The 57,671-nt window shown below is 45.7% G+C and carries 55 protein-coding genes, 1 pseudogene and 1 riboswitch (1 of these 57 running past the window's edge); of the genes and pseudogenes, 13 read left to right on the top strand and 43 right to left on the bottom strand.

The genetic code is table 11. From position 1 onward, the window contains the following. The 5 genes from AC1TPC_RS17360 to AC1TPC_RS17340 form a co-directional block, all read left to right on the top strand. Positions 1-34: the final stretch of a glycosyltransferase gene (locus tag AC1TPC_RS17360; RefSeq protein WP_482068071.1), read on the top strand. Its footprint begins 986 nt before the window's first position; 34 of the gene's 1,020 nt are visible here — the last part of the coding sequence; its start codon lies beyond the left edge, outside the window; its stop codon occupies positions 32-34. Then, a complete protein-coding gene (locus AC1TPC_RS17355) occupies positions 35-724 on the top strand; it encodes a glycosyltransferase family 2 protein (protein WP_482068070.1) in 690 nt (229 codons plus the stop codon). Between the two features lie 100 nt (positions 725-824). Continuing rightward, on the top strand, positions 825-1,841 hold the full coding sequence (locus AC1TPC_RS17350; RefSeq protein WP_482068069.1) for a glycosyltransferase family 4 protein: 1,017 nt from the start codon (positions 825-827) through the stop codon (positions 1,839-1,841). Next, entirely contained in the window at positions 1,842-2,531 is a 690-nt protein-coding gene (locus tag AC1TPC_RS17345) for a glycosyltransferase family 2 protein (protein ID WP_482068068.1), read from the top strand. A 66-nt stretch (positions 2,532-2,597) separates the two neighbouring features. After that, positions 2,598-3,386, top strand: a complete 789-nt coding sequence (locus AC1TPC_RS17340; RefSeq protein ID WP_482068067.1) for a glycosyltransferase family 2 protein — start codon at positions 2,598-2,600, stop codon at positions 3,384-3,386. Positions 3,387-3,479: 93 nt separating this feature from the next. Here AC1TPC_RS17340 and AC1TPC_RS17335 read toward each other — a convergent pair whose 3' ends face one another. After that, positions 3,480-4,601, bottom strand: a complete 1,122-nt coding sequence (locus AC1TPC_RS17335; protein ID WP_482068066.1) for a hypothetical protein — start codon at positions 4,599-4,601, stop codon at positions 3,480-3,482. 215 nt (positions 4,602-4,816) lie between these two features. Beyond that, positions 4,817-5,542: a YhcN/YlaJ family sporulation lipoprotein gene (locus tag AC1TPC_RS17330; RefSeq protein ID WP_482068065.1), complete on the bottom strand. Its 726-nt coding sequence runs from the start codon at positions 5,540-5,542 to the stop codon at positions 4,817-4,819. Between the two features lie 158 nt (positions 5,543-5,700). On the opposite strand from AC1TPC_RS17330, the gene AC1TPC_RS17325 reads away from it, so the two are divergent. Beyond that, positions 5,701-6,708 (top strand): beta-ketoacyl-ACP synthase 3, encoded by a 1,008-nt coding sequence (locus AC1TPC_RS17325; protein WP_482068064.1) that lies wholly within the window; start codon positions 5,701-5,703, stop codon positions 6,706-6,708. Positions 6,709-6,779: 71 nt separating this feature from the next. Here the strand turns inward: AC1TPC_RS17325 and AC1TPC_RS17320 are convergent, their stop codons facing one another. The 20 genes and pseudogenes from AC1TPC_RS17320 to moaA all read right to left on the bottom strand — a co-directional run bounded on the left by AC1TPC_RS17320 (position 6,780) and on the right by moaA (position 31,883). Next, on the bottom strand, positions 6,780-7,031 hold the full coding sequence (locus AC1TPC_RS17320) for a hypothetical protein (protein ID WP_482068063.1): 252 nt from the start codon (positions 7,029-7,031) through the stop codon (positions 6,780-6,782). Then, positions 7,000-7,332, bottom strand: a complete 333-nt coding sequence (locus AC1TPC_RS17315) for a hypothetical protein (RefSeq protein ID WP_482068062.1) — start codon at positions 7,330-7,332, stop codon at positions 7,000-7,002. Before AC1TPC_RS17315 ends, AC1TPC_RS17320 begins: the two co-directional genes overlap by 32 nt. Continuing rightward, positions 7,332-7,676, bottom strand: coding sequence for an alpha-helical endospore appendage domain-containing protein (locus AC1TPC_RS17310; protein ID WP_482068061.1), 345 nt, complete (start codon positions 7,674-7,676; stop codon positions 7,332-7,334). Before AC1TPC_RS17310 ends, AC1TPC_RS17315 begins: the two co-directional genes overlap by 1 nt. 27 nt (positions 7,677-7,703) lie before the next feature. After that, positions 7,704-7,991 (bottom strand): nucleoside-diphosphate sugar epimerase, encoded by a 288-nt coding sequence (locus tag AC1TPC_RS17305; RefSeq protein ID WP_482068060.1) that lies wholly within the window; start codon positions 7,989-7,991, stop codon positions 7,704-7,706. 64 nt (positions 7,992-8,055) lie between these two features. Further along, a complete protein-coding gene (locus AC1TPC_RS17300) occupies positions 8,056-9,444 on the bottom strand; it encodes a glycosyltransferase family 2 protein (protein WP_482068059.1) in 1,389 nt (462 codons plus the stop codon). Positions 9,445-9,636: 192 nt separating this feature from the next. Continuing rightward, positions 9,637-15,345, bottom strand: coding sequence for a WIAG-tail domain (locus AC1TPC_RS17295; protein ID WP_482068058.1), 5,709 nt, complete (start codon positions 15,343-15,345; stop codon positions 9,637-9,639). 162 nt (positions 15,346-15,507) lie between these two features. Continuing rightward, positions 15,508-16,479: pseudogene (locus tag AC1TPC_RS17290) on the bottom strand (FecCD family ABC transporter permease). A 62-nt stretch (positions 16,480-16,541) separates the two neighbouring features. Then, complete coding sequence (locus tag AC1TPC_RS17285; protein ID WP_482068057.1) at positions 16,542-17,582, bottom strand: FecCD family ABC transporter permease; 1,041 nt, start codon at positions 17,580-17,582, stop codon at positions 16,542-16,544. Between the two features lie 210 nt (positions 17,583-17,792). Beyond that, positions 17,793-18,941: a glycine oxidase ThiO gene (thiO, locus tag AC1TPC_RS17280; protein WP_482068056.1), complete on the bottom strand. Its 1,149-nt coding sequence runs from the start codon at positions 18,939-18,941 to the stop codon at positions 17,793-17,795. After that, positions 18,941-19,765 carry a thiazole synthase gene (locus tag AC1TPC_RS17275; protein WP_482068055.1) on the bottom strand — a complete coding sequence of 275 codons (825 nt, stop codon included), beginning with the start codon at positions 19,763-19,765 and terminating at the stop codon, positions 18,941-18,943. The genes thiO and AC1TPC_RS17275 overlap by 1 nt, the downstream gene beginning before the upstream one ends. Before the next feature lie 7 nt (positions 19,766-19,772). Beyond that, the gene (gene thiE / locus AC1TPC_RS17270) at positions 19,773-20,639 is read right to left on the bottom strand and encodes a thiamine phosphate synthase (RefSeq protein ID WP_482068054.1); all 867 of its coding nucleotides are present in this window, start codon (positions 20,637-20,639) and stop codon (positions 19,773-19,775) included. Between the two features lie 39 nt (positions 20,640-20,678). Then, complete coding sequence (locus AC1TPC_RS17265; protein WP_482068053.1) at positions 20,679-21,749, bottom strand: ThiF family adenylyltransferase; 1,071 nt, start codon at positions 21,747-21,749, stop codon at positions 20,679-20,681. Then, complete coding sequence (gene thiC, locus AC1TPC_RS17260) at positions 21,742-23,505, bottom strand: phosphomethylpyrimidine synthase ThiC (RefSeq protein WP_482068052.1); 1,764 nt, start codon at positions 23,503-23,505, stop codon at positions 21,742-21,744. The genes AC1TPC_RS17265 and thiC overlap by 8 nt, the downstream gene beginning before the upstream one ends. 335 nt (positions 23,506-23,840) lie before the next feature. Then, positions 23,841-23,945, bottom strand: a riboswitch (TPP riboswitch). A gap of 74 nt (positions 23,946-24,019) precedes the next feature. Next, positions 24,020-25,177 carry a glycosyltransferase family 4 protein gene (locus AC1TPC_RS17255; RefSeq protein WP_482068051.1) on the bottom strand — a complete coding sequence of 386 codons (1,158 nt, stop codon included), beginning with the start codon at positions 25,175-25,177 and terminating at the stop codon, positions 24,020-24,022. A gap of 84 nt (positions 25,178-25,261) precedes the next feature. Beyond that, positions 25,262-26,293 carry a sporulation integral membrane protein YtvI gene (gene ytvI, locus AC1TPC_RS17250; RefSeq protein WP_482068050.1) on the bottom strand — a complete coding sequence of 344 codons (1,032 nt, stop codon included), beginning with the start codon at positions 26,291-26,293 and terminating at the stop codon, positions 25,262-25,264. Positions 26,294-26,374: 81 nt separating this feature from the next. Next, a complete protein-coding gene (gene yfkAB / locus AC1TPC_RS17245) occupies positions 26,375-27,514 on the bottom strand; it encodes a radical SAM/CxCxxxxC motif protein YfkAB (protein ID WP_482068049.1) in 1,140 nt (379 codons plus the stop codon). A 133-nt stretch (positions 27,515-27,647) separates the two neighbouring features. Then, positions 27,648-28,766, bottom strand: a complete 1,119-nt coding sequence (locus tag AC1TPC_RS17240) for an HD-GYP domain-containing protein (protein ID WP_482068048.1) — start codon at positions 28,764-28,766, stop codon at positions 27,648-27,650. Between the two features lie 147 nt (positions 28,767-28,913). Then, the gene (locus tag AC1TPC_RS17235; RefSeq protein ID WP_482068047.1) at positions 28,914-30,362 is read right to left on the bottom strand and encodes a bifunctional metallophosphatase/5'-nucleotidase; all 1,449 of its coding nucleotides are present in this window, start codon (positions 30,360-30,362) and stop codon (positions 28,914-28,916) included. Between the two features lie 42 nt (positions 30,363-30,404). Next, positions 30,405-30,872, bottom strand: a complete 468-nt coding sequence (locus AC1TPC_RS17230; protein ID WP_482068046.1) for a hypothetical protein — start codon at positions 30,870-30,872, stop codon at positions 30,405-30,407. Between the two features lie 9 nt (positions 30,873-30,881). Continuing rightward, positions 30,882-31,883: a GTP 3',8-cyclase MoaA gene (gene moaA / locus AC1TPC_RS17225; RefSeq protein ID WP_482068045.1), complete on the bottom strand. Its 1,002-nt coding sequence runs from the start codon at positions 31,881-31,883 to the stop codon at positions 30,882-30,884. A gap of 102 nt (positions 31,884-31,985) precedes the next feature. Between moaA and AC1TPC_RS17220 the strand changes: the two genes are divergently transcribed. From AC1TPC_RS17220 to AC1TPC_RS17210, 3 genes are all read left to right on the top strand, one after another. Beyond that, positions 31,986-32,720 (top strand): molybdenum cofactor biosynthesis protein, encoded by a 735-nt coding sequence (locus AC1TPC_RS17220; protein ID WP_482068044.1) that lies wholly within the window; start codon positions 31,986-31,988, stop codon positions 32,718-32,720. Positions 32,721-32,762: 42 nt separating this feature from the next. Continuing rightward, complete coding sequence (locus tag AC1TPC_RS17215; protein ID WP_482068043.1) at positions 32,763-33,857, top strand: ThiF family adenylyltransferase; 1,095 nt, start codon at positions 32,763-32,765, stop codon at positions 33,855-33,857. Positions 33,858-33,948: 91 nt separating this feature from the next. Continuing rightward, positions 33,949-35,004, top strand: a complete 1,056-nt coding sequence (locus AC1TPC_RS17210) for an HD-GYP domain-containing protein (protein WP_482068042.1) — start codon at positions 33,949-33,951, stop codon at positions 35,002-35,004. Between the two features lie 268 nt (positions 35,005-35,272). Here AC1TPC_RS17210 and AC1TPC_RS17205 read toward each other — a convergent pair whose 3' ends face one another. The 7 genes from AC1TPC_RS17205 to AC1TPC_RS17175 form a co-directional block, all read right to left on the bottom strand. Then, positions 35,273-35,998 carry a collagen-like protein gene (locus AC1TPC_RS17205; protein WP_482068041.1) on the bottom strand — a complete coding sequence of 242 codons (726 nt, stop codon included), beginning with the start codon at positions 35,996-35,998 and terminating at the stop codon, positions 35,273-35,275. Between the two features lie 447 nt (positions 35,999-36,445). Further along, complete coding sequence (gene sufB / locus AC1TPC_RS17200; protein WP_482068040.1) at positions 36,446-37,843, bottom strand: Fe-S cluster assembly protein SufB; 1,398 nt, start codon at positions 37,841-37,843, stop codon at positions 36,446-36,448. A gap of 28 nt (positions 37,844-37,871) precedes the next feature. After that, a complete protein-coding gene (gene sufU, locus AC1TPC_RS17195) occupies positions 37,872-38,303 on the bottom strand; it encodes a Fe-S cluster assembly sulfur transfer protein SufU (RefSeq protein ID WP_482068039.1) in 432 nt (143 codons plus the stop codon). Beyond that, entirely contained in the window at positions 38,290-39,516 is a 1,227-nt protein-coding gene (locus AC1TPC_RS17190) for a cysteine desulfurase (RefSeq protein ID WP_482068038.1), read from the bottom strand. The genes sufU and AC1TPC_RS17190 overlap by 14 nt, the downstream gene beginning before the upstream one ends. Then, positions 39,513-40,820: a Fe-S cluster assembly protein SufD gene (sufD, locus tag AC1TPC_RS17185; protein ID WP_482068037.1), complete on the bottom strand. Its 1,308-nt coding sequence runs from the start codon at positions 40,818-40,820 to the stop codon at positions 39,513-39,515. The genes AC1TPC_RS17190 and sufD overlap by 4 nt, the downstream gene beginning before the upstream one ends. 22 nt (positions 40,821-40,842) lie before the next feature. Further along, complete coding sequence (gene sufC / locus AC1TPC_RS17180) at positions 40,843-41,622, bottom strand: Fe-S cluster assembly ATPase SufC (RefSeq protein WP_482068036.1); 780 nt, start codon at positions 41,620-41,622, stop codon at positions 40,843-40,845. 270 nt (positions 41,623-41,892) lie between these two features. Then, a complete protein-coding gene (locus tag AC1TPC_RS17175; RefSeq protein WP_482068035.1) occupies positions 41,893-42,477 on the bottom strand; it encodes a DUF1802 family protein in 585 nt (194 codons plus the stop codon). A 141-nt stretch (positions 42,478-42,618) separates the two neighbouring features. Here AC1TPC_RS17175 and mtnK point away from each other — a divergent pair, with 141 nt between their 5' ends. Then, positions 42,619-43,830 carry an S-methyl-5-thioribose kinase gene (gene mtnK, locus AC1TPC_RS17170; protein WP_482068034.1) on the top strand — a complete coding sequence of 404 codons (1,212 nt, stop codon included), beginning with the start codon at positions 42,619-42,621 and terminating at the stop codon, positions 43,828-43,830. Positions 43,831-43,855: 25 nt separating this feature from the next. Beyond that, a complete protein-coding gene (mtnA, locus tag AC1TPC_RS17165; RefSeq protein ID WP_482068033.1) occupies positions 43,856-44,908 on the top strand; it encodes an S-methyl-5-thioribose-1-phosphate isomerase in 1,053 nt (350 codons plus the stop codon). 82 nt (positions 44,909-44,990) lie between these two features. On the opposite strand, the gene AC1TPC_RS17160 is transcribed toward mtnA, so the two are convergent. From AC1TPC_RS17160 to AC1TPC_RS17135, 6 genes are all read right to left on the bottom strand, one after another. Continuing rightward, on the bottom strand, positions 44,991-45,296 hold the full coding sequence (locus AC1TPC_RS17160) for a YunC family protein (protein ID WP_482068032.1): 306 nt from the start codon (positions 45,294-45,296) through the stop codon (positions 44,991-44,993). A gap of 126 nt (positions 45,297-45,422) precedes the next feature. Then, positions 45,423-46,535, bottom strand: coding sequence for a site-specific integrase (locus tag AC1TPC_RS17155; protein ID WP_482068031.1), 1,113 nt, complete (start codon positions 46,533-46,535; stop codon positions 45,423-45,425). Positions 46,536-46,789: 254 nt separating this feature from the next. After that, complete coding sequence (locus AC1TPC_RS17150) at positions 46,790-47,158, bottom strand: hypothetical protein (protein ID WP_482068030.1); 369 nt, start codon at positions 47,156-47,158, stop codon at positions 46,790-46,792. Positions 47,159-47,668: 510 nt separating this feature from the next. Further along, the gene (locus AC1TPC_RS17145; RefSeq protein WP_482068029.1) at positions 47,669-48,067 is read right to left on the bottom strand and encodes a hypothetical protein; all 399 of its coding nucleotides are present in this window, start codon (positions 48,065-48,067) and stop codon (positions 47,669-47,671) included. A 217-nt stretch (positions 48,068-48,284) separates the two neighbouring features. After that, positions 48,285-48,527, bottom strand: a complete 243-nt coding sequence (locus tag AC1TPC_RS17140; protein ID WP_482068028.1) for an AbrB/MazE/SpoVT family DNA-binding domain-containing protein — start codon at positions 48,525-48,527, stop codon at positions 48,285-48,287. A 139-nt stretch (positions 48,528-48,666) separates the two neighbouring features. After that, the gene (locus tag AC1TPC_RS17135; RefSeq protein WP_482068027.1) at positions 48,667-49,014 is read right to left on the bottom strand and encodes a helix-turn-helix domain-containing protein; all 348 of its coding nucleotides are present in this window, start codon (positions 49,012-49,014) and stop codon (positions 48,667-48,669) included. Between the two features lie 150 nt (positions 49,015-49,164). On the opposite strand from AC1TPC_RS17135, the gene AC1TPC_RS17130 reads away from it, so the two are divergent. Then, positions 49,165-49,515 carry a hypothetical protein gene (locus tag AC1TPC_RS17130; protein ID WP_482068026.1) on the top strand — a complete coding sequence of 117 codons (351 nt, stop codon included), beginning with the start codon at positions 49,165-49,167 and terminating at the stop codon, positions 49,513-49,515. Between the two features lie 708 nt (positions 49,516-50,223). Here AC1TPC_RS17130 and AC1TPC_RS17125 read toward each other — a convergent pair. The 4 genes from AC1TPC_RS17125 to AC1TPC_RS17110 form a co-directional block, all read right to left on the bottom strand. After that, complete coding sequence (locus tag AC1TPC_RS17125) at positions 50,224-50,463, bottom strand: hypothetical protein (protein WP_482068025.1); 240 nt, start codon at positions 50,461-50,463, stop codon at positions 50,224-50,226. 226 nt (positions 50,464-50,689) lie between these two features. Then, a complete protein-coding gene (locus tag AC1TPC_RS17120; RefSeq protein WP_482068024.1) occupies positions 50,690-51,148 on the bottom strand; it encodes a YolD-like family protein in 459 nt (152 codons plus the stop codon). Between the two features lie 151 nt (positions 51,149-51,299). Next, entirely contained in the window at positions 51,300-51,764 is a 465-nt protein-coding gene (locus AC1TPC_RS17115) for a hypothetical protein (RefSeq protein WP_482068023.1), read from the bottom strand. A 271-nt stretch (positions 51,765-52,035) separates the two neighbouring features. Beyond that, on the bottom strand, positions 52,036-52,323 hold the full coding sequence (locus tag AC1TPC_RS17110; RefSeq protein WP_482068022.1) for a restriction endonuclease: 288 nt from the start codon (positions 52,321-52,323) through the stop codon (positions 52,036-52,038). A 598-nt stretch (positions 52,324-52,921) separates the two neighbouring features. On the opposite strand from AC1TPC_RS17110, the gene AC1TPC_RS17105 reads away from it, so the two are divergent. Further along, positions 52,922-54,033, top strand: a protein-coding gene (locus AC1TPC_RS17105) for an IS3 family transposase (RefSeq protein WP_482068021.1) whose coding sequence is annotated in 2 segments (ribosomal slippage) — positions 52,922-53,168 and positions 53,168-54,033 — 1,113 coding nt in all. Because the reading frame shifts where the segments join, the coding sequence is not laid out codon by codon here. Positions 54,034-54,096: 63 nt separating this feature from the next. Here the strand turns inward: AC1TPC_RS17105 and AC1TPC_RS17100 are convergent. The 4 genes from AC1TPC_RS17100 to AC1TPC_RS17085 all read right to left on the bottom strand — a co-directional run bounded on the left by AC1TPC_RS17100 (position 54,097) and on the right by AC1TPC_RS17085 (position 57,547). Beyond that, entirely contained in the window at positions 54,097-54,774 is a 678-nt protein-coding gene (locus tag AC1TPC_RS17100) for a hypothetical protein (RefSeq protein WP_482068020.1), read from the bottom strand. A gap of 106 nt (positions 54,775-54,880) precedes the next feature. Next, the gene (locus AC1TPC_RS17095) at positions 54,881-55,378 is read right to left on the bottom strand and encodes a hypothetical protein (protein WP_482068019.1); all 498 of its coding nucleotides are present in this window, start codon (positions 55,376-55,378) and stop codon (positions 54,881-54,883) included. Between the two features lie 42 nt (positions 55,379-55,420). Beyond that, complete coding sequence (locus AC1TPC_RS17090; RefSeq protein ID WP_482068018.1) at positions 55,421-55,756, bottom strand: hypothetical protein; 336 nt, start codon at positions 55,754-55,756, stop codon at positions 55,421-55,423. Between the two features lie 459 nt (positions 55,757-56,215). Further along, on the bottom strand, positions 56,216-57,547 hold the full coding sequence (locus AC1TPC_RS17085; RefSeq protein ID WP_482068017.1) for a restriction endonuclease: 1,332 nt from the start codon (positions 57,545-57,547) through the stop codon (positions 56,216-56,218). Positions 57,548-57,671: the final 124 nt, after the last annotated feature.

The following is a 57,671-nucleotide window of genomic DNA, read 5'->3' as shown; positions in this document are numbered from 1 at the left end:
GAAGGCCAATAACGAAATCGAGGAGTTGAATTAAATGGTAACCATTATTGCATGCACCATGAGAAACTCTTATATGGATAACGTGTTCGCCAACTATGATCGGCAAACCTGGAAGGACAAACAAATGATTATTATTTTGAACAAAAACAATATGGACCTTTCAGCTTGGAGGGAGCGAGCAAAGCAGTATCCTAAAAACGAAGTGAGGGTCTATAAGCTGCCGCAGAAATATAAGCTGGGCAAATGCTTGAACTACGCCATTTCCTTGGCAAAGGAAGGCATGATCGCCAAGTTTGATGACGATGACTATTATGCTCCAAAATATTTACGAGAGTCTGTAAGGGCGCTGAAGAAAGGAAAAGCAAACATTATCGGCAAGCATACCTCCTATCTTTACTTTGAAGAGAAAAAGGCGCTTATGGTCTTCCGTAGAGGAGGAGAGCGAAAGTATCAAAGATCCATTAAGGGAGGAACGCTTCTCTTTAAAAAGTCGGTATGGAGAAAAGTGAAATTTCCTGAGAACAAGCTGGTCGGCACTGACTCTGGATGGACTGGCAGATGCAGAAGAAGAGGATTTAAAATCTATTCTGTCTCCAAAAAGCACTACGTCTGCATAAGACGAAAAAATATTGGCTCGCATACGCAAAAAAAGAGCACAAGAAGGTATATGTCCCATTGCAGGCTAGTCCGTCATACCCGCCACTTTGCAAAGTATATTTCTTAGAATGCCCAACAATTGAAATGTCCGTATCACGAGTGGAACAGCATTCATATTCTAAAAAGGGAATGCTTGTAAATTTTGAACTTAAGGGAGCTGTGCGATTTTGAAGATAGCACAAATTTCGACCAATACGATACCAGTTCCACCAAAAGATTACGGAGGCACGCAGCGGGAGGTTCATTATCTAACCGAAGAGCTCGTTCGGCGCGGACATAAAGTCATTTTATTTGCGAAAAAAGGCTCTACGGCCCGCTCTACCCAAACCTTCGAATATCCGTCCAATGACCGAACAGAGCAGCTCGCATTTATAAAAAAAAATCTCCCCAGCGATGTTGATTTCATTCATGATCATTACGGAATCGTAGCCAAATCCAACCCTCCTATTCCCACCATACGAAGCTCGCATTCAAAGGGCGTATCCGGCGTGCAAATCCCCGTTTATGTGAGCAAGACGATTTTGCGAAAATACGGTAAAAACAAAGGCTACTATGTGCATAACGGCATTCGGGTTGAAGATTATCGCTATCGAAAAAAGAAAAAGGGATACCTTCTATTTCTTGGTCGGATCATCAAGCAGAAGGGCGTTCATCACGCCGTCGAAGTCGCCAAAAAAACCGGGAAGGACCTTATTCTGGCTGGCCCCATAAATGATAAAAAATATTTTAACGCTAAAATTAAGCCTCACTTGAATAAACACATTCGCTATATAGGGCCAGTTGGCGGCAGCAAAAAGATGGATCTGCTGTCTCGATCAAGCTGCGTGCTCTTTACGTCCACTTGGGATGAGCCATTCGGTCTCGTTCTGATTGAAGCGCTCGCCAGCGGAACGCCTGTGCTTGGCTTCAAGAAAGGCGGCGCCGTACCGGAAGTGCTGAAAGGTTTGCCGCAGCTGCTTTGCAGCAATACGAAGGATATGATCGATAAAGTCCAGAAGCGTTCAAAGTTTCCTTCAGCCCGCGCTTGCAGGAGCTATGTCCAAAAAAACTTCTCCGACCGCTCCATGACCGACAAGTTTTTAAAACTATATAAAAAAATTATTAAAGAGAAAAAATATAAAATCATGAGAAATACCGTTTGGAATAAGCGCAAAGCCAAACATAAAGGCAAGGGGCTGAAATAAGTGGTAACCATTATCGCATGCACGATGAGATCCTCTTATATAGATAATGTATTCGCCAACTATAATCGCCAGGATGTGCTGGACAAAGAAATGATTATTGTTTTGAATAAGGATGACATGGATATTAAGCTGTGGAAGGAACGAGCGAGCCAGTACCCCAATAACGAAGTTAGAGTCTATAAGCTTCCGCAGAAATATATGCTGGGCAAATGTTTAAACTTTGCGATCGCCAGAGCGAAGAATGGATTGATTACCAAGTTTGATGACGATGATTATTACGGCCCAAAATATTTAAGAGAATCCATGCAGGCGCTCAGGGCAGGCAAAGCCAGCATTGTCGGCAAAACCACCTCCTATCTTTATTTTGAGGAAACAAAAGCATTAATGGTGTTCCGTGCCGGCAGCGAGCGGTCGTATCAAAGGTCCATTAAAGGCGGTACGCTGCTTTTTACAAAGTCGGTATGGAGAAGAGTGAAATTTCCTGAGAATAGAGCGGTGGGTACCGATTCGGAGTGGACCTTCAGGTGCAGAAAAAGAGGATACAAAATTTACTCTGTGTCCAAAAAGAATTATGTTTGCGTCAGAAGAAAAAATGTTGAATCTCACACACAAAAGAACAGCACAAAAAGATATATGGATTATTGCAGGCTGATCCGTTATACGACTGACTTTACAAAATTCGTTTCGTAATCCATCTGCATAGGAACTGGCAACCGATTCGTTGCTTATTAAGTTGCGGGAGAGGGGGCTCGATAGATGATGAGCATCGCGAATGAAGGCGTATCTATAATAACCTCAACCATTCGGCCGGAGCATATCCATCATATTTTTCAAAATTTTGCCCGCCAGACGTGGAATAAGAAAGAGCTCATCATTATCGTTAACAAAAACAGTATTTCATTGATCCCTTATAAGCAGAAGGCGCAGCAATATCCGAATGTCCGCGTCTATCGAGCCGATCAGCATAAAAACTTGGGGTCATGTCTCAATTACGGCGTTGCCAAAGCCAAATATAATTACATCGCCAAATTTGACGATGACGATTATTACTCGCCATATTATCTCCCTGAGGCTATGTATCAGTTCGCGAGCTCAAAGGCGGATGTCGTAGGCAAGCGCTCCTGCTATTTCTTTTTTCCCCATAGATCCAAGCTCTTGCTTCGCAAAACGTCGGTACCTCCCTTCAAGCCATGTAAAAAAATCGCCGGTGCGACGATTATGTTCAACAAAAGAGTATTCGAGAAGGTTCAATTTGCAACAAATGTGTACCAAGGCACGGACGTAAGATTTGTTCGCGCTTGTTTAAAGAACGGATATCGGCTGTACACAACCAGTCCTTATAATTTTGCAGCCTATCGCAGGCCCAATAACCTTTCACATACGTGGAAAGTAACCGACAAGCAGCTGCTGACAGACAAAAACGCCAGCATTATCAATACAAATGACTTTAAGCCATACATTAATAAATCGCTAAACAAGCTGAACAAGCAGCACTTGCTCCCTGCTCGCTTTAAATACAAAGGCTTGTCCGCTTCGCAGTCTTGAATGATGACAAATAAATGAATGGAATACAAATCGAGCCTTAGAAGCGATTCTAAAGGCTCGTTTCCTGTTTGTATTATTCGATACATAAGTCTTTCAAAAGGTTGATCGGCGTTTTTTACGAGGAGAATACCGTTTTTTGCGTCCTAGCCTTCTTTTTCTTGCTTGTGCATCCAGCTTGCTTCTTTGCGTTCGAACCGGTACGGAAGGTACGCTTTCGCTAATTTGCTCTCCTGTAAAATAAGCATTCGATAGCAAGAATGGGTTTTCAATTTCGGGATTTTCGTAGCCATTGCGGCGGAACATCTCTTTCGTTTGATCGGTAATTAATTCGCCGCTAGAGAAAAGGCTATAGCTCCATGGAGCGCTGTTTATCGCTAGCTGCTTCATTCCTATTAATTCATTGTTATATTCGAGGAATAGACTTCCGTACAACTCTCCTCTAGCTGAATCGATCCATGAGGTTGCCGGCAAGAAATCATGAGATAAAAGAAGGGACCGCAGCGGCTGATTATCGATAGTATAAGCACTAGGCGAAACCTGGTGCACATTCCATCTTTCCATCATATTTCCGGGAGACACCAGATATCCCGAATGGCGCAGAGCATACACATCTTCGAAGAGCGTATGCGTAAGATCAAGCCATGCTTGGTCGCCGTACCTTTTATTTCCATCGTCATAATAGCAATGGTTCTCGCTTAGCCTGCTCCACCACGCTATAAAGCGCTCGGCGGCCGGATGACGTTTTAACGCCAAAAATCCCGGATGGTAAATGCCTCTTTGGCGAGTGGTGGACAACCAATCCAGATCCAATGATTCAAGGTGAACAGCATTGCCGATTAAGATGATAGGATGATTCAACGCAATGACGGAAAGCTCCTCGAGTGGCGATATAACCTTCGTTTCCGCATCCATATAAACCATTAATTGCTCTTCCGTATATCTGTCATACAGGTACTTCATCAATGGCGCCTTGCTAGCCCGCGCTGCTTCCTGAGCCGTATATTGAAAAAAGAATTTTTGCATATCAGGGTACGCACCCAAATCTCTTATTAGTACAACTTCGTCAAAATAAGGGCAAATGAGCGCTTCGCTCGGCATAGCACTTTCAATTATACCTACTACGACCTTGCAATCTCGCATTTGCTTTTTGACTGATTTAGCCAATATCATCGCGCTCGGCAGGAGGCTTGCGCTCGAAACCGTTCCAATGATCATGCTGCTCCACCCCGTTTAAACAGTTGTAGTCGATTGTCATTCACGGTTGTTCAACCATCTCCTCTCTTGCCATATACTATGTTTGACTAGATTCATAAGCAACATATACGAGTCTAAATTTATATAAAAAAGCTTTGAATATAGAAGTAGATTTCAACAAAAAGGCTCAAGGACACTGTCCTCAAGCCATTGATTCTCATTGTATAATATTTCAGTTAATCGTAAATGAACCGCATGTCCTTGATGCTTCTGGTCTCCATGTTTTTGTCATCTGACCTAGCTGGAAATATCCGCTCAGCCATCGCATTAAATTCTGCAATGAAGCCTTGAATCGGATGTCCAAGCTTCACATCGTTCATATACGCATTCATTCGGCCGACAAAATCCGGATTCGCTGAGACATACACATGCTCAACGCCAGGCTTTAATTTTCTAACCTCTTTAGCGATATCATCCTTCATTTGATTAGTAAGCATATGATGTCCTGTAGATAAGCTGCTCATTCGTCTGCTGACCCTTGCACCCTCTTGGCCCATATAACCGCTATTTGTCCGGCTCATCAATTTGGATTCAACCTTAGGCTCATCCTCATCTAATGAGACAGCGACATATGCATTATGATCGGTCAACAACACGTAAGCTGATTTCACTGCATCCATATCCATAATCTTCTTAGCAATTGCCTCGCTCATTTCCATTCGATAATTTTTATGCGAGCCAATGACGTTATTGCTGTTGAGCCTTCGACCGTTCACACGGTTCATTTCGTTCATTTGATCGTTGGCAAACCGTTTATCCTTTAATAAATTGCCATTTGCATCATATCTTACGCTGTTTTGGCGAATGTTTTTATTCCCAAGATCTCCTTGTTTTTCCATGCAGCCTGCCAGCATTGTGCTTAGCAGCAAACCTGCAGTCAAAGCAGCGAATGGTTTGCGCATTTAGCCACCCTCCATCTTTTTAAATTAGGCCTCGAACCTTTCCTTATCGTTTGTCTTTTCCGCATGAGCTATTCATCTCATTGACAAAGATGCAGGGATAAAGTAAATTAGTATCAACTACTAGTACTTGGTACTAAACTTGAGAGGAAGTGCTCCGTATGAACAAAACACAATATGCTGCCATTCACTCGAATGCCGTCATTACCGCTATCGGCTCGTACGTTCCTGAACGAATATTAACAAATGCTGATTTGGAGAAGCTAGTGGAGACGAGCGACGAATGGATCATGCAGCGAACCGGCATCAAGGAGCGGCATATCGCCGCAGACAACCAATTTACAAGCGATCTTTGCTTTGCTGCTATTCATGACATGATTGAACGCTACGACGTGAGCGTGGCCGATGTCGATTACATTATTATAGCTACCTCTACGCCGGACGCCGTATTTCCGAGCGTAGCGTCACAGGTACAGTCTCATTTTGGCATCGCTAGCGCTGGAGCTGCCGACATACAGGCTGCGTGCGCAGGCTTCGCCGCTGCCATACAGCTGGCCAACGGCTTGCTGCTCTCTGGCGCATATCGCAAAATTTTAGTCATAGGAGCAGAAACGCTGTCCAAAATTACCGATTACACCGATCGCACCACATGTATTTTGTTTGGCGACGGAGCAGGCGCATTTCTTATAGAAGCATCCGAGGACGGGCATGGCGATATTGCAGCCGTATATAATAAGACCGACGGTACCCGCGGCCATCTGCTTTACCGGAGCAGCTTAGCTTCCGCAATCGGGGAGCATGACATTCATACGAACGGTTTTATTGTGCAAAATGGCAGGGAAGTCTATCGCTGGGCGGTCAGCCATGTAGCGGAAGGAGTCCAGCAGCTTTTAGAGAGCAGCGGACATTCCACAGCGGATATCGACTGGTTTATTCCCCATAGCGCAAATATGCGCATCATCGAATCCCTTTGCGAGCGTTCCGGCTTCACGCTTAGCCAGACTTTATCCAGCATCAAGCATTACGGCAACACCTCTGCAGCTTCCATACCGCTTGCGATCGACGAAGCGGTCAAAGCAGGTACTGTTAAGCCAGGCCAGCTCATGCTCCTGTATGGCTTCGGTGGAGGCCTTACGCAAGCCGGCGTCATACTTCGGTGGTCCCTGTAAACGAACAAATAAGCCCTATATTCAATCGTTCTGCTTGACATTGCAGTGATTGAATATAGGGCTTCTATCCATTAAGTCCGCTTCTTGTAGGCATCCTGATGTCCGTCTTCAAATCCTTTGGCGAAACCGGTATTATAGCCGATATTAAAGGTTTGCCCAAACTCTGCTTGCTCGTTTTCCTTCTGCGAAAACCGCTTCCTAAGCAGCGGCTTGCGGCGATGGAGCGTCTTTTTGCCAATCGAACTTCTCCGGCTCGTTCGTTTGCGCGATCCCTTCGGACTGTCCTTCGAGCTAGGAGCGGCTTTCCTTTTGTTTTTGAGCAATGGCTTCTCCCCCTGACCTTTGAACGCCATAAACGGGCAGCTTAGGCTGAATCCACGGCTTTGTCGGCTTTCCTCTCCGCTTTGTCCTTCTGCGCCATGCAAGTCCGGTAACCGCCTCTGCAATCGTTTCCTGCAGATCGGTAAGCGATCGCACATTATCGCGAAGAAGCTTAGCTGTACCCTGTGAGCTGCCTGCCACGTCGGCTACGCACTCCAAAATACGGGCAAGCGCCAGTTGGCTTCTTGCAAGCGAAGCTAGAAAGTCCGCTCTCGCCTCACGTTCCGTCCCTATGCTTCTCATTAGTTTTTATCACCGAATGAGATGCCTTTGCCAAAGGAAGCCATTGATTCCCCATCCATCTCAGATTCTTCTTCCTCCCGCTGCAGCACGGCCTTCATTATGGATACAATACCATGATTCAGCTTGGCGATCCCGTCGATTGCCTCAATAACCTGATCATGCATCTGAATAGACTGATCCAGCTGGGCTTGCTGCGAGTTGAAGTTATCGCTATGCAAGTGGTTACAGATCCAGGATCGCATTTTTTCGGCTTCCACCGCTTTGGCTTCCAGCATTATCGCTATATTTTTTTGTATACTAGCCGTTGAGCCAAGCATTCGCAAATACGCATGTTCGCGATTCATCCCAAGCAAAGCCTCCTTATAACCTCATCATTCTTCATCCGCTTCATTTAGCTCACGTATAACGAAAGTAAGCTGCTCAGCAATCGTTTCCTCAAAATCCGCGATGCTATTTAAATAAGCGATGATATTCTGCCCCATCGCCTGCGCATTTTCCAGCACACCGGTTACTCCGCTGAAATTCGGATATTCGTTCGGAAGCGACTGCACGACTTCGGAAATCCGAACCGTCACATGACGTTCTGACTCGAGGATTAGTGCCAGCTTTTCATTGGAATGAGCCATATGATGTATGATTTCCGTAACTCTTTTGTGCATGGAACTCTCCCTCCTTGCTTCTATAACATATGCGTTCCCTGCATTCTTGGTACTCGATTGCAGGCTACAAAGCTTGAAGCAGCTTTATAGGTGCGATTATTGGCAGACCATCCGGGATGGCACTTAGCTCTTCTTCAGACAGCTTCGTTTGCTGATGGGCATCGAGGCCCCAGCCTTCGGCGGCAAGCCTGCTTATAATCGCGCGTTTTTTGCCGTCTTCAAGGTAATAGCTGCATCCGTTCATTCCCTCACATAACATGCCATCTCGCAGCCCCTCATGCACTTCTGCAAGGATTGCGCTTTTCAAAGCAGTCAATGTTTCTGCATGAATGGGCTCGCCCATTGCCCAGCGCCATATGTCGAGCTGTGACAGCCGAATAGCTGTCTCCTCCCAAATCCCATCGATCGGTCTTCTTACGCTATTCTCAATCCAATAGATCGTATCGCCAAGTCCCTTCACCGCCAATTGCTGCGGGTAAAAGGCGGCCTCGCCAAGCTGCTTCCCGCTTGCCTTTTCCAGCTCCTGAAGCCATTTTCCTTGCTTATATGCAGACGCTTCCATGTCAAATATGAAATGATCTATCCCGCTCCACTTATTTGCAAAATAGAGACTCGAATCCTGATGCGCTTTTTCAGTCGAACGACGAGCTGCACTCTCTTCCTCCTGCTCCGCAAGATGAACATAGGCATCTTTCGCATAAACGAGCGAATAGCCCTGCAATCTCACTCGCAAGCCATAATCATCCGCATAAAAAGGCGTTACTTGACAGCCCTCATCCAAATAGCCAACCCTCTCCAACAGCTCGCGCCGAAACAACAAGCAGCTGCCCGAAAGTCGCTCGGCTTGATGCCATCTGGACGAATTGCTTTTATTGTTGACTCTTGTACATTCATACTTATCTTCCAAATCTTCGAATGGCAGCACCATATGCTGCTTTCCGCTCAGTCCATTTGATACCGGTCCTACTATCCCTATGCTTGCATCGCTGTTCAAGCATAGAAGTAAATTTTCAAGCCAGTTTTCGGTAGGCAGAATATGATTGTTCAGCAGCAAAATTGTCGTACCCTTGGCCATCATATAGCCTATGTTCGCTGCGCCTGTAAAGCCGATTGATTCTGATAGAACCCGATATCTCACTTGACCATCCAATTGACTTAAATATCGCTCGATGCCATCCGTAGAGCTATTATCAATAACGATGATTTCATAAGGAAGGTCGGTATGATCCATTATGCCTTCGATACATGCTTTTACCGATTCAACCTCGTTTTCACTCGGAATGATAATGCTAGTGCCTTCGAAATAGGTCTCATAGCTTTCTCTACCAGCCTGCAGTCCTTGCTGATAACCTTGACTCAGGCCAAGCTTATACCTCTCCAACCGTTTTTCCGCGTTATTGCGCGAGGCAGCATTGCTGTTGAGACGTCGAATCGGCCTTTTTTTGCGTCTCATCGCTAATCTCTCCATTCCATCATTTGATCGTTCAGTTCAACATCATATTGTATGTGGAGAAGCTTTATCTGCAACGGCAAGCGTACAACTTATGCAGAAATGAAATCTATTAGATTCCATTTACTGTAAAATAAAAACAGCTGCCCCTCAGGTCTTTACAGACCTCGCGGGACAGCATGCTTCTTGCTTCTATTATGCTTTGCCAATCGCAATCCAGTTGATACTGCCTCTAGGCTCGTGACTGATACGTGTACGGATAATGATGATAGCTGCTTTATCGATCGCTTTTGAATGAACAACGGCATAGCAAGCCGGATTGTCAGTCGTCACCGTTATGACGTAACGATTGTCTGCGAAAGGCTCATCGAATGGAATAATAAGCTCGACTTGCTCCGCTTGAACTTCAAAGCTATAGGGTGACAGCCCGAATTGCTGCTTGATGGCACCGCTGCCTGATGTCGTAATAACAGGCGTAAACCGTAAGGCTGAGAGTTCAATTGATTGCTCTTGTATATGCCTTCCAGCTATGGAGCCATCAGCAATACGCTCCGATTGTTTCGTAGCCAAGCCCAGCGAATATTCCGGCAATAGCCCGACTGCAAGCTTATCCGCCGTAATGCTCCCCGGTGCGATCTGCTCCGTTCCTACGCTTCCTATTGCCAGCTTCGATGATGTTACGCCGCCTGCTGACAGCTGCTCTGTACCTATACTGCCAGGGGCCAGCTTCGACGCTGTTACGCTTCCCGCAGACAGCTGCTCCGTACCTACACTGCCAAAGGCCAGCTTCGACGCTGTCACACTTCCACTCGACAGCTGCTCCTCTCCTACACTGCCGAAGGCCAGCTTCTCAGCAGTCACACTTTCAGCTGCTAGATGCTCCGGACCTATGCTGGCAGGTGCTATCTTCGATGATGAGACGCTTTCGGCTGATAAATGCTCCGTTTCTACGCTGCCCAGAGCAAGATGCAATGAAGTAACGCTTTCGGCTGACAGATGCTCCGTTCCTACGCTTCCCTGCGCTAGCTTCGATGACGTTACGCTTCCGGTCGACAGCTGCTCTGTTCCTACGCTGCACAGCGCAATCTTCGACGTTGTTACGCTGCCTACTGACAGCTGCTCCGTTCCTACGCTGCCTAGCGCTAGCTTCGTCGTCGTTACGCTGCCCGCAGACAGCTGCTCCGTCCCTACGACTCCGAATGCCAGCTTCGACGCCGTTATGCTTCCCTCACCGAGCTGTTCCGTTCCTACACTGCCAAGCGCCAGCTTCGACGAGGTTACGCTCCCTGTAAATAGCTGCTCTGTCCCTACGCTGCCTAACGCCAGCTTCGACGTCGTTACGCTGCCAATCGACAGCTGCTCCGTTCCCACGCTGCCTGGCGCAAGCCTCGACGTCGTCACGCTTCCAGGTGCAAGTCTCGACGATGTCACGCTGCTTGGCGCCAGCTGTTCTGTACCTACGCTCTCGAAGGCAAGCTTCTCTGCTGCTACGCTAGCATCAGCTAATTGCTCTGTACCCACACTTGCTTGCGCCAGCTTCGAGATCGTTACGCTGCCAGCTGCCAAATGCTCCGCTTCCACACTGCCCGGCGCTAGCTTGGATGACGTTACGCTGTCATCCGTTAATTGCTCCGTTCCTACGCTGGCCTGTGCCAGCTTTGAGCTCGTTACGCTGCCGGCTGCCAAATGCCACTCTTCTACACTTCCCAGCGCCAGCTTGGATGATGTTACGCTGTCATCCGTTAATTGCTCCGTCCCTACGCTTGCTTCCGCCAGCTTTGAGCTCGTTACGCTGCCGGCTGCCAAATGCCACTCTTCTACACTGCCCAGCGCCAGCTTGGATGATGTTACGCTGTCATCCTTTAATTGCTCCGTCCCTACGCTTGCTTCCGCCAGCTTTGAGCTCGTTACGCTGCCTGCTGCCAAATGCCCCTCTTCCACACTGCCCGGCGCCAGCTTTGCTGACGTTACGCTGTCATTCGTTAATTGCTCCGTTCCTATACTTGCTTCCGCCAGCTTCTGACTCGTTATGCTGCCTGCTGCCAAATGCTCGTTTTCCACACTGCCCGGCGCTAGCTTCGATGACGTTACGCTGTCATCTGTTAATTGTTTCGATCCTACGCTTGATTTCGCCAGCTTGGAGATCGTTACGCTGCCTGCTGCCAAATGCTTCTCTTCCACACTGCCCAGCACCAGCTTCTCGGCTGTTACGCTGTCATCCTTTAATTGCTTCGTTCCAACGCTTGCATGCGCCAGCTTTGAGATCGTTACGCTGCTTGCAGCCAAATGCCCCTCTTCCACACTGCTTTGCGCTAGCTTGGATGACGTTACGCTGGTTTCAGCTAATTGCTCCGTTCCCACGCTTGCTTCCGCCAGCTTGGAGATCGTTACGCTGCCTGCTGCCAAATGCTCCTCTTCCACACTGCCCGGCACTAGCTTAGAGGATGTTACGCTGTCATCCGCTAATTGCTCCGTTCCCACGCTTGCTTCCGCCAGCTTGGAGATCGTTACGCTGCCTGCTGCCAAATGCTCGCCTTCTACACTGCCCGGCGCTAGCTTTGAAGATGTTACGCTGTCATCCGTTAATTGCGACGTTCCCACGCTTGCTTCCGCCAGCTTAGAGATCGTTACGCTGCCTGCTGCCAAATGTCCCTCTTCTACACTGCCCGGTGCCAGCTTGGATGCCGTAACGCCGCCCTCTGACAGCTGATTCGCTCCTACGCTGCCTTCAGCAAGCCTCGATGTCGTTACGCTGCCTGCTGACAGCTGATCCGCTCCTACGCTGCCAAATGCCAGCTTCGACGATGTAACACTGCCCTCGGCAAGCTGCTCTTCCCCAACCGCGCCTGGTTCGATCTGCTTCGTGCCGATTACATCAGCCGCAAGCTTCTCACGCGTTACGGCACCGTCATTCAACTGCTCTGTTCTTACGCTATTAATTGATAATTGCTTGCTGCCGACCGTCCCTTGCTTAAGCTTGCTTCCCGATATCGTTTCGTCAGCTATTTTATCGAAAGCCAGCACATCGCTGGCCAAATGGGCTAGCGTAATCGTGCCTTTGCGAATGTGATAGCCTTGAATCGTATCCGACTTCAAATGTTTGCCTGCCAGCGACTCCAGCTGAACATGCTCGCTTGATACCGAATCCTGCGCGATCTTTGCTCTAGTTACCGATTCATCCTGAAGCGCCTGCTCCCCAATGCTGGCTTTGGTCAAATGAACGGCATATACCGAGTCCGGTTGAAGCTGCTTGTCGCCTATCGATAGCGGGGCTATTTTGCCAGATGTGACCGCACCCTCCGCGATATGATCCGTCCCGACAGCTTCGCTGCTGAGCGCTTCTGCGCCAACGGAGCCTTTTTGGAGATGTACTGAACCTACACTTCCCTCAGTAAGCTTATCGGACGTAATGGAATCATCAGCCAAATGAGCGCCATGCACGCTGCCTTCCCCAAGGTGAATGCCGAGCACGGATGCGCCCCCCAAATGACGGCTAAGCACGGCTTCGTCGGCGATCTGCTTCGACTGCACTGCGCCGAAAGCAAGCTTAGCAGCTGTAACGGCGCCATCCTGCAGTGTATCAGTTCCAAAGGATTGATCGGCAAGATGGTTGGCTCCAATTGACTTGGCTTCAATATGGGTCGAGCGAATCGAGTCGGGTTGGATATGCTGCGATGACACCGATTTAATCGCAAGATGGCTGGACAATACGGCATGCGGCACAAGCTTGGCGCTCGTTACGCTGCCGTCGGCAAGCTTCTCAGAGGAGACGCTTAAGTCCGTCAGCTTATCGGTCGTGACCGACTCCGGCGAAAGCTTGAGCGAGTTCACGACATGATCGGCTAAATGATGAGAGAATACGCTACCTGCCGCAATATAACGCTCCGTTACGGCACCTAGCGCCAGCTTGCTGCTAGTTACCGAGCCGTCCTGCAGCTTCTCATTATCGACGGAATCTACCGCGAGGTGGCGTCCTTCAATAATTGCCGGCTTTAGATGCTCGCCGTCGACAGCATTCTTGCTAATCGCTTCGCCCATTACGGAGCCCGCCGAAAAATGGTAAGATCTCAGCGCTTCCGGCGAGAGCTTCTGGAAGGTAACTATCTCATCCTGCAAATGCCGCGATTCAACCGAGCCATTCGCGAGAACGGAACCGTCGACGGCATCTGCCGTCAGCTTGCTCCGAGAAACCGATTCGCTGGCTAGCTGTGACATTCCAACAGCCTCAAAGCCGATATGCTCTTCTCTAACCGCTTGAGATGCGAGCTTATCCTCGTTGATGATGCCGTTTTGCAAATGTTCTCTTAAGACGGCGTTTGGAGTGATATGCTTCGTTTTGATCGACTTTGCCGATAGATGGGATTGCAAAATTTGATTTTCGGCTATTTTGTCAGAGATAATGCTTCCATTTCCCAAATGGCGGCTTTGCACCGAATCATTAGCCAGCTTCTGACCGTTCACGCTTTGATCCGAAAGTTTCGATTGCGTAATCGAATGATCGACGATCTTAATCGTGGAGACCGATTGATCCGCCAGCTTCGTCGTGTTGATAGACTGATCGGCGAGATGCTCGCTTGTAATTTGTCCGTTTCCGACGTGTGTGCTCAGAATAGACGCTGCTTGCAGGTGAGATGAAGACACCGTTTGATCCGCCAGCTTCGTCGTGTTGACTGACAGATCGGCGAGATGCTCATTTGTTATTTGACCGCTTCCGACGTGTATGCTCAGAATAGATGCTGCTTGCAGGTGGGATGAAGACACGGATTCGTCCGCCAATTGTTCGGCTTCGACTGCCTTTGCCTGCAGCTCCCTTGTTCCGACTGCGTTTTCTGCCAGATGGTCTGACATGATTTCGCCCGAGGCCAAATGCTTTCCCTGAATGATACCAGCTGCAAGATGCTCTGATAGGAGTACGCCAGACTTAACATGCTCGGAATCAATGGATTCAGCCGCAATTTTCTCGCTCGTAACAGCTCCGTCACGCAGCTTGGAGTGCGTTACCGCTCCTTCGGCGAGCTTCGAATTATGAATACTTTCATTTGCCAAATTTTCCGGCCGGATCGCTCCGCTTTTAATTTTTTCGGCTGTAACCGACTGCTCCGCCAGCAGCTCTGATGTAATGAGAAACGGCTTCAAGTGCTTGGAATCAATCGAGCCTTCGGCAATTTTATCCGGGCTGATTATGCGGTCTGCCAGCTTCTCCGACGTGATGCTGCCGCTTTGAATCTTGCTGCCGGAAATGGAATAATCCACTATTTTGTCACCGGATATCGAATGGTTCGCCAGATGCTCGCCTGTAATCGATTCGCTAGCGATTTTGGACGAGTTAACTGCTCCATCCTCCAGATGAATGGTCTGAACGGCATAATCAGCTAGCGAGCTTGCTTGCACGCTTCCAGTCGACAGCTTGCTGCTGTCAATCGCCCCAGGTGCGATTTTCTCAGCCGTAACGGCTAGATCGACCAAGTCATCTGTATAAATAAAAGCGGGTGGACCCTCTGGCTCCTTTTTCTCCTCAATCCTATCCTGCTTCTCTTCCCATGTGATCTCTTGAATCTGCTCGACAAGCTCCTCGGTTGCCTCCTGCTCTGCTTGCTCGATCGATGCGAGTTCAGCATCAACATCATCAACATCATTAACAACAACTACAGCATCCACATCAACAACATCAACTTGATCAAGGACTGGAGCAACGGCATTAACCGTGGCTTTTAGTTCATTTTCATCCGCAGCTTTGTGTACCTTCTCCTCTGCAGCCTTTAAGGATAACTTGGCTGCTTCTAACGCAGCGGCTTTCTTTTTATTCAATTCGTCCAGCCACTTTAACTCGGAAGTATGCGGATTATCAACATAAAAAAGCGGCTTTCGCCCCTTCGGGCTTTTCCCTTTATTGCTTTTTGTCATAGTCCTCTCCTTCTTCCACCAGAAATGTCATAGGTAATATATGCACATACCCATAGGCTGGCTACTAGGAGCGAAGACAAATATGTATGACTGGCTAAGTCGCATGCAAAAAAAACCGAGGAGTCATGATGCTCTCCGCGGTTTTCACATGTTAATATCCCATTATTTAGATTTTGACAGTAAATAAAGGAAATATGGTGCTCCGATAACGGCAACAACAATTCCTGTCGGAATTTCATTGGGCTGGAATGCCCATCTAGCCAGCGTATCCGCTACGATTACGAGCAATGCCCCAACAAATGCAGAGGTTGGAATTAACACCTGATGCTGCGGTCCAACGAGCCTTCTTGCCAAGTGTGGAGCAATAAGCCCCACGAAGCCAATGCCGCCGCCGACGGCAACGCAAGAACCTGCAAGTCCTACGGCTGCCGCAAGCAGCCAAGCTCTCTCCTTATTCACCTGCGCGCCGAGACCTGCCGCCAATTGATCGCCAAGGTTTAAAGCATTTAACGCTCTCGCTTTATATTGCACGAACGGCAAAATAATAATCAGCCATGGCAGAAGCGCCAATACATATTTCCAGTTCGTGCCCCAAATGCTTCCCGCCATCTAAACGGCAAAAAACTGGTATTTCTCCGGCGTAAGACGCAAAATCAAAATTTGCATCGCTGCGCCAATGCCCGCCGCTACGGCGATTCCGACGAGAATCATCCGGGTTGGCAGCAATCCGCGATGCCGCTTATACGATAGCATGAAAATAATCAATGCCGTGAGCGAAGCGCCTATCAACGCCAGAAAGGGCATCAAAAAGATGGACCCCTTCTCCGTTGTCGGATAGAGGGAGATGAACAAAATAACGGCAAGCCCAGCACCCGCGTTAATCCCGAGAAGTCCTGGATCAGCAAGCGGATTACGCGATATGCCTTGGATAATACAGCCCGATACGGCGAATCCCGCTCCGATCAGGATGGAAATAACAATTCGCGGCAATCGGAAATCAAATAAAATGAGCTCCTGCTTGTCTGTGCCCGCCCCAAATAACGTTTTGAATACATCGAGCGGCGCAAGCCGGATGTAGCCCGTATTCATGCTGATAATAAAGGATAGGATGATAAGCGCGCCAAGCACCGACATGGCGAGAATGGCGCGTTTTCTTCTGCGCTGCTCCGTTGCAGTAATAAATAATGTATCCACCTTTATTCCCCCTTCATCCTAGTTACGAGATAAAGGAAGAAAGGAACGCCTATTAACGCGATAATGATGCCTATCGCCACTTCCTGGGGAGGATTAACCAAACGCCCGCCAATATCCGCAAGAACCATGAGCAGACTGCCTAGAACAGCCGAGCACGGAATAATCCATCTGTAATCCACGCCGACAAGGAAGCGTGATATATGTGGAATAATAAGTCCGACAAAGCCGATTGACCCAACTGCAGACACAGCAGTGCCGGCGAGCAGCAAGACGATAATAACGCCTCCTGCCTTCACCCAGCCTGTTCTTTGGCCAAGACCCGCAGCAACATCATCACCCAAGCTCAACAACGTGATTGAGCGGGATAAAGCGATAGCGCCAAGCAAGCCGCCGATCACCCATGGGGAAATGATTTGAATCTGCACCCATTTTATTCCGGCTACTCCGCCAGCGTACCAAAACGCCAAATCTTGACCGATTTTAAAGTAGAGTGCGATGCCTTCCGTAATCGCAAGCAGCAAGGCGCCTACAGCCGCTCCTGCTAACGTAAGTCTAACTGGCGTTAGTCCGCCCTTCGCCAGTGAACTGATCCCATAAACAAGTCCCATCGAGACAGCAGCGCCGGCAAAGCAAACAAACATAAGCGCTAAGTACGATACCGATGGAAAAAAAGCGAAGCAAATCGCCAGCATGAAGCCTGCCCCAGCATTGATGCCGAGCAAGCTTGAATCCGCCAGCGGGTTGCGGGTCATCCCCTGCATCACCGAGCCTGCGACAGCAAAAGCAGCACCTACGAGGGCCGCCGCCAGCGCACGCGGCATACGGAGCTCTTTAATAATCTGATGCTGTATCTCGTCCCCATTAAAGTGAAATACAGCTTGCCATACGGTGGATAGGCTGATATCCGCCGCTCCAACCGAAATGGATAAAGCGAGTGACAGGATGAGAGCAGCAATGCCCCCAAACAAAATAATAGTGGCCGCCAGCGGCCGCGTGCGCAGCTTTGTGCTTGCCGCCGCTTTCGCATTTAATGAAGAAGACATGCTCTAACTACCCTTCTATATGTATACTTTGATTGAACATAATGGCTCGCAAGCATCGCTCGCAGGTAGCCTCTTTATCAAAAGTAAGTTTTTGGGCATAAAAAAAACCCGCTATATTGATAACGATTCTCGTTTTCAATATAGCAGATTATTTAGCACTTTTCAATGAGTTAATTAAGTCAATTCATAGCGGATCGGTGGGATGATGCGTCAGGCACGGACTCTTCCCGCTCTTGCAGGAACCGTAAAACGATGTGGAGCAAATCGGCTGATGGGCAGCCTCGCCTGCTTTTCTTCCAGCAAATCCGCTACGACGAGCGCCGTAATTGGACTCAGCAATATGCCATTGCGATAATGGCCGATTGCCATAATAACTGCCGGCGTTCCTTCTATCTGACCAAGAAGCGGCAGCCCGTCTCGGGTTGCTGGGCGGAGACCTGCCCAGCTATGCGCGATCTTCCTGCCTTCAAGAAAAGGAAACAGCTGGTTGCTGCTGCGAATCAAGCGTCCAATTCCCCGCTCGGTCACGCTTGTCGCAAAGCCGGCGACATCCTCGGATGCGCCGCATACGAGCCGTGCATTTCGTTTGCCGACCCAATAAGCCTGACTTGCGAACACCATATGGCGCACATCGTCAGCCTGATGCTCGTAGGAGCAAATTTGACCGCGTATCGGATGAACCGGAATGCTGAGACCGAACCACCGCTCATAAGCGCCAGACCAAGCTCCCGCGCACACGACTAGCCGATCGGCGTGAACAAGACTCGCTAAACCTTGAGCCCGAACAGTAACCCCTCCGCTAGGGTGAACAAGCACTTCTTCAATCTCGCCTGCATGCGCATGAATGGCAACTCCCAGCTTGCGGCACGCCGCCGCAAGCGCCGAGACCAGCTTCGGTGCGTAAACGTGGCTCTCTTGCGGCGTAAATACGCCGGCAACCGCCGAATGCGACACCATAGGCTCCAGCTTCCGAAGCTGCGCTGCATCGAGAAGCTGGGCTTTTGCGCCCCAATCATTTTGCCACTGCAATCTTGACGCAATAGGAAGCGCATCCGCTTCGTGCATAAACACGTTAATGCTTCCGCTTTGGACCCATTCTACAGGCATGCCTGACAGCTCCTCGACTGCCTTAATCCACTCCGGATAGCAGCGAAGACTGTTTAAGCACAAGTGAAAGAATTCATCCGGCTGCTCCGTATTTTCCGAATAGGGGGCAAGCATGCCCGCAGCCGCACCCGATGCTTGACCGCCCAGCTCGCTTGGCTCAATAAGCGTTACATGCATTCCTCTCCTTGCTGCTTCAAACGCACAGGACAAACCGATGATGCCGCCGCCGAGTATCATAACGGATTGCGGCATTACTGCTCGCCTCCGCTGCCGAGGCTGGCCGCTGTCTCAAACAAGGAGCCCGCCCACTCGCTGCTTGCTGACGCGTAGCGTTTCTTCGGAATGCGGCCGGCAAGCCTCGCTAGACGGCCTGCTTCAATCGCTAACCGGAATGCGCGAGCCATCATGACCGGGTCCTGCGCCTTGGCGATTGGCGTATTGGCCAATATGCCGTCCGCGCCCAGCTCCATCGCTTCCGCCGCGTCCTTTGCGGAGCCGATGCCCGCATCAATAATGACGGGGACGCTTGACTGCTCGGCAATAAGACCCAAATTGTAAGGATTGAGCAGCCCTAGTCCGGTTCCTATTGGAGAGCCGCCAGGCATAATTGCCGAAGCTCCTGCCTGTTCCAGCCTTCGGCATAGAATAGGATCATCTGAGGTGTAAGGCAGTACGATAAAGCCTTCGCTTGCAAGCTGCTCCGTAGCTCGCAGCGTTTCTACCGGATCAGGCAGCAGCGTGCGGTGGTCGCCGCTGATTTCTACCTTGATCCAATTTCCAAGACCGGCCTCACGTGCCAATCTCGCAATCCGTACAGCCTCCTCTGCCGTTCTTGCACCCGATGTATTTGGCAAATATTTAAGCGCCCTGTCCTCGAAGTGCTGCAGCACCGAATCATCCTCTACGCTCTCAAGATTGACCCGTCTTACTGCGAATGTAATGACTTCCGAGCCCGACGCTTCAAGCGCCTGCTGAAGCACAGCGGGACTAGGAAACCGCCCCGTTCCGAACAGAAAGCGCGACCGCAGCGTATAACCGCCAATAACTAGCGGATCATTCTCAATCCATTCACCCAACTTTGGCTCACCCCCCTCCGATAAAGTGTACAAGCTCTATAGAAGCGCCGCCTTGCAGCTCGGTTTCTGCCCAGAGCGCGCGTTGTACGATCACACCATTCAGCTCTATGACAAGCTTCTTGTTTTGCTGTCCCAGCTCAGCTACCAGCTCCTCGACCGTTTTGGCGCTCGTCTGCTCCTTGCGTCCATTGATGATCAACGTCTTTTGCGCAAAATTATGTTCAGAAGCCAGCTCACAGCCAGCCGCATCCAGTCTCTCCAAGAAGGCGCGGCATACGCTTGCCGGATCTGTATGGCCTACGATAGCGGAGACGGCACATATCCGCTTTGCTCCAGCAGCGAGCACGATATCCACATTGCCTAACGTAATGCCGCCAATCGCAACAAATGGAATCGTGATGTGCCGAGCTGCTTCTGTTACATAGCTAGTGGTGACAGCGGCGCGGCCTGGCTTCGTATCGGTTGGAAACACAGGTCCCACGCCAATATAATCAGCTCCGCTTTGCTCGGCCGCCAATGCCTGCTGCAGGCTATGCGTCGAAATGCCGATGATCCGATTCGGTCCGAGCAATGCTCTCGCCTCCGCAATAGGCATATCCTCTTGCCCTAGATGGACGCCGTCAGCATCCGTTTCCAGAACGATATCCGGGTAATCGTTGATAATGAAAGGAACATTATATTTTCGCGTTAATTGACGCAGCGCCTTGGCTTGCTCCAGCACTTCTTCCCTTGTTCCCGTCTTATTGCGAAGCTGTATGATCTGCGCCCCGCCAATCAATGCCTGCTCCATGACATCTGCGACGGATTTTCCGGGATGATTGCTTTCCGCCGTAATGGCGTATAGCCGAAAATCGCGCCATTTTGGTCTACTCATTAATCATGCACGCCTCTCTATCGTCAGAATCATTTCTTTTTATATCAAATAAGCTTTGCAAAGCCTAATGGCATGCTCAGCATCCGCCGTTCCTTGCACGAGCACCCGTCCATCCGGAAAGAGAATGAGCTGCTCGCCGCATGGGAGCACTGCCTTTACTAAATAGCGATTAACCGTCAGCTTACAGCCCTGCACCCCTAACGACTTCTCTAATGCAGCCAGTTGGAGCGGCTTGCCTAACGTCACCTGTACCGTGTCTCTCCCGCATAGCACGGTAGAGCTGATGACAACCTCATCTTGTATGTCCTTTTCCAACATTGGCTTAGCAGCCCTTGCCGACCCTTCTTCATTGCCGCAATATGGACAGCAGGCGCTTCCGGCTGGCAGCAGCGATTCCCGGAGCCGGAACGACCATAAATCGACGCTTAGCCAGGTTTGGCGTATGGCTCCTTGATTGCCCGTGAGCCATTTGATCGCTTCGGCCGCTTGCAAAGAAGCTACAAATTCTACGGCTGGCGCCAGCACGCCAACCGTATCGCAGGTATCTGCCTCATTTTCCGAATCCTCGGCGCCAATCAAGCAGCGCAAGCATGAGGTTGCACCCGGAATGAGCGTTGCCTGCATTCCTTGCGCTCCTGCTACGCCGCCATATACAAATGGAATGCGCTGCTTGAAGCATAGTTCGCTAAGCAGAAGCCTTGTCGCAGCATTGTCTGTTCCATCAAGCACAAGATGGACGCCGCTTGCCAGCACAGCTGCTTTCGCTGCGTTCACATCCGCCACAGTGGCAACGAGGCTCACGCTGCTGTTGATTTGCCGCAGCTTATTGGCTGCGGCAACTGCCTTGGGCATAACCGCAAGAGCGTCCGCTTCATCGAACAGCATTTGCCGCTGCAGATTGCTGGGCTCGACGAAATCCCGATCGACCAGTCTAACCTCGCCTACCCCCGCCCGAACCATATGCTGCGCAAGCGACGCGCCAAGCGCGCCGACGCCGACAATGAGAACCGACGACTTGGCCAGCTTGCGCTGACCATCCTCGCCGATTGCCGCAAATCTGGTTTGCCTCGAATATCGGTCGAAAAAAACCGGCTCGGTACCATTAGCCATAAATCATGCTCCCTGCCGCCTTGAACGCTTCCGACTTCTCCTTCATTCCCGCTTCAATCGCTTCAGTCGTTTCCATCCCGTTTTGCGCGGCGTACTCCCTAATGTCCTGAGTAATTCTCATGCTGCAAAATTTAGGGCCGCACATCGAACAGAAATGAGCGGATTTGGCCGCATCCGCCGGAAGCGTCTCGTCGTGGTACGCCATCGCGCGCTCGGGGTCAAGCGAGAGATGGAACTGATCACGCCAGCGAAATTCGAACCGCGCCTTGGACAAGGCGTCGTCGCGCAGCTTTGCTCTCGGATGCCCCTTCGCCAGATCGGCTGCGTGAGCCGCGATTTTATACGTAATAACGCCTTCCTTCACATCCTCTTTATTCGGAAGCCCCAGATGCTCCTTCGGCGTTACGTAGCACAGCATGGCTGTACCGAACCAGCCGATCATTGCAGCTCCGATTGCTGACGTAATATGGTCATAACCAGGTGCAATATCGGTCGTTAGCGGGCCAAGCGTATAGAACGGCGCTTCATCGCAAACCTCTATTTGGCGATCCATATTTTCTTTGATCAGATGCATCGGCACATGGCCGGGACCTTCGATCATCACCTGCACGTCATGCTTCCAAGCGATTTTCGTCAGCTCGCCCAGCGTATCCAGCTCGGCAAATTGCGCGGCATCGTTTGCGTCGGCGATCGAGCCTGGTCTAAGCCCATCCCCGAGCGAGAATGACACGTCATAGGCTTTCATAATTTCGCAAATCTCTTCAAAATGCGTATACAGGAAGTTTTCCTTATGGTGTGCGAGGCACCAAGCTGCCATAATCGACCCGCCCCGCGAGACGATGCCTGTAACGCGCTTAGCGGTGAGCGGAATGTAACGCAGCAGCACGCCCGCATGAATCGTAAAATAATCGACGCCCTGCTCCGCTTGCTCGATTAGCGTATCGCGAAATACTTCCCAGCTAAGATCCTCCGCTTTGCCGTTTACTTTCTCCAGCGCTTGATAGATCGGCACCGTTCCAACCGGAACCGGCGAATTGCGGACGATCCATTCCCGCGTCGTATGTATGTTTTTGCCCGTAGACAAATCCATAATCGTATCGGCTCCCCAGCGGGTTGCCCATGTCATCTTCTCCACTTCCTCCTCAATCGAGGAAGCAACCGCGGAATTGCCGATATTCGCATTGATCTTCACGTGAAAATGCCGTCCAATGATCATCGGCTCGCTCTCCGGATGATTGATGTTCGCCGGGATGATGGCGCGCCCTGCTGCGATCTCGCTGCGAACAAACTCTGCGTCCATTCCCTCGCGAATTGCGATATATTCCATCTCCGAAGTAATGATGCCCTTGCGGGCGTAATGCAGCTGCGTAACATTCTGACCGGCTTTCGCACGCAGCGGCTGTCTCACTAGGCCGGGAAACCGCTCTGCCCCCCGCTGTTTTTCCTTATCCTCCGTCAAGAATCCGTTGTCCTCCGGCTTTATTTCACGACCGTCATAATGCTCCACGTCGCCGAGCTCGTGAATCCATTCGCTGCGAAAGGTCGGCAAGCCGCGCCTTACATCTGTTTCTAAGCTCTCATCGGTATAAGGGCCGCTTGCATCGTAGACGCGTATCGGCTCGTTCGGCAGCTCCTCGCCATTTCTGCTTGAGCTTGCCTCCAAAGCAATTTCTCTCATCGGCACGCGGATGCTTTCTTTCGAGCCGGTAACATACACTTTACGGCTGCCCGGAAGGGGCGTTGTCATAATCGCCATAACAAAAAACCTCCTAATGGAATATGTAGAATTCCTCCTGGAGGCATACGCGAGCATATAGGAAAGTTTAACGCACCGCTAACCCACCCACGTATAATCGCTACGTGCACGGCATTCGCTGGAGCGTGAATGAACCGGCTGCACGCTCGCTCAGCGAGACTTGGCGCAGCCCGTTCAACATCAAAAAAACCGCTCCAGCGAGGGAGCGGTCGAAGTGTGTCGTCATGCGCGCAACATCAAACGAAGATTTCCTCCGGCTTGATGCAGCTTTGAAAGTCATTCCTTCCAGCTGGCGTTCCAGCTGGATTCGGCAGAGCTTTCACGCGCAGTTGCATAAACGCACAATCCCACTTTCCTACGCTGGCATAACCCAGATCAGGTTCAAAGGGACCAAAGCATTATGCTTTATCTCAGCCATGACGGCGCCCCTAGTGGATATCCTTGTTAGACTATAACGTTATGCGAAGAAGGGTGTCAACCCTATATTTAACATCCACATGCAAAATTGGACCAACTACATGCCGCTTTCCTTCATCAGCTTCACCCAGCGATCTGCCGTGTGCCGCCATGTGAAGGTCTGCTCGACTCGCTCTCTGCTGCGCTTGCCCAGCTTCTGCCGCAGCTGCTTATCCCGCAGCAGCAGATGCAGCTTTTCCCTCAGCTCCGTTTCAACGCGCGCTTGATTGACTAGATAGCCGGTCTCGCCGCTTCGGATAATCTCCTTCATTCCGCCGGCACGCGTAGCTATGACTGGAACGCCGCAGGACATCGCCTCCACATTGACGAGCCCGAATGCTTCCCTCTGCCCGGATGGAACGACCGCTACATCCGCTACCAGCATCCAGCCCGGCACCTCGGTATGCGGCACATAAGGCACGAACCGAACATGGCCTGGACATTTGCGCCCGAGTCTTTCAAGCATCCGCGCATACGCAGTTTTGCGATGCGAGCCATAAAACGGACTGCCGACGATGACGACAACAAGCTCGGGATGGCTCTTCACAAGCTGCGGGACAATTTTCAGCAAATGGTGTACGCCTTTAAGCGGAATGAGCCTTCCCATAAACAGCACCACTTTTTTACCGGTCAGACCTCTTTTTTTGCGCAAGCTCTCCCTTTTTGCAGCGCCTTCAGCGGAATACTGTGATGGAAAGCGTACCGTATCGACCCCTGGGTAAATGACTCGCATCTTAGATGAGACCTCGGGCACTTTGGACACGACGATTCGCCTAATAAACTCGCTATTCACAATGATTTTATCAGCAGCCTGCAAGCATTGGTGCAGCTTGGCAGGTGAGATATGATTCGGGGAAATAAAAGTGGAGGAATGCAAATAAAGCCAGACTCGTTTGCCTGGATTCATTTGCTTCATGGTCAGCACATATTGCGGACGGTTCTCCACGTCAATGACATGAGGAGAAAACCGCTGCACCGCGCGCCCAACATCATGAATATATCGCTGCTTGCTGCCGGCTGGAAACCGTTCACAAACAACACCTTTAAAATGTCCCTGACGGGGCAGCTTTTTGCTTAATTTTCCATAAATACGCGGCTCTGCATAAGGCATCAGCAATGGGGCGAATTTCTCAACCACCCGCTCAACCGAGCTGCTTCCTTGTGACGGAATTGGAAACGAGCCTGGGGTGACAATCGCTACTTTAATTGGTGCCATCTCTTCGGATGCCTCCTACATGATCTGCTTATTTTGCAGTATCATACGCTCCTAGAAATGTTTTTGACACGGCCCCTACACAGCCTAAAGCTTGAACTTCATTTGGAATAATCCTGCCTTGCGTGCCGCCATGTATATAATAACGACTAAGGGTCCAATAAATACGCCGATTACGCCAACCAGCTTGAAGCCCACATATAAGCTAATGAGCGCGGACAACGCCCCGATTCCGACGGAATCGCTAAGAATTTTCGGCTCCACGATGCGGCGGAACACTGTAATAACGAGGAAGAGCACGATAAGCCCGACACCCACATACATATTGCCGGTAAGCAACAAATAACTTCCCCAAGGGACAAGCACTGAGCCTGTTCCAAGAATCGGCATAATATCAACGATGATGATAAGCAATGCGATCGCCAGCGGATACTTCACATTAAGCACCAGCAAGCCGAGCAACGAAATAATGTATGTAAGAGCACTCAAAATAAACTGCGAGCGCAGAAAGCCGAAAATCGACTTTTTGAGATTGTTAAGCAAATCATTTACTTGCGGCTGCGACTTCTCTTCAAACAATGACAGGACGGTCGCCTTCATCGTATTCAGACTGAAGCTCATCATATATACCGCCACCAAGAAAACGATAAAGAAGATAAACATGCCAGGAATGCTGGAAGCGAACGCAATAACGGAATTAGACAAGGTGCCTACCATTTTGGTCAGCGTGCTCGTTAATCCCATTAGCCAGTTTTCCAGCGTTTCAATCGCATCGGGCGGAAAATTTTGATATAGCGATTGCACCTGCACCATAAGATCGTCAACCATTTCATTCGCATTTTCAAAATAGTTCGGCACTTTTTTGAAGAAAGCGATAAGCTCAGCTACAACTTTGACGCCAAGCAGCGCGATTAAGCCTATGAGAATAATTGTGAACAAGCTGCTTGATATCGTAGCCGCCACTAGCCGATTCATTCGAAACTTATTCATAAACATCTGATTAAGCGGCTCTAGAAAAATAGCTACAACAAGCGCGAGCAAGAACGGCGCTCCAACTGTAAAAAACAAGTAGAGCAGCAGCAATCCTAACCCGATAAATATGATTGTCTTGATCGACAACAGCTTCTCCTCCTCTCTCTTATTCTATATGCGTATTAATTCTCTATTAAGCCTAGCCTGAATAAATGGCTCTCCTGCACGCTAGTCGATTACCGCGCCGCGCTCATGGAAATCAACAGCCTTATAGTACATATCCTTAACGAGTAAATTCGGTCCGCAGCATGCTGCAGCGGGACAATGGCAATTTACGCTTTGAGCAAGTGAATGACCGAGCCATTTATCGAATAAATCCTCCAGCTTCGAGGTGCCAATGTTGCCAAAAGCAGGAACGTCGGAGAAATCTGTTACGAATACATCGCCTGAAAACAAATTGACGTTTAACCGATTGCGGCCGTCCGGATCGTTGCGAATCGTCACATTCGGCTCTTCCGTTAATCTTCTCAGCAGCTTGCGCTCGAGAGGGTTGTCGCTGCATTGGTAGAATGGCAGCGTTCCGAACAGCATCCAGATCGATTTGTCTCTCGCCTTCAGCAGCCTATCGATAGCCTCCAGCATTTGCCCGCGAGTAAGCACCGGCAAATCCTTCGCGAAGGAGCTTGGATACATCGGATGAACCTCATGCCGCTGACAGCCCATTTCCACGATCAGCTTATGGATTTCGTCGATTTTGTCATATGTTCTGTAATTGATCATCGATTCCGCAGAAACGAGTACGCCGGTCTCGCTGAGACGACGCGTATTGTCGATCATTCTTGCGTAAAGCTTGGTTGCCGCCTCTAGCGACACATGATGCCCTGCTTTAGCAAATCCGATTTGGTGAAAATCTTCCGGAGACGTATAGTTAAATGAAATGTGCATAACGTCGAGATAAGGGGCAAGCTGCTCATAACGGCTATAAGGAAGCGTTACATTCGAGTTGATTTGAGAGCGAATGCCGCGGCTTCGGGCATATTGAAGCAGCGGTACCATATAGTCGCGTACCGTTCGATCAGAGAAGGAGGGCTCACCGCCTGTAATGCTGATCGTCTCTAAATGCTCCACTTCGTCCAGTCGGTCCAGCATCTGCTTAAGCGGCAGCTTGGCGGGTTCGGATATTACGAGTGTATCACCAACGGCGCAATGCTCGCACCGCATATTGCAGAGGTTCGAAACGGTCATTTCCACGCTTGTCAAACGATGTCTTCCATATTGCTGCAGCGAACGAATGGGATCCCACGGATCATTCATTGGCGATAATGCGGATAGCGGTCTACTCGTTTGTTGCAAATCTATTGTATTCATTTTCTTCAGCACCTGACTTATTATCTGGAATGAAACATTCTTGCTTTATTGTAATGCGAGGTTGCGAAGGAAGCAAATAAAACGAAGAAAAAGAAGAAAAAAGGAGCCCTCGGCTCCCCATGCTCAAAATCATTTAAATACCAGAGGCATGCTGTACATCAGTAGAGTCATCATTCACGCTTACGATCATCATCGTCAGCTGCTTCGACAAATCAACTTCATACGGGCTTGCAAGCTCTTCCCCAGCTTCATTATACAAGATGCGAACAATCGGCCTATGCGGATAAGAGTGATTAAGATCCGCGACAATACCCGATACGCCCGATTGCAGCTTAACCGTTATCCCGATTGGATAAATAGCGACCTTATCACGGAACAGCTGAACCATTTTTTGCTCATAGAGTGTTCCCGTTCCCGCGTACAACCGCTCAATCGCATCATGGGGAAGCATTGGCGAGCTATAGACCCGGTTTGTTGTCATCGCATCGTACGAATCAACAAGTCCGATCCACTTTGCATAATCATGAATCTCATTGCCCTTGATTCCGCGCGGATAACCGCTTCCGTCAATCCGCTCATGATGCTGGAAAGCACAGTGGGCTACCAGCAGCGGAAGGTTAGGCTCATCCTTCAATAGCTCGTAACCGATTTTGGCATGCTGCTTCATCGCCTCGAACTCCTCTTTCGAGAGGGATCCGGGCTTTCTTAGTACATCGATCGCAATTTGTGTTTTGCCGATATCATGCAGAAGCGCGCCCATGCCAAGCGTCGTAAGCTCATCCTTCGAGTATCCGTTCGACATGCCTAGCAGCGTCGTATAGACGCAAACATTCAAGGAATGCTGATACAAATAATGATCGACGGAGCTCATGTCCATCAGCATGATCATGGCGTCCTGGTGGCTAGATAGATCATCGATGATCATACTCATCATTTGCTTGAATGGCTGGGCGATGTAAGGATAGGTGACGCCCTTCTTCCGCTTCGGGCGATCCATCATCTCACGGAAACTTGTGCGAATTTCTTTGAGAGAGGACTTTAACGTTTCCTCGCTGATTAAGGAAGGCAGTACAATATCTTCCGTTCTCGGATCTGAAATATACACATATTGAATCCCGCATTGCTCCAAGCGGGAAATTAGACGATCAGACAACTCTATGTTTTCGCCAAGAAGGACGAGACCCTCCTGAGAAAATATTTTTTTGGCAAGCTTCATACCTGGCCTGCATTTCGCAATTGGCAACAAACGCATTTTCTCGGTCCTTCCCCATAAAAAAATATGCTAACTATTACATCGGAAAAAGCCGTTCGTAATGTTAATGTACGAGAAAAACGAGAAAACCGCAACCATTTTATACTATTTTTTCGACAAATTTTGTCGAAAAAGACAATGAATTTACTATTTCGTTACATCATTCCACCGCATTTGACGGCATTCGGCAATAGCGGAAAAATCTTGAAGCTGTTCGGCAATGACGTCTCGAATAAATTCAGGCAAATAAAAGGTGGATTGAATGGCGTTGGCCAATGACACATAACCTGCCTTAAAGCTGAACATATCAATCGTGCCAAGCGTATAAATCCGTTCATCTTCAAGCGGAGCCCCGTTTACAGCTGCTTGGATGAGCCTGTTCATCGGAGGCCTTGTTGAATCATAAGTGACGGTCAAGCCAGCAATGGCAAGCATGCCAAGCACTTCGCCGCGAAAGCCATAGCCTTTGATTGGCTTGTGTATAAATTCAGGCAGGAGCGATTGCTCCAGCGCTGTCCTTATGTCTGCTCCTGCGATCGTCATTTTGCATGGATTGATCGGCGACGGGCAGAGAGCATGCAATTCGCCTGCTGTCACGTCTCCATGCGCGAGGCCGCCAAGCAATTGACCCGCATTGACGATGCCAATCTCGGCATCCGCCCAGCGCCGCAAGCCAGCGGCTAGCAGGTTGGTGAGCGGCGATTCCCGGTCAATTCTGGCAGGCAGCGGTTCTGCAAGGTGTGCGACCACCCGGCTCAGTCGCTGCTGGCCCGAATTGCGATAGCTGCTAATGATGGCGGAAGCATCTGGATGCTCCTCAAAAGCGGACGTAGGCACGCACGCAGCGCGGAACTGAGGACGGGCAGATACCGAGTCGAACCCGATTTCTACCCGTCCGATGTACTCCCCGAACTTGCCGGCTGCGCAAATGGTCGTGTCGCCGATGACAATCGGTTCCTCTAATAAATGATGGGTATGCGCTCCCAAAATGAGATCGATACCCAGCTGCTTCTCCGCTATTAGACGATCCGAGGTTATACCAAGATGAGACATCACGACCAAAACATCAACATGCTCTCTCAGCTTGAGAGCCTGCGCCTTCAACTCTTCAAAGGGATCTGATACATGCCAGCCAAGCAGCGAATAAAAATCATTGTAAGCTGCAGTCACGCCTATGATCCCGATCCGCAGTCCATTTTTATCAATGATCGTGCTCGGAAGCAGCCAATCAGGTCGCTCGCCAGTTGCCGAATCGCGCATATTGGCACACACGACTGCAAAATTCGCGCGATTAACGTATGCGTCTGCTATCGTTTGAAAGGAATAAGTAAGTCCTTCATTATTGCCAAGAGTAATGACTTCATAGCCTGCATCATTCAACAGTTCTACATTTACGATTCCATCGCTGCCTTCCGTTTCTATCCGCATCCGATCCATATGATCGCCACAGTCGACGGTTAACACTTTATCGCTACCGTAGGTCCGCCGCTCCTCCGCGATGAAGGAAGCTATTTTGGCGGCATGCTCCAGACGGCTATGTATATCATTGCTATGAAGGAGCACTACCCGTGTATGAAAGTTGTCTGTCAAATTCATGCACGCCTCCTCATTGCTTCGTCTAAGCGCCGCAAAGTCGCTTTATCTGTTCTTACGCAATTCATCAGCAGAAAATGTATGCTTAAATCCATAAGTCGCTTGTTCTTGTTCAATTCCTGTATGATTCTCTATCTTAAGCTTGACAATACTTTTCACATTTAAGCATTTGCTGCTTCCGTTAGGCACATAAAGACGAATAGGCCCTGTCTTCTTCAACGGCTCGCCGTCTAGCTGAAATAATACAGCGGCTTGATCAAGCTGCTCCCAAGGGATCTTAGCTTCAAAAGTATCCGCAGCCTCAACAATCAAATGAGTGGGCTTGATTGCTGCCCCAGCACCGCCAGCATGCCGGAGCCACCCCGAATACCAGCTATGCCAATCAAACGCTTCTCCTGCCGTCTCTGGCACTCTATCCGCTATTGAAAAGCTTGCTCCTGCAACTTTAGCCATCTCGGCTGGGCTTGTCATAGACAAGCCCAGCTCAAAATGCTCGATTATGATCTCTTGCATCGGTATTCTTCAGCCCCCTATTTGCGACATGCGCCTCTCCGTTGGCATGTGAGATAGAACGCCATCCGCCAGCTTTGCCGCCATCTCATGATTTTCCGGCTTGATATCCATCGCTCTAAGCAGCAAGCGCTGCATTTCTTCAGGATGGCCGAAGGCATGCTTCACATTCAATTCATCCACCCAATAAAGGCATGGCTTAATTGAACCGTCAGCCGTTAAGCGCAGCCGATTGCAGTTGCTGCAGAAATGATCGCTTATCGGGTGAATGAGTCCGAATGAACCTCGTCCGCCCTCCATTTGCCAGTCGTCGGAAGGTCCGTTGCCGTGCACATTAGGCCCGCGGCTAATCGCATAACCCTCTTGCTCCGCTACTTCCAGTACGCGGGAAAGCGGCAAATAATGCTTTTTCCAATTTTCATCGGCATGACCAATCGGCATATATTCTATAAATCTGACATGCATCGGCTGCTCGTAGGCAAGCTTAAGAAATGCGGCAATTTCGTCTTCGTTGACTTCCTTTAGAAGCACGCAGTTCAGCTTGATTGGATCGAATCCTGCTGCTGCAGCTGCTTCGATTCCCTCCATCACTCGTTTTAATTCTCCACGTCTCGCAATAAAGCGAAATCTAGCAGGATCTAACGTATCCAAACTTATATTAACGCGATTCAAGCCTGCTGCTCGAAGCGCTTCTGCTTGCTTGGCTAGAAAAATAGCATTGGTCGTTAATGCAATATCACGAATGCCGGAAATGGCAGATAATCGGCTAATCAAACCGTCCAAACCAGGGCGAATCAGAGGTTCTCCGCCCGTAATGCGCAGCTTTGTAATGCCAAGCGCCGCACCGGCTTCGACCACCTCTACAATTTGATCGTAGGATAACAGATTTTCAGAATCCGTGAATTCCATTCCTTCCTCAGGCATGCAATACAAGCATCGCAAATTACATCGATCGGTTACTGAAATCCGCAAATAATCGTGTACCCGTCCAAAACGATCCGTCAATGTCGGCATGAATCTCACTTCCTTTCTGTCTACGTATCAGCATAACATTTTTTTTTGATTTATGATATTCTATAAACAGCTTTGAGCCTAAATGATGAGAGGTTTTATACCATGAAATATTGTTGGTCAATCAAACTATTTGCCGGTCTTCCCGAGCGTCTCGGAGTCCCGTCCATAACGCTGCAATCCGGTGTCGATCGGATGAGTGCAGCCGAGCTGAAAGCTGCTATTTCTGCTGAATTTGCAGATCATAAAGCATTAATTCATATTTCGTTTATTGCCCGAAACCATGCCTACGCATCCGAGGATACGATTCTGCATGCATCGGATGAGCTTGCTCTGCTTCCCCCAGTCTCCGGCGGTGAGGAGCAGCAGAAGCCTGTCCGAGATGCTGCTCCGCGATTTGTCGTAACTTCCGGAGTCATTAGCACAGATGATGTGCTTGCTAAAGTTATTGTGCCTGAGCACGGCGCTGCCATCGCTTTCGTTGGAACAACGCGCGAATGGACGCATGGTCAGCGTACAGTCAGGCTGGAATATGAGGCCTACGCTCCAATGGCCGTTGCGACCATGCAGCAAATCGGCGATGAAATCGCTGAGCGCTGGCAAGGCGCTCTGTGTGCGATCAGCCACCGCATTGGAGTAGTCGGTTTAGCGGAGACCAGCGTCGTTATCGCGGTATCGTCACCACATCGAGATAGCTGCTATGAGGCGAGCAGATATGCCATTGAACGTCTAAAACAGATCGTGCCTATATGGAAAAAAGAGATTTGGGAGGACGGCTCCGAGTGGAAGGGTCATCAGCTCGGACCTTGGAACCCTACTGAACAGTTATCCGATTTTTAACGTAATTATGACTTCATGAAGCTCTTAAGGAGATTAATTGAGATGAACCAACCAAATAAAGAAGGCCAGGAAACAACAGTCTCCCCAGCATCAGCTTCTTCAAGCGCTGCTCGCTATGCAAGGCAAATCCGGTTCACGCCAGTTGGAGAACAAGGACAGCAGCAGCTTGCAGGCAGTCGCGCAGCTGTTGTTGGAATGGGAGCACTTGGCTCCGTCATCGCTCAGCATCTCGTAAGATCCGGCGTCGGATACGTTCGAATTGTAGACCGGGACATTATTGAATGGAGCAATCTGCAAAGACAGATGCTTTATACGGAGCAGGACGTGCTCGCTCTTCTCCCCAAAGCGGAGGCTGCCGCCGCACATTTGCGAGCGATTAACAGCTCCGTTACGGTTGAGCCCGTCGTAGCCGATTTGACAGCAGTAAATGCCGAGAAATTGCTTGAAGATGTTGATGTCATTATTGACGGCAGCGACAACTTTTCCGTAAGATATCTTATTAATGATTATAGTGTGAAAAATAGCATTGCCTGGATTTACGGCGGAGCTGTCGGCGCGTCGGGCATGACGATGACAATTCTCCCAAATGAGTCGGATTCGCCCTGCTATCGTTGCCTGTTTAATGACCCGCCCCCGCCTGGTACGACCGACACATGCGAAACCGCTGGCGTCATATCGCCGATCGTAGATATTATTGGATCCGTACAAGCAACTGAGGCGATCAAGCTGCTCTCTGGAAACAGGAAATCGCTGCATCGAACGCTATTTCAGGTCGATCTTTGGAACCATGCTTGGATGCCTGTATCGGTTGCCAATGCGAAGCGCAGTGATTGTCTTTGCTGCGGTGAGAAGCAATTCGAATTTCTCGATGCGCATTTCTCTGAACAAGCGGCAGCATCCCTTTGCGGCCGCCATTCCGTGCAAATTACACCTAATCAAACCGCCGCGCTTAATTTGGATGAGCTATCCATCAGGATGATGCCAATTGGCACCGTGACGAGAAATCGTTTCTTACTGCGCATTGCTCTTTCGGATACTTTGACTTTTGTCCTATTCAGCGATGGCCGTGCTATCGTTCAAGGTACCGATGATTCGATAAAAGCAAGATCAATTTATGCGGAAATATTAGGTATTTAGTCTCAAACTTAAAATCCTCATATTGCCAATCCATTCATTCATTGCTACTATTGTAGGTACATTAGTTACTACAATTAATCGAGGTGTCTTGATGAGAGTTCATGTAACAGAATTAATCAATGGAGACCGATTAAGCAATGATACATTTAACAACTATGGACTTCATGTACTCTCCAAAGGAACTACCGTAACGGAGCAAGAAATATCAAGATTATTTCAACATCAAATTGAATATGTCAATATCGAGAATAGAGCCAGCGAAGAAGCCTCGCCCCGTACGCTAGAATCTACAGTGAATCCAAGATGGCTGCCTACCATGCAGCCAATGTACGAAAACGCTGTCAAAAACTTTGAAGGACTGTTCGCGAAAGCACTGAATCAAGGTAAAATCGACGAGGAAGAAGTATCGTCCATGCTTGATCCTTTACTCGAAAATCTTCAATTAGAACGTGATGTTGTATCTATGCTTCTGCTGCTCAACACCAAGGACGACTACACTTACCAGCATTCCGTGCAGGTAGGCATGCTCTCCTACTACTTAGCCACTTGGATCGGTTATTCTAATGAAGAATCCATTCAAATCGGCAAAGCAGGCTTCCTTCACGATATTGGTAAATGCCGTATCCCAGAAGTCATCTTAAATAAACCTGGTCGACTAACTGATGAAGAATACGAGGCAGTGAAAAAGCATACGATCTACGGTCATGATATTATTTCCAGTTCCATCAACGAGCCATACATAGCGATTGGCGCGCTGCAGCATCATGAACGAAATGACAGCTCTGGATACCCTCACGGCTTAAGCGGCGACGAGATCCATCCTGTATCCAAAATCATATCTGTTGTCGATATTTACAGTGCTATGATCTCTCAGCGTGTCTATCAGCAGAAACGCGACTTGTTGTTCGTACTCAAGGAACTGTACCGTCTGAGCTTCAACGAGCTTGATCCTTTAACGACACATACGTTCATCAAGCACATGATGCCTAATTTCATCGGCAAGCGTGTTGAGCTGGTAAGCGGTGAGATCGGTATTATTGTCATGACCCACCCAACCGAATTTTTCCGCCCGCTCATTCAAGTTGACGATCAATTCATTGACATGTCAATTGAGCGTGAATACGAAATACAGCAAGTGCATCTATAAGCAGCATCACAAAAAAACCCTCAACTCTGAGTTATACGCAGTTGTGGGTCTTTCTTTTTTCAGCGTGCTTAACCGAGAAACAATATGTGTTCATTTTATGATGATCCTATCTATCAGAAACGGTGAAGAAATAAATAGGCGACCTCTCCCAGTAGTATACGAGAAGCGATCGCCGCTTAATGTTCTTGTTTCATTGTCTTATTAATAGAGCTATGACTACTTTAATAGAGTTAAAACCGTGTAAATCAATATCGAATTACTTTGTAATCTAAACTAATTTTTCAATGACTATAGAAGCACTTACAGTCGGCGTACCTCCACCAATAGCATTTTGTAATGTTTGAGCACCCATGTTATCGATTCGATTTAAAGTTAAAACACCGCCTGCGGATAATTGAGTGACAACTTGACCTTGGTAAGGGTTGTTACCTGCATTTGAGCCATAATTGCTGCAAAGAACCAATGCAGCTGGTGCCGCACCTGCTGGATCAAAGAACAAACCATATGCACTATTACCAGGTGTTGGGAATACTTCCCAGCTAATATTGTAAGTTCCAGTCTCGTTAATAATAATACTTGAAGGAGGAGCAAACGTAATAGCTGTAGCATTAATAAGTGAATCTGTAAAAGTTACAGCCCCTCCTTGCCCGCCTGGAACAGGTGCCGCTGCAACAGCCTGTGCTGAAGTACTGCATAGGAAAGCAAAGTTGGATATTCCTCCAGCAGGACCTTGAGGACCCGTTGCTCCTTGTGGACCCGCTGGACCGCCAAGCCCTTGAATTCCTTGTACGCCTTGTACGCCTTGTGCTCCTTGATCTCCTTGTGGACCTTGAGGCCCTGCTACAGGGGTGACTCTAACGATTGGTCTTGGACAGTTTACCTTCACTATTTTCTTTTTCACAATAATGTTTTTCTTTGCATGTCTCTTCGGTTTACACACAACAACAACTTTTTTATGACATTTTTTTCTAAATTTATTTCCTGAACAGTTCAAAACAACACCTCCTTGGGATTTGAAATATCCTACGTAGAGATGCATATTATTGGAAGGACGTTTACCTAGCAACCTAGTAGACTACTATCCATTTTTCAAAAATAGGGTGATTGCGGAGGGACAATCGTATAGATTTTCTAGACTCTTAGAAAATTCACCTAATCTATTTTTAAAAATTTTCATAGAATAATAGATTGAGCTCAAAATTTATGTAATGTACCTTTTCATTCTTTCGTCTTTGCCATGCAATACTTGAATAAAAAAGAACCCGAGATAAAAATCTTAGGATTAGTTGGGCTTTACAGCGTTTTTAAAATATGTAAATTAAAGGAAGTTTTGCTATGAAACTACATATTTTACCCGGGCAAAATTCAGACGCAAAAAAGGGCTAGACGGTATCATGCGATTTCTCGATCCCGTTTAGCCCTTGATACATCTACGTTTTTATTAACCGATAGAACCTTCCATTTCGAACTTGATCAAACGGTTCATCTCTACCGCGTATTCCATCGGCAGCTCTTTCGTGAACGGCTCGATGAAGCCCATTACGATCATTTGCGTTGCTTCCGCTTCGCTTAAACCACGGCTCATGAGGTAGAATAATTGATCCTCGGAAACCTTCGATACGGTTGCTTCATGCTCAAGCGTGATGTTGTCGTTCAAAATCTCGTTGTAAGGAATCGTATCTGAAGTCGATTCATTATCAAGGATGAGCGTATCACATTTGATGTTCGCTTTCGCGCCGTCAGAGTTGCGTCCGAACGATGCAAGACCGCGATACGTTACTTTACCGCCGTGTTTACTAATCGACTTCGAAATAATCGTCGAGCTCGTGTCTGGTGCAAGGTGAGTCATTTTAGCGCCTGCATCCTGATGCTGACCTTTGCCGGCAACGGCAATCGACAATACCATGCCTTTTGCGCCACGACCGCGTAGAACAACTGCTGGGTACTTCATCGTCAGCTTGGAGCCGATGTTTCCATCTACCCATTCCATCGTTGCGTTCTCATCAGCTACTGCACGTTTTGTAACGAGGTTATAAATGTTCGGTGCCCAGTTTTGAATCGTCGTGTAACGAACGCGGGCATTTTTCTTAACCAAAATTTCAACGACTGCGCTGTGCAGCGAGTTCGTGCTGTATACCGGAGCCGTACAGCCTTCAACATAGTGAACCGAGCTGTCTTCATCAGCAATGATGAGCGTACGCTCGAATTGACCCATGTTCTCGGAGTTGATACGGAAGTAGGCTTGCAATGGAATTTCACATTTTACGCCTTTTGGCACATAGATAAAGCTGCCGCCCGACCATACCGCACTGTTTAGCGCTGCGAATTTATTATCATTCGGAGGAATAATCGTTCCGAAATATTCTTTCAACAGATCAGGATACTCGCGAAGCGCTGTATCGGTATCCGTAAAAATAACGCCCTGCTTCTCTAGATCCTCTTGCATGCTGTGGTAAACGACCTCGGACTCATATTGAGCCGATACGCCGGCAAGAAACTTTTGCTCAGCTTCTGGAATACCCAGCTTGTCGAACGTTTCTTTGATCTCGGAAGGAACTTCCTCCCAAGTCTTGCCTTGCTTGTCGGAAGCACGAACATAATATTGGATGTCGTCAAAATCAAGCTCATCCATGTTGCCGCCCCATTTAGGCATAGGCATTTTGAAAAACTGCTCCAATGATTTCAAGCGGAAATCAAGCATCCACTGCGGCTCGTTTTTAATTTCGGAAATCGTACGAACGATTTCTTCCGTTAATCCTTTGCCTGATTCGAATACGGCTTTGTGCTCGTCACGGAAACCATACTTATAATCTTCCATTTCCGGCATTGATTTAGCCATGGTCATTCACGCTCCTCATAAATCTAGATTAATGTGATTCTTGCTGCTGTTCGATCCCTTTGCGCAAGGCATTCCATGCAAGTGTCGCGCATTTGATACGTGCAGGAAACTTATTCACTCCTGAAAGTGCATCCAATTCCTCATATTCATCAAATTCAACCGGTTCGCCTTTCATAAGTGCCGAAAATTTCTCAGCCATAGCGAGCGCCTCGTCAAATGATTTCCCTTTTACCGCCTCTGTCATCATCGATGCAGAGCTCATGCTGATCGAACAGCCTTCGCCGCTATATTTCGCATCAGCTACTTTGCCGTCTACAACTTGAAGCTGTAGCGAAATGCGATCGCCGCAGGTTGGGTTGTTCAGGTTGATCGTAACCGATTCTTCATTCATCGTACCGCGATTTCTAGGGTTTTTATAATGATCCATAATTACTCTGCGATATAAATCATCCAATTGCATGACCGAAGAACTCCTTCGTTTGTAGTAATGCATCGGCTAAGCGGTCAATGTCATTTTCCGTATTATATAGATAAAAGCTAGCTCTTGCCGTTGCCGATACATTCAGCCATCGCATAAGCGGCTGGCAGCAATGATGGCCTGCGCGCACCGCGATACCTTTGGAATCCAGAACGGTTGCAACGTCATGCGGATGTACATCCTCCAAATTAAAGGTTACGAGTCCGACACGATTTTCTTTAGGCCCGTACAAGGTTATTCCATCAAGCGACGACAGCTTCTCGTAAGCATACGTTGCCAAACGTCTCTCATGCTGATCGATTTCATCCAGTCCGATTTCTTGCAAAAAGTCGATTGCTGCTCCTAGGCCGACAGCACCCGCAATAATGGGAGTACCGCCTTCGAAGCGATAAGGAATCTCTTTCCACGTGGATTCATATAGATCTACAAAATCGATCATTTCGCCGCCATACTCAATCGGCTCCATGTTGTTAAGAAGCGATTTCTTGCCATACAATGCGCCGATGCCCGTAGGACCACACATTTTATGTCCGGAAAACGCATAAAAATCGACGTCCAAATCCTGCAGGTCAATCTTCATATGCGGTGTGCTTTGCGCACCGTCAACAACCATAATTGCACCATTGCGGTGAGCGATTTGCGTAATTTCCTTGATCGGATTAATAAGGCCAAGCACGTTCGATACGTAAGTGACCGAGACCACCTTCGTTTGCGGCGTGATCGTTTTCTCTACATCCTCAAGCGAGATCGTACCGTCAGGCTGCATTGGAATATAATTCAACGTTGCGCCAGTCGCTTTAGCCGCTTGCTGCCAAGGAATCAAGTTACTATGATGCTCCATTGGCGTGATAACAATCTCATCGCCTTCTTTGCACACCGAGCGTGCGTAGCTGGAAGCAACCAAGTTCAGACCCGTCGTCGTTCCGCGTGTAAAGATGATTTGCTCAGGCGCTCCCGCGTTCAGCAATTTCGCTACCTTCTCACGCGCTCCCTCATAGGCATCAGTCGCCCTGGAACCAAGTGTATGCACACCGCGATGAACGTTCGCGTTATCCAGCTCATAGTACCGTTTAACCGCATCAATGACGGAGCGCGGCTTCTGCGAAGATGCCGCGCTGTCTAGATAAACGAGCGGGTGCCCGTTTATTTCTTGATGCAATATCGGGAACTGCTCCCGAATCGCATTTATATTCATCCCTCTAGCTTCCTTTCGAGCAAACGCTGAAGCTGCCCGCGTACCGCCTCGACCGGAATTTCCGATACGACCGGAGCCAAAAAGCCATAAATAATCAATCGTTCAGCGTCCTGCTTAGATATACCGCGTGACATCAGGTAATAGACCTGCTCCGGGTTAACTTGCCCTACGCTTGCCGCATGACCGGCAGTTACATCATCTTCATCAATAAGCAAAATCGGATTGGCGTCGCCGCGCGCTTTCGGGCTAAGCATAAGAACCTTCTCGGTTTGCACGCCGTTCGCTTTCGTTGCGCCATGCTCGATTTTTGTAATGCCGTTAATGATCGCTGAAGCGGAATCCTTCATTACGGCGCGGGTTACCATGTTGCTGTCGGAGCTTTTGCCAAAGTGAACAGCTTGCGTTGTCAAGCTGTTTTGCTGGGCGTTTTTGCCGACGCTTATAACTTTCGCATCCGAAGTAGAGCCAGTGCCCTTCAGAATCGATTTCGTATCCGACAACGTGTTGCCGTCATTTAGATCGCCAATGATCCATTCCATTTGACCGTCGTTTTCAATGATGGAACGACGGATCGACATATCAACGCCGGTCTCGCCCATATGATGAATAGAGCTGAAACGAACGTGTGCGCCTGGCTTCACGAATATTTCTACGATGGATGGATGTACGAACGGAGCGCTGCTTGCGCCTGGCTCGGAAACAACACAATCCACGTAAGTCACTCGGCTATTATTATCTGCAACAATGAGAATATGCGGAGCAAACGTCGCTTCAGCATTGTCGTTGTAGAAAATAGCTTGAAGCGGAAGCTCTACTTCAACATTCTTCGGAACGTATATGAATACGCCGCCGTTCCATAGTGCAGCATGCAGTGCTGTCAGCTTGTCTTCGTCCTTAGCAACCGCTTGGAACAAATATTTTTGAACGAGATCGCCATGCTCCTTGCATGCCGTCTCCAAATCGGTGAAAATAACGCCTTTGCTTGCATATTCGCTTGAGAACTGATTCCATACCGTTCCGGAATTGCGTTGTACAAGCAAATTTTCAGTTCCTTCTGTAATCAATTCACGGACAACCTCTGGAAGGTTGCTAATTGCGCCAACTGATGTTGGCTGCTCATAGGTGCCGACTGCGTTTAAATTCCAACGTTCAATCCGAACCTTCTCCGGCTTCGGCCAACCGAGTGTTCCGGCTAGCTCAGCCGCTTCTCCACGTAGTTCAACGAGCCAATTCGGCTCGCCTTTGCTGCGTGCCAGCGCTTCAGCAGCTTGACGGTTGGCAGGCGTCGATAGTTGTGTACTCATTCGTAATGCCCCCTTCTTTCGCTTAGGCCTGGCCGACCGTTTCATCTACTATGCCAAGTTCTTCTTTAACCCAATCATAACCTTCGTTTTCCAAACGCTCTGCAAGCTCAGGACCACCTGATTTAACAATGCGGCCTTGCATCATAACGTGTACGAAATCCGGTGTAATATAGTTAAGCAAACGCTGATAGTGAGTAATGATAAGGAAGCCGCGATCTTCCGAACGCATAGCGTTTACGCCTTGCGATACGATACGAAGCGCATCGATGTCAAGACCGGAATCGATCTCATCAAGAACAACGATTTTTGGATCAAGGAGCATCATTTGCAAAATTTCATTGCGTTTTTTCTCGCCGCCGGAGAAGCCTTCATTCAAATAACGGTGAGCGAACTCAGCGTTCATTTCGAGTTCCTTCATCTTGCTTTCCATTTGACGAATAAACTTGATCAGCGAAATTTCGTTGCCTTCGCCGCGGCGTGCATTCAGCGCGCTGCGCAAAAAGTCGGAATTTGTTACGCCTGGAATCTCGCTTGGATATTGCATGGCTAGAAACAAACCAGCAAGGGCACGCTCGTCAACGCCCATTTCAAGAATGTCTTCACCGTTCAATACAGCTTTGCCTTCTGTTACTTCATATTTAGGATGTCCCATCAAGGCGGATGCCAGCGTAGATTTACCTGTTCCGTTAGGGCCCATGATCGCGTGAATTTCTCCACCTTTAATATCAAGGTTAATTCCTTTTAAAATCTCTTTTCCGTCGATAGCCGCTTTCAGGCCTTCGATGACAAAATGCGTTGCCATAATATGCTGATCCCTCCAAGGTTGGTTTAATTCGCTCTGCCACGTCTACATAGATTTACACTTTCTATATAGAGTGATTCTCAATGATTCTCAATAATCATTTTAATATAGTTTTTGTTATAAATCAATGCGAGATGCCCTGTTTCGCTGAATATGTCTCTTTTTAGAAGAGAAAATTGGTTGAAATTCGTGTATGTATTCCCTATATTTCAAAGCAAAAAGAGGATAACTAATCTAGATGCAGGGTCGCATGTTCACCAAAGCTTTGAATTATGCAAGTGCCAGCTTGATTTTCTGAACCTCAGCTTCAAATTTCTCCGCATCCAGTACAGGGATCAGCGCAGGAACAGCAAACTCATCTTCCAGTCTTACCCAAGATTTGCATCCGTTATAAGCAGCACGCATAGGTATTTCTATTGGCTCCGCCAAGCGGTATACTCGAAGAAGCAATACATGAAGCGGCTTGGTTCGCTTCCATCGCAATCTTTCCTCGGCAAATGTATCCGTCCATATATGCAAATCGCGCAAACGATCCAGCGTTTCCTGATCGGTTATTTCAATGTCTAGGATGACCTCGGCATACGATTCAAGCTTGATCGTCTCCAATTCCAATGACCAATCCGCAAGTGTCTCGTCCATATCATCGGCGAATTGTTCCTTCAATAGATGCTTTTTCTGGTGCTCGTAAGCGGGCATTAAATAGAAGTTCGGGCTGATCAATTGAAAATCACGCGTTTCTTCAATGATCCCGCCTTTGCGCATTACGATAATTTGCTTCCCTTCTGCTAGCGCCTTTACGCTTACAGCCCACTCCTTCAAAGCGATTGGCTGTTCCTTATTTGATGATGTCATCATGCTTCCTCCATCCAACTTGTCTATAATTGATAACATTATATCAAACGAAGGTATTCCAAGGCGAAATAATATCCATTATACTATGTTGAGATGAATACTGGGCATTGCTGCCCAACTACTATGAACCGGAGGTGGACAGCCATGTCTGCATATCATCCATTAACTGAACAAGAAGCCGTTCAAATAGCGCTTTCGCTTGACGGGTTTTTCCCGGAGGGTGCTACTTTAACGAGTCGTGAAATTGGCGACGGCAATTTAAATTTGGTTTTCCACATCACTGACTCTGCCAGCGGCAAAAGCCTGATTATGAAGCAAGCCTTGCCTTATGCTAAAGTTGTAGGTGAGTCGTGGCCGCTTACGCTTGATCGCGCGCGTATCGAGAGCGAGAAGCTTATTTTGGAGGGCGAGCTTGCTCCTGGTCTCGTTCCTGCTGTTTACAAGTATGACCCAGAGCTCTACCTTACGATCATGGAGGATCTTAGCGATCATATTATTATGCGGCAAGGGCTGATCGGCGGGACACGCTATCCGAAATTTGCGGACGATATTTCTACGTTTATCGCCCGCACGTTATTTTTCACCTCCGATCTCGGGCTGAACCAGCAGGAAAAGAAGCTTCGCGTGAAAGCCTTTATTAATCCGGAGCTGTGCAAAATAACGGAAGACCTTATTTTTGACGACCCTTATACGGACTCGCCAAACAACAGCTTTGATCCAGCTATACGGGACGCTGCTGAAGCGCTATGGCAGGATCAAGAGCTTCATTTGGAAGTGGCTATACTGCGCGACAAATTTTTGACGAACGCACAAGCGCTGCTTCATGGAGACCTTCATACGGGTAGTGTATTTGTAACGCCGGAATCCACAAAGGTCATCGATCCTGAATTTGCCTACTACGGGCCAATCGGCTTCGATATCGGCGCGGTTATCGCGAACCTGCTCCTTAATTTTGCCGGCCAAGAGCATTGGATTGCCGATTCGGACAAGCGCAGCGACTTCCGCCGTTATTTAACGGACACTGTACGCGATGTATGGCAATTATTTGATCAAAAGTTCCGTGCATTATGGAATGAGCAAGGGTTAGACCGCATTGCTTCTTCTACGCCAGCCTATCAGGACTATTACATGAATCGCTTGCTTCAAGATGCTATCGGCTTTGCCGGCTGCAAAATCGTTCGCCGCATCGTCGGTTTATCGCATGTCGTTGACATTGACCGCATTCCAGATGCAGCCGCTCGCGAGCGGGCACAACGATTAGCGCTTGAGATTGGAACATCGCTTATTCGCATCAACCGCAAGGCGCAGTCCATTGAAGAAGTAATCGATGCTGCCTTAACGGCAGCAAGCAAATGAGTGAAGATAGAGAGGAATTAACATCATGACAACAAATTACGCTGGCTTGCAATCGATTATTTGGACCGAAGGCAGGCTCGATTTGCTAGACCAACGGCTGCTGCCTGAGGAAATCGTATATTTGCCTTTAACTACGGCAGAGGATGTATGGGAAGCCATTCGCCATCTAAAAGTTCGCGGAGCACCGGCTATCGGAATTTCTGCCGCATACGGAGTCGTTCTCGGCAGCCGCGATGAGCAGTCACTGGACGGTTGGCTCGCGCAAGTGCGCAAACAAGCAGAGTACTTGGCTACATCGCGGCCTACCGCGGTTAACCTGTTCTGGGCGCTTGATCGCATGAAGGCCGCTGCCGCTGCTCTCATTGAGCAGGGCTTGTCTCTTGAAGAGAGCAAAGCCGCTTTGTTAACGGAAGCAATTGCTATTCAAAGTGAAGATGAAGAGACGAACCGATTGATCGGCGAGCATGCACTCTCGCTGTTCAAGGATGATATGGGCGTGCTTACACACTGCAATGCCGGCGGTCTCGCGACTGCCAAATACGGCACGGCGCTTGCACCGTTCTACCTAGCTCTTGAGCGCGGCATTACGCTTCGCGTATACGCGGATGAGACTCGACCTGTCCTGCAAGGAGCTCGATTGACTGCATTTGAATTACAGCAGGCTGGCGTAGATGTGACGCTCATTTGCGATAATATGGCGGGTATGATTATGGCTAAAGGCTGGGTCGATGCGGTTATCGTCGGCACCGACCGCGTTGCCGCAAACGGCGATGTCGCCAACAAAATCGGAACCTACAGCGTTGCTGTCCTGGCGAAGGCTCACGGCATTCCATTCTATGTGGCAAGCCCGCTGTCAACAATCGATTTGGGGACGCCTACCGGCGCAGAAATTCCGATCGAAGAACGCAATGCGGAAGAAATAACGGAAGGCTTCGGCAAACGTACCGCTCCGCAAGGGATCAAGGTATACAATCCGGCCTTCGACGTAACGCCAAATGAATATGTAACAGCGATTATTACTGAAAAAGGTATCGTGCAAGCTCCATACGATGTCAATCTGCGCAAGCTTTTCGAATAAATAAGAAACAAGTGAAAGCCCTGATCAGAAGCACGTGGCAACCAAATTGCCGCAAAACTGATTAGGGCTTTATTTCGTTCTTTTATACCATTAGCTTTAATGCTTCCGAGCCCGTCATTCCAACTACGATGCCCTTTGCCTCTGCTGTGTGGGTGACTGATTCCAATGGGGCAGCCATCAGTTCCTCCAGCGTTCGTACGCCAACAGCACGGCCGGCCAAAATTTCCCTGTCCTTAAGCTTCTCATTCAACAGAGAGACATCAAGCGCACCGCACATAATATATCCTTTGTCCGTCATAATGGCGAGCAAAGTTGTTTTGGGCAGCTTCACTTCAACGCCAAGAACGGTTTCCCCATTCTCCAGTGTAAAAGGAACCATTCGCATCATATAGGATCCACCCCCTTCGGTTCATGAATAAGAGGCATTGCTTCATCATTATATGCAAAATTTTTTTTACAGTGTTGGATAAATGCTCATTAAAATGATGATTGAAGGGGGAAATCACAAATGCGGTCACAAAATTATAAATGAATCTATCTGCTCTGCCAGCCCTTGTTGCATATTAGGTGTCACATGGCTATACGTATCCAACGTAATCCCAATCTTCGAATGACCAAGCCGCTCAGAAATAAGTTTCACATTTACATTTTTTTCGATAAGCATTGTGGCATGAGTGTGTCGCATTCCATGAAAAGGTATATGTGGTAAGCCAGATCGTTTAACATCTCTTCTATAAGAATTTGATAAATTTACTGGAAAAACTGTACAACCGTTTCTCAAATTGAATATCACCAAATCCATGTCAACAAAATCTTCACCAAACTTACTTTTCAATTCGTCGAATTCTTTCCTCTGCTTCAATAAGATTTCAATAAGTTGATTCGGTAAAGATATAGTTCTGACACCCGATTTGGTTTTTGCTCCTTGTTTAATTTCTTTACCATAACGAACTAGAGTTTGATTAATGGAAAGATTCTTTTGCTTAAAGTCAATGTCCTTCCACCTTAATCCAAGTATCTCCCCTTGTCTCATGCCAGTAAATAAAGCAAGAGCATAAGCACAGTAATGCCTTTTGTTTTTCGTGTATTGTAGAAACGTCTTTACTTGTTCTGATGTCCACACTGTCATTTCCTTTTTAATCATTTTGGGAAGTTTAACTTTCCGCATACAGTTTTCTTTCAAAATTTTGTACACTACAGCCCGATCAAAAGCAATTTTCATCATTGTAATAACTCTATCGATACTGTTTCTAGCATAACCTTTTACATGCATTTCATTTACAAAGTCTTGGCAAGTTTGAGCGTCCAATTTTTGTAATTGTAATTCACCTAGTCTAGGTATTATATGATTCTTCAAATAAAGAGAGTTGTTGTAATGTGTCGTTGCTTCACACTCAAATTTCCGTTCAGTTTCTAACCACTTTTGAATAAATGCTCCGACTGTAGTTTTATTTGTACTTACATACTCATTTTCCTGTACTTCCTTTTGAAGTGTAATAAGCATGTCATATGCTTCTCTTTTGCTTTTAAATCCTTTTCGCCTAACCTGCTTTCTTTTACCTTTTTCATAGTAATCAAAAACAAATTCCCATTTCTTAGTTTCTTTGTTCTGTGTTGGTTCTGCCATTTTATTTCCTCCATTTTGTAATGACCAGTTAGCAAAAATGGAGTCGAGATTGTGATTGTAATAATCTAATTTTATCATATATCTGTTTCGATATAAAAAGCCATACAGGATGATATCCTATATGGCTTTTACGCTTTATTTAATAGTCATTACTAATCTTCGATTTTCATCGTAATTTCACCTTGCATATAGAATTGTCCGGTAGTTTATGACCACATTTATTGCAAAAGACCATTTACATTCCCCAACTCATTCTAAGACTTTCCTGCTTCCCACTTGTGACCACACATCAAACATGAAACCATAACCTTCTTGCTTCCGATTACTCCACCTAACAAGCCAACTGGCCCAAGTAACAAACCACCAGCAGCGGCTTTGCCTAATCCAAACCCTTTTGTTCCTGAAGTTATCTGCTCTGACCTACATTTTGAGCATCTAAGCCTCGTATCTTTTTTCTTACCTTTTATTTTATTGGAAATGTACCCACATTTACAGACAATAGGATTTACTGCGTCATAACCATTAAAAATTTCAATGCAATTTTCTCTTTCTACATTTGAAACTTTACCGCAATTAGTACAATCAACCTTGATGTGTTGATTATCTTCAGCAAAGTATTTCATACTCTAACACAGCCCTCAAACTAAGATAATATTATTACAATATCAATGAATATAAAATTACACTTACAACAATCATTATTAATCCGAATATCATTAAACCTTTTCCAATGCTTTGCTTTTCTGGATCATCATTAAAAGCGAATACTCCACCTACGATCAAGCCTACAAGTGGAATAAAGAATGTAATTAAATAAAGCAAGAATGTGGCACATCCATATTCACTACCTGAATTAGAATTCGATACATAATATCTTTTATCTGATTTCTTTGTATAGACTGTTCCGCAATATTTACACTTAGATTCATTTGCACTTAATTTTTCATTACAATGTGATTTCGTTCCTTTTCAAATGTTTTTAATGAATTAGGTGTTCCAACCAGACTAGAGTCCTTAAGTGAAGTGCTGCATTGAATACATATGAAAGCATTCTCACTATTATTTTCACCACAATTTTTGCAAATCTTTGAAGCCATTTTAATATTCTCCCCATTCAGGTTCTTGCATTTGTTTTATATTGATCCTGCTTCCCATTTGTTTCCACAATTCATACAACCAACCATTATTTTCTTACTTCCAATCATTCCTCCTAGCAATCCAACTCCACCCAATAAGACTCCACCAACAGCAGCCTTGCCTAGACTAAAGCCTTTATTCCCTGCGGTTAGTTGACTTGATTTACATTTAGGACATTTTAATTCATTAGATGAATTATCGATATCTTGGAATATCTCTTTATTAACTGGTTTTTTAATGATATTTGATGCTTCTCCACAAGCACACATGATGACTACATTTGATTTATAACCGAATTCTTTACTTTGACAATAGATTTTAAGAACTTTATTTTCTTTACTGCACTTTTCGCAAGAAACTAAGTAGTATTTGAATGATTCATTAATTAATTTCATATTATTCTCACCGACTCATCTTCAAATTTTTCACTTGATAATAACATGAAAAGTCATATAGGTATGTCGAACTATGTCGCATAAGGGAAATTATTAAATTAGTGATCCAAAAGTCACGTATGCATTCAAAAGAAAAAGCACCCTGAGGAGGGTGCTAAAACAGTAACACTATAATTAATAATAACAGATGTCAATAAAAACGCTTTGAAGATAGCTCCTAGCTCCCCTTCAAGCTCTTTAACGTCTCGTTAAACCTATCCATAATCTGTTTAGCAACCTTTACCACTTCTGGTCTTATATTTGCATCTGGAGCGTTTAGAAGGCTTAGAACGATATTACCTTCCTCATTCAAGCTGACTCTATACTGATCCCCAGCTTTAACACCCCGCTTCTCAACAATGTCCTGTGGCAAGACACAGACAAGTTCAGTACCAATCTCTTTAATAGTAGAGATGTTCATATCCAACCAACTCCTTAACATGTTTATTTAAAGTCTTAACTGAGTTCTACTATCGTAACCATTCTAGACAAATGCCCCATTTCCTTTCAATCACTATGTAAACAAAAAAAGACCGACTACAGTCGATCTAATTTTCTTGCTATTTATGTTTAAACAATTCCTTAAGGATATTTTTAGCAAGTAGTAGTGCGTCACCATCCTGCTCATTAAGCAACAGATAAATTTCCTTTTTTAATTTATCATTTTCAGATAATGTTTCATAATCTGATACATTCGAAAAAAATTCATGAACACTAACGTTAAGGACATTTGCTATCTTAGCGAGATTCAACAAAGAAATATTCTTATGTCCATTTTCCATTCTACCTATATATGAATATGAAAGACCGGCTTTCTCTCCTAATGCTTCTTGCGATAAGCCGGACAACTTTCTGACTTCTCTTATTCGACTTCCAACTAGCTTTAAAAGCGTTTCAGGGTTATTCATTCATCAACACCTACCTCATAATGAGTGTAGTAAATTGATGCCATCTCTAACACTGAATTTTAGATCATAAAATCACAAATGTTCTACATAGGAACAAATGTGATATAATATTAATAAATTGTACTTAGTTGAATAAAGGGGCTGAACGCTTTGGCAATATTTCCAGAAAAAAAACAAGCTATAATTGAAGATTTCAAAAAATATTATCGCGACATGAAATCTATCGGTTATCTTAACTCCTATAGATACACTGAAGCAGATAATCTTGATCCTGTGAATTATTTGTCCATATGTCCTGATACGAAACCATCTATTCAATGGTTAATCCTACATAGCTCAAGTGATAAATTAGCTAAGACTCCCCTTGAGCTGTATGAGCAAAATTACAATGATATGCTTTCATATTACGAGTATTTCTGTAATTTTACGAAACAACATGGGCATGAGAACGAATTATACACTGATTTTAAAATTATTAAGACCTCACAGTCACACCACTAAGTTGAAATTAGGATTCTGCGAAATAGCATTTCTGCCTTGTAGAGAACGATCAATCATAAGTAAGTTAGTAAATGAATAATCCATGAATAAAGACTTCTATTATCAAATTTTTCATGAGGTGAAATATGTCAATTAAATCAGAAGTTAAACGATAAAAAATACTAATAGAGCAATTTAAAAGCAAGTATGGAGGTCTTAAGTCAAATGAAGAAATTTTTTGCTATAAGTTTAGAAAAGAAAACCTCGCACCTGAGCTATATTTAAATATTTGTCCTGATGCAAACTTATCTATTCAATGGTTAATTTCACACAGCTCTTATCAAAAGATTGTTGAAACTTCGTATGAACTCTACGCTCATCATTTTAAGGAAATGAAAAACTTTTACGAAGCGAGTTACAGATTTTACCATAAGTGCTTTCCAGAATTAGAACGAGATAGAATTTATGCGCAAATGGAAATAGAAAATGAAGAAATACAGAAAGAAATTGACGAAGAAAGTATTCGACAAGGGAGTTAATGAATTTTAATTAGCAAAATCAACAAGTAAGTGATCTTATCATACATAAACAAAAGAAGGCAGCTACAACAGCTGTCTTCTTTTCATGTTTAATACTATGATTGGCAGCATTACACACATACCTATATAGATACTTATATAGAAAACTGCAACCCATTTTTATTCTATATGTATCGGCTTATGCGGTTTCTTAAAAAGTTCTTGCACCTTTATTTGTACCTGACTTATATTTCTTTATTGAGATAATTGTAATAACAGTTCGTTTATTAGGGCCTGTCGGAGCAACGATTGCTATATCTCCACTTTTCAGTATCCAACGCATTCGACTTTTAACAGGCGGCATTATCTTGATCTCTTCGATAATTTGTCTTTCATTCATCTTTTGTTCAGCGATCCGTTGTTTAGTGTGATAAGTTAATAATACCTCCATAATTGGCTTCACCTCCAACTAGTATAACTTTAAAAATTCCACTTCAACACGATCTATACTCACCCAGATCACAACAATCTCTAGTCTCTCCAATACAGTCCGAATCTGACTTATGACCTTTCTATGACCGTCATTATCAGGTAACGCAATTGCTACTTTAAATAGCTCTCCTTGCTTTTGCTGGATCAATTTTGAAGTAGTCAGCAAAGCCCTAGAAATATGCGAATCAATCACATTTAGTGTGCCACTGGTGTAGGTTCGATTCCTGCACTCCCCTACCTTGCGATTCTAATGCAGAACAACTGGTTCTTAGGTAGCCTTTATTCCGGCTTAATAAGTGCTTCAGTTGCTTATCAACGGTAGCACCCTCGATGTCTCTAATAGCAAACCATTCTCCTTCAACCATAAAGCTTCCCTTCAACTGGTCAACACGATCCACTATACCAATTACCACAAGTTCTTCGAACTCATGATACATTTTAAGACTGATTTCCCTTCGCAGCTCCATAGACTCGATAATTACACGAGAAATATCCTCCCACTCCTGCTCATCAAGATAAATACGTTGGAGCTTTTGAATGTCACGACTCCATTCATTAATAGCTATTTTATGCTCAGGCAACATCATACGGCTACTTTCCCACATTCCATTTCCCTCAAGCTTTTTACGTGATCCTGTCGCCATTCGAACACCGTCCCACATTTTTAATGCTACTATTACATGTGAACAAATGTTCTATTTCAACGGTCAAGAAGTGACTTTCGATGTACTTTTTAAGGGTAGGGTACATCATTTACCATCTATTAAACTTCCCTTTACTTTTCAACCATTGCTTCTAGGATAACAAGTACTCACAGGCTTCTTTGGGATACATAATTTTTTTAGCACCAAGACCAATTAGTCGTGGCTTCTTTGTTTGTTTATGAAAGTTCTTGTCTCCTGTTACGAAAATATCTCCATCATAATGAATATGACACCATAATATTTGAGCATCAAATAATTTATTTTTCCATTCAATTGGTGTAATTTGTTCAGATATACCATTCAAACTCCGATATTCCGAAATCTTATACGGCGTTGTTGGAAACAGAATCTCAAAAATGGACTTTTCTAAGTTAGCCGAATCTTCGGAAGCCCATATACAGTGATTCCAAAAAGAAATATCCCAATAAAACAATGGATTCAGCAATGTAACATTTTCAAAACCAATCTTATTGATGGTCTGCATAAAACTATCTAGATCGTTTATTTCTATTCCATCTTTTTGTTTTTCACTGGCTGAAGTAGCTGCCATATTCAATTCAATATTACCTGTATCATGAAGTTCTTTAATTTTTCTTGCGTAGATTTCATTTTCTCTTTTCTCAAGAAGATCAATTATTATATTTGTATCGAAAGTGACCTTAATATGAAACTCCCCTATTCTATGCTTATCAGTTAGTAAAACAATTTATCTTCCTGCTAAATTAAAAATTAGGATTTGAAGAAGCAACTTAAAAAGCTTAAAATCCAGATCAAACTCCTCTGTATAATATCCCTCTGTTAAATTCAAACTTTCTATAAAGTATTTGTTACTTTCCCATAACAGACTTCACATACTTCTCTGCCTTATAGTCCTTTCTAATCTCGTGCAGCACAGTGCTGTTAGCTTCGCTCCATGACTCCAAGTTCATCCTTGGCTCTACTTCAATCATATCCTTAGCCGTTCGTATATCGTCTTCCTTATACGCTTCAATAATTTTTATCAAATCAGCTCTATCAAGCAGCTTCACATGATTGACTCCTGCTAAGGTTTCACATTGCTCTGTGAATTTGGCTGTTGCAATCACAATAGCCTTCTTAGCTTTGTAATAACGCATACAAGAAAATACTTCCTGCACAGCGCTAATACCAACAGGATCAGAGCAACGCTTAGCCTTACCACATTCCTTATACCCTCTCGATCAGTAAATACAACATCTGCTCCAAAACCTCTCCTGTTTGTTGTCTTATACACTCCTGATTAGCCCAACTCAATCAGAAGCCGGTATAGTTACATTTCAAACTCAGAGCCGTCTTCCATCTTATCAATATCTGTAATATCAATTGCTTTTAGGTCGTAATTCTCTTCAATAGGCTGACTAATACTCCTATTTTCGTTTTATCTTTGAATATAAACCCAACAACAGCTACCACACATAAGCCGATAATTAGTGCGAATACTATGTAACCAATCACAAAAGAAACCTCCATTTCAACTTTATACTTCATTAAATAGGATTAGGACATTCGATCTACTACCCAATGAATTAATAGTTAAATCTTACCATGGTTTGTCGAAACGGAATAGAGGTTGTTCGTTTCATAGGCTTTCCAGACACTCTCATACTCATAAGAAAATGGATCGTCTACACTTAGTTAGACAGAAAAAATAAGGGCTAGTAGAATGAAGGGAACAGATAAAGGAGCGAATCTACTATGCCAAAGCCACGACGTACATTTACACCTGAGTTTAAGAAGCAAATGGTCCAGCTTTACGAGAGTGGAAAATCCAGGGCGAGCATCGTTAGAGAATATGATCTGAATGCTTCTGCTTTTGAACGTTGGATTGCACAAGGTCAGAATACAGGCTCATTCAAAGAAAAAGATAATCGTACAGATGAGGAGAACGAACTTCTTGCTTTACGCAAAGAAAATCAACGTCTTAAGATGGAGAACGACATTTTAAAGCAAGCCGCTCTGATCATGGGACGAAAGTAAATGTGATCCGTCAGAACACTCACAAGTACTCGGTATCAGCAATGTGCGAAGTCCTGCAATTGCCTCGAAGCACCTATTACTATAAGCCAGAACCTGCAGAGAATGAAGAAGAGCAGAAACATGAACAGGCGGTTGTGGATATCTTTACAGCTAGTCGAAATAACTATGGTACGCGAAAAATAAAATTCGAACTACAAAAAAAAGAATATCAAATCTCACGGCGTAAAATCGCCCGTATCATGAACAAACACGGACTGGTTTCAACCTACACGGTGGCGCAATACAAGCCTTTTAAAAGTGATGTGAACGAGTCTAAGGTAAAGAATAAGTTGGGACGAGTGTTCAAGCAAGATGAGCCTTTTGCTGTTGTAGTCAGTGATCTGACCTACGTAAGAGTGGCAGGCAAATGGCACTACGTGTGTTTGTTTGTTGACCTCTTTAACCGCGAAATGATTGGCTTTAGCAGCGGACCTGAAAAGACAGCCGAACTGGTGTACAGAGCAATCGCTAGCCTCTCCGTCCGTCTAGATCGTGTAAAAATGTTTCATACAGACCGAGGGAAAGAATTTGACAACAAGCTCATTTCAGAAGCGCTAGCCACGTTTAACGTCAAACGCTCTCTTAGCAGGAAAGGCTGCCCTTATGACAATGCTGTCGCAGAAGCCACCTTCAAATCGTTCAAGACCGAATTTGCCAACCAGACTTATTTTCTAACAGGAGAGCAGCTTGCTGTAGAACTGCGAGATTATGTTAACTGGTTTAACCATCATCGCATTCATGGAACGCTGGATTACCGTACACCTGTACAAGCTAGAAAAGTGTCCTTATAATTTTTGTTCAGTTTTGTGTTGACAATCCAAAAAGCACCATCGAATGGATGATGCTTTACCAACCTAAGTACCTTGAATCATTGTCTTTAAAGTTAAGCAATCACTACAAAAGTAAAAATATAAATACATTTCACCAAGTTTAAAATCAACAACTGAAATCAGTTCTCTATATGTTTTATATGATTCCTCCGTAATAGTTGCGACATACTTCATCTGCTTATTGCAACGCGGACAAATCATTTCATTGGGTTTCTCAAGATATAAAGGTGATCCTAATAGTCTGCTAATATATTTAGTTCCGAACAAGTTACAAGCTCTGTCGTAGCTTTCTTCATCAGTTGGTATATCGTTAATTGTTAAATCAACTAATTTCACCTTTGTATGCGGAAGTGGAACTGGTAATTTATCTTCATCATTAGTTATCCAATCATGCAAATTATCTTGATTTAAAGCTTCAATCGATTTGTCTTTTATATTGAACCTAAAAATCTGTTGATCCCATATCATTGAACAGTTTAGACATGAAACTAGGGGTAGTTCATCTAGGCCGCTAGCTTTCAATTCAATTAATCTTGAATCATTCAAATCAAAGCAAAAAATCTGCTGAATATTTCCCCTACACAATGGGCAATTTGGAAACTTCCAATCTTGACCACCAAAACGATGGTTGTAGGTATCTTCACCCTCTACAACCCTGTAACCTTTGATGCCACGCCAATGTTCGCCATAGACATATGACAATTTCTTAACACCCCTTTTGATATATGTTCTTTATATAAGCAAATCAAAAGTAACAATTTATTACCACCATTTAGCTCAACAAAATCCATGTTTTATCTAAGGAATATCAAAACACAATCAATTTTCCGTTTGGGTATTCTCCTTCCCAACCACAAGGAAAATTGCCTGAATCATAAATATCCAACAGTTTCTTAAAGAAATAAGGAAATCTCTGATGCTTGCAAATTATTGAGTAATGGTATTCAAGCATGGCATTTACCAAATCCCACTCGATGCAATCTACAAAAGTCTGGTCAAGCGAATATTCGTTCTGAAAATTTATAATCATGGGACGTATCTTATCAACCAAAAGAGTCTTTGCATACGTAGCCACAGCATTCCATTCATTATATTGTCTTTGAAATTTATCGTGTAAAAACGAAGTAAGAATATTGCTTGCTTCAAGAGTAGTTTTTTCCCAAACATATTCACTATAATAATTTTTTGCTTCTTGCCACGTATGTACTCTCACCATAGGGAAATCACTTACTTGTACAGGGTTACCAACATTATTGAACCAAGTGATTTTTTTGATACTCTCAAAGATTTCATCAATTGTTTCCATTTTTCATTCTCCTATACGTTTACATCCTATAAAATCGTGCTTTCATTCAAACAGATTAAATTCTTCACACTTATCAAAAATCGTTTCAAAATCACCAATGGTTATTAGATGTTCAATCACTTCTTCTATACGATGACGACTGCATTCATCCACAAGCAGCATGTCACTCCCGCAATAATACTTACCATATAAACACTCTCCAGTATTTCTATTTTTTTCGGCAAGTGTATATATATTCTTGTATGTAAAACATGAAGCAATCCACCTCGAACCATCTTCAAAAGTGACTATTACATCCGTATTATCGTCGTGTATATTCCATTCACCTTCTGCCCATTCTTCTGCTTCAATCCAAATGGAATACTCTTTACTATCCATCTAAAACCCCACTTAATTTTCATCAATTTTTAAAACTATACCATATGCTGGGATTACGGTCTGTACCGTTATCGCTATTGTTGCCTAGATGTGTTTGTAGCTTTACCATCACACCTAAGCAAATACAGGCCTCATAAGCCCTGAAACCAGCTTTACTCTTCGTTTGCTGTCTTATGCGAGTGAATATGCTCATAACGCACTGATCTGCAAAAAAAAAAGACCATCGAATGATGATGCTAAATAAAGCTCCTCTTTTAATGATTTAACTTCTTACCAATTTACTACTACTCCAGTAGAATACCATTTGAATACCATTTGTGATCCCTTGTCTCTTTGTTCCCATCTTTGTTCAGTTGCTTCATAGAAAAAATTTATGACTATAAATTAACTGGAAAATTTCAAAGGGTAGCAAGAGTGGCCTCTAATAACTAGATCGCTTTTTCTTATTTCAACAATTATTTAAGACTCTTTGTAATACTCTTGAATTTTATCTTTTAGGATATTCCTATCCCACAATAGAACACCATTTGAATTTGCAAGTTCTACTGCTGATGAAGTGAAATAGTTATTACCAACAACAATACCTTTATTCAATTGATAATGGTTTAATCCAGCGACAACTTCTTGAATTGCTTTATTGGTAATACTACTTGAATAACATTTTGCTTGAATTCCATATTTCCAATCATCTTTTTCTGCAATTACGTCGATACCTTGATCTCCTGACCCTTTTGTTACAATTGTCGAAAAACCCATCTTTCTAAATAAGTCAGCAACGAAGTATTCAAATTCATGTCCTGTCATTAAATCCACATCAGAAATGGTGTATAGTAATTTAACTTTCTTCTCTAAAGTACCGCCAATTAGCAACTTTTCATAATCATCAGTTCTTTTATCCTCAAAGTGTTCATTTATTAATTCTTGTACTAATTTCAACTCTTTGGGAATGTTTTTAGAAACAATGCCTTCATACGCTAAAAAACTTGTAAATGAATACAATAGAACCTTTGAATTTATATTAATCATATTGCTTTTAGCTAGAACTTTAACATATGTATCAATCGATTTATTGATCCCATTGAATCTTGAACCAAATTCATTAATAAAAATTTCCGCTTGTTGTCTCATGACTTCATCCCTTATCAGCAATAAAGAAAGATACATTGAGTTTTCGTCAGTTTCCACCCCATATCTATTGCTTATAAATTTCACTAAGCGAAGAAATTTATTTGAATAATCATCAACTGCATTCATTTTCTGTTGTAATTGAATGACCTCTAAATCAATTATATCGTTAAGTAATAATTTACCTATTGGTACATGCTGTTGAAGCAAGTTCTCAAAAATCGACAAATCATCTATACTTGATAATTTAGTAGTTAATGTTTGTATAAAATTTATAATAATGCTTTTGACATCTTCATTATTCCGTAATCGGGTATATAAATTAAGTACGTTATCTCTAAATTCTTCATAAGGCCTTAATTCCGCTTTTATCTGTATTCGCCGGTTTTCAATTTCTGCTTCGCTTGCTATTCTTTCGTTCTCTAATCGTATTTTTTTCTCTTCTTCCATTCTTATTACTTCAAGTTCGTTTTTCTTTTGTAAGCCTAATGAGACATTAATTATTTTATTTGATTTCCAGTTACAGCGCTGACATTCGACCTCCCTGTTAGCTATGTACTCATCATCCACTCTACGAAGAAAAGCATATACTCTTAGATTAATTTCATTATCACACTTTTCACATCCTGCAAGTACGACACCATCTTTTTGATTTATAAAGTACAACGAAAGTCCTCCCACTATAAAGTAATGTTTTCTCCTGTTTTCTCACTCATTCTTAGATTTACAACTTTGACACCTTAGAGGTGAGGGAGAAATGTTGGTATAAATCATATTTTTCTGCAAAAAC

It is taken from the genome of Paenibacillus sp. Y280 (assembly GCF_056786335.1).
Note: the sequence above shows the minus strand (reverse complement) of the source record. Positions and strands in the feature narration are given on the sequence as shown.

What these genes read in the sequence shown, in the direction of transcription:
- AC1TPC_RS17355 (WP_482068070.1), top strand. Translation starts at nt 35, where the DNA reads ATGGTAACCATTATTGCATGCACCATGAGAAACTCTTATATGGATAAC.
- AC1TPC_RS17340 (WP_482068067.1), top strand. Translation starts at nt 2,598, where the DNA reads ATGATGAGCATCGCGAATGAAGGCGTATCTATAATAACCTCAACCATT.
- AC1TPC_RS17335 (WP_482068066.1), bottom strand. Translation starts at nt 4,601, where the DNA reads ATGATCATTGGAACGGTTTCGAGCGCAAGCCTCCTGCCGAGCGCGATG.
- AC1TPC_RS17330 (WP_482068065.1), bottom strand. Translation starts at nt 5,542, where the DNA reads ATGCGCAAACCATTCGCTGCTTTGACTGCAGGTTTGCTGCTAAGCACA.
- AC1TPC_RS17325 (WP_482068064.1), top strand. Translation starts at nt 5,701, where the DNA reads ATGAACAAAACACAATATGCTGCCATTCACTCGAATGCCGTCATTACC.
- AC1TPC_RS17315 (WP_482068062.1), bottom strand. Translation starts at nt 7,332, where the DNA reads ATGAGAAGCATAGGGACGGAACGTGAGGCGAGAGCGGACTTTCTAGCT.
- AC1TPC_RS17310 (WP_482068061.1), bottom strand. Translation starts at nt 7,676, where the DNA reads ATGAATCGCGAACATGCGTATTTGCGAATGCTTGGCTCAACGGCTAGT.
- AC1TPC_RS17305 (WP_482068060.1), bottom strand. Translation starts at nt 7,991, where the DNA reads ATGCACAAAAGAGTTACGGAAATCATACATCATATGGCTCATTCCAAT.
- AC1TPC_RS17300 (WP_482068059.1), bottom strand. Translation starts at nt 9,444, where the DNA reads ATGAGACGCAAAAAAAGGCCGATTCGACGTCTCAACAGCAATGCTGCC.
- AC1TPC_RS17295 (WP_482068058.1), bottom strand. Translation starts at nt 15,345, where the DNA reads ATGACAAAAAGCAATAAAGGGAAAAGCCCGAAGGGGCGAAAGCCGCTT.
- AC1TPC_RS17285 (WP_482068057.1), bottom strand. Translation starts at nt 17,582, where the DNA reads ATGTCTTCTTCATTAAATGCGAAAGCGGCGGCAAGCACAAAGCTGCGC.
- thiO (WP_482068056.1), bottom strand. Translation starts at nt 18,941, where the DNA reads ATGCCGCAATCCGTTATGATACTCGGCGGCGGCATCATCGGTTTGTCC.
- thiE (WP_482068054.1), bottom strand. Translation starts at nt 20,639, where the DNA reads ATGAGTAGACCAAAATGGCGCGATTTTCGGCTATACGCCATTACGGCG.
- AC1TPC_RS17265 (WP_482068053.1), bottom strand. Translation starts at nt 21,749, where the DNA reads ATGGCTAATGGTACCGAGCCGGTTTTTTTCGACCGATATTCGAGGCAA.
- thiC (WP_482068052.1), bottom strand. Translation starts at nt 23,505, where the DNA reads ATGGCGATTATGACAACGCCCCTTCCGGGCAGCCGTAAAGTGTATGTT.
- AC1TPC_RS17255 (WP_482068051.1), bottom strand. Translation starts at nt 25,177, where the DNA reads ATGGCACCAATTAAAGTAGCGATTGTCACCCCAGGCTCGTTTCCAATT.
- yfkAB (WP_482068049.1), bottom strand. Translation starts at nt 27,514, where the DNA reads ATGAATACAATAGATTTGCAACAAACGAGTAGACCGCTATCCGCATTA.
- AC1TPC_RS17240 (WP_482068048.1), bottom strand. Translation starts at nt 28,766, where the DNA reads ATGCGTTTGTTGCCAATTGCGAAATGCAGGCCAGGTATGAAGCTTGCC.
- AC1TPC_RS17235 (WP_482068047.1), bottom strand. Translation starts at nt 30,362, where the DNA reads ATGAATTTGACAGACAACTTTCATACACGGGTAGTGCTCCTTCATAGC.
- AC1TPC_RS17230 (WP_482068046.1), bottom strand. Translation starts at nt 30,872, where the DNA reads ATGCAAGAGATCATAATCGAGCATTTTGAGCTGGGCTTGTCTATGACA.
- moaA (WP_482068045.1), bottom strand. Translation starts at nt 31,883, where the DNA reads ATGCCGACATTGACGGATCGTTTTGGACGGGTACACGATTATTTGCGG.
- AC1TPC_RS17220 (WP_482068044.1), top strand. Translation starts at nt 31,986, where the DNA reads ATGAAATATTGTTGGTCAATCAAACTATTTGCCGGTCTTCCCGAGCGT.
- AC1TPC_RS17215 (WP_482068043.1), top strand. Translation starts at nt 32,763, where the DNA reads ATGAACCAACCAAATAAAGAAGGCCAGGAAACAACAGTCTCCCCAGCA.
- AC1TPC_RS17210 (WP_482068042.1), top strand. Translation starts at nt 33,949, where the DNA reads ATGAGAGTTCATGTAACAGAATTAATCAATGGAGACCGATTAAGCAAT.
- sufB (WP_482068040.1), bottom strand. Translation starts at nt 37,843, where the DNA reads ATGGCTAAATCAATGCCGGAAATGGAAGATTATAAGTATGGTTTCCGT.
- sufU (WP_482068039.1), bottom strand. Translation starts at nt 38,303, where the DNA reads ATGCAATTGGATGATTTATATCGCAGAGTAATTATGGATCATTATAAA.
- AC1TPC_RS17190 (WP_482068038.1), bottom strand. Translation starts at nt 39,516, where the DNA reads ATGAATATAAATGCGATTCGGGAGCAGTTCCCGATATTGCATCAAGAA.
- sufD (WP_482068037.1), bottom strand. Translation starts at nt 40,820, where the DNA reads ATGAGTACACAACTATCGACGCCTGCCAACCGTCAAGCTGCTGAAGCG.
- sufC (WP_482068036.1), bottom strand. Translation starts at nt 41,622, where the DNA reads ATGGCAACGCATTTTGTCATCGAAGGCCTGAAAGCGGCTATCGACGGA.
- AC1TPC_RS17175 (WP_482068035.1), bottom strand. Translation starts at nt 42,477, where the DNA reads ATGATGACATCATCAAATAAGGAACAGCCAATCGCTTTGAAGGAGTGG.
- mtnK (WP_482068034.1), top strand. Translation starts at nt 42,619, where the DNA reads ATGTCTGCATATCATCCATTAACTGAACAAGAAGCCGTTCAAATAGCG.
- mtnA (WP_482068033.1), top strand. Translation starts at nt 43,856, where the DNA reads ATGACAACAAATTACGCTGGCTTGCAATCGATTATTTGGACCGAAGGC.
- AC1TPC_RS17160 (WP_482068032.1), bottom strand. Translation starts at nt 45,296, where the DNA reads ATGATGCGAATGGTTCCTTTTACACTGGAGAATGGGGAAACCGTTCTT.
- AC1TPC_RS17155 (WP_482068031.1), bottom strand. Translation starts at nt 46,535, where the DNA reads ATGGCAGAACCAACACAGAACAAAGAAACTAAGAAATGGGAATTTGTT.
- AC1TPC_RS17150 (WP_482068030.1), bottom strand. Translation starts at nt 47,158, where the DNA reads ATGAAATACTTTGCTGAAGATAATCAACACATCAAGGTTGATTGTACT.
- AC1TPC_RS17145 (WP_482068029.1), bottom strand. Translation starts at nt 48,067, where the DNA reads ATGAAATTAATTAATGAATCATTCAAATACTACTTAGTTTCTTGCGAA.
- AC1TPC_RS17140 (WP_482068028.1), bottom strand. Translation starts at nt 48,527, where the DNA reads ATGAACATCTCTACTATTAAAGAGATTGGTACTGAACTTGTCTGTGTC.
- AC1TPC_RS17135 (WP_482068027.1), bottom strand. Translation starts at nt 49,014, where the DNA reads ATGAATAACCCTGAAACGCTTTTAAAGCTAGTTGGAAGTCGAATAAGA.
- AC1TPC_RS17125 (WP_482068025.1), bottom strand. Translation starts at nt 50,463, where the DNA reads ATGGAGGTATTATTAACTTATCACACTAAACAACGGATCGCTGAACAA.
- AC1TPC_RS17120 (WP_482068024.1), bottom strand. Translation starts at nt 51,148, where the DNA reads ATGGCGACAGGATCACGTAAAAAGCTTGAGGGAAATGGAATGTGGGAA.
- AC1TPC_RS17110 (WP_482068022.1), bottom strand. Translation starts at nt 52,323, where the DNA reads ATGCGTTATTACAAAGCTAAGAAGGCTATTGTGATTGCAACAGCCAAA.
- AC1TPC_RS17095 (WP_482068019.1), bottom strand. Translation starts at nt 55,378, where the DNA reads ATGGAAACAATTGATGAAATCTTTGAGAGTATCAAAAAAATCACTTGG.
- AC1TPC_RS17090 (WP_482068018.1), bottom strand. Translation starts at nt 55,756, where the DNA reads ATGGATAGTAAAGAGTATTCCATTTGGATTGAAGCAGAAGAATGGGCA.